A 54415-nucleotide genomic window follows, 5' to 3' on the forward strand; every position below is an offset into this window, starting at 1 on the left:
CCGTCGCTCGCATTCGTCGTCACGGGCACGGTGATCTGGCCGTTGCTCACGGTGTAGTCGGCGTCGGAGATGGTGACCGGTCCGGACACCGCGGTCGTTCGGCCCTTGGAGGGCGTGTACTCCAGCTTGGCGTGCACCGTGCCACCGAACGCCGACAGCGAGCCGAGCCCCTTGACCGTGACCGCGCTTGAGCCTGCCCCGCCGCCGAAGATGACGCTCACCTGGTTCCCGGCGCTGTTGAGCGAGGCCGCGCCGTCGATGCCCGTCTGCGCCGGGGGAGTGGTGACCAGCATGTTCCCGGACATGTCGCCGTACCACTTGTAGAGCCAGTACGCGCCGTTCGGCGAGGCGCCGGTGTCGGTCAGGGTGTCGCCGAGGGTGCCGTAGTGGTTCCAGAAGGCCATCTCGGCGTCATGCACACCCGCCCGCTCGAACTTGGCCGCGTAGCTGACCAGCGGTCCGGGGACGCCGACCTCGCTCGTGGTGCCGTACTCCTCGATGGAGATCGGTCGCGGGCTGATGCCGAGGCTGCTCTCCAGGGCCCGGTACGCGGAGACGTGCGCGGCGATGTTCTGCGAGCCCTGCAGTTCGTGCCAGGCGATGATGTCGGGGACGGTGCCGCTGGCCTTGGCGTCGGTGAGGAACGTGCTCATCCAGGACTGGTTCCACACCGAGTAGCTCGGCCCCTGGATCGGCGTCTTGGTGTCCTTGGCCCGGACTTCCTTGTACGTGCGCGCCCAACCGGCGTCGAACGCACCGGCGTTGGTGGTGTCCCACGTCCAGTCCGGCTCGTTCCACAGCTCGTACGCGCTGATGTTGGTGGCGCCGGAGGACTTCACGGCCGCGACCTGCTTGTCCACCGCGGACAGCCAGTCGCTCCAACTCACCCACTTGTACGGGAAGTTCGGATACCAGTCCGGCATGCGTACGACGACCTTGGCGCCGGCTCGCGCCGCCTTGGACGCCACCACGAGCGCGTCGCCCGCCGGCTTGGGCTCGCCGTTGGGCAGCTGGGAGCCGCCCGGCGCCATCTGGACGAAGGTGTTCGGCTTGAGCGCGGTGACCAGGCTGTCGGACGGGGTGCTCGCGTCGGCGAGGCCGTACAGGCTGCCGGTCGCCACATGGGTGACGGGCCGCAGGGTCTGGTCGGCGTTGACGACCAGGGTGGTGGAGGCGGTGGGGGCCGCCTGCGCGGGCGTGGCGATGGCGAGGGCGGCGCCGGCGAGGGTGATCGCGCCGAGGGCGGCGGTCAGGCGTGTGGGGACGGGGGGTCTTGTGCGGCTCATGACGGTCTTCTCCTCACGGAGGGGGACGGGGACAAAACAGGCAGGGCTGTTTCGATCCGCGGCGCAGCCGCAGATCGGCAAGACCAGCGGAGCGCCGTCTCAGTCCTTCACGGCGCCGGCGGTCACACCTGCGGCCACATAGCGCTGTGCGAGAACCAGCAGTACGGCCGCGGGAACGGACGCGACGACGGCGGTGGCCATGATCGCGTTCCACTCCTGGTTGTTGTTGCCGATGTACTTGTAGATGCCGAGGGTGATCGGCCTCAGATCGCCGCCGCCGTCGAGGGTGTTGGCGAAGACGAAGTCGGACCAGGCCCACAGGAAGCTGAACAGCGAGACCGTGACCAGGGCGTTGCGGCTCACCGGCAGCACCACGGACCAGAAGGTGCGGAAGGTGCCCGCGCCGTCGATGCGGGAGGCGGCGATCAGCTCGCCGGGGATGCCCGACATGAACGCCGTGAAGATCATGACGCCGAACGGCACGGCGATGGTGGAGTCCGCGATGATCAGGCCCCACCAGGAGTTGAGCAGACCGAGGTCCAGGAAGATGCCGTAGAAACCCATCGCCATGACGATCCCGGGGATCATCTGCGCGATCAGCAGCCCGAGGCCCAGCGCCCCGCCCCCGCGCGGACGGAGTTTCGCCAGCGAGTAGCCGGCCGGGGCGGCGAGCAGCAGGGTGAGCGCGACCGTGCCCAGACCGATCAGCAGGCTCGTGCCGAGGTACGGCAACTGGTCGTCCAGGACGGCCTTGTAGCCCTCGAAGGTGGGGTGCAGGGGCAGCAGGTCGGGTGGGTCCTTGCGCATGTCCTGCTGCGGGGTGAGGGACACGTTCAGCATCCAGTACACCGGGAACAGCATCAGCGCGGTCAGGACGAGCCCGATGACGGTGTAACGGCGGGTACGGGTACGGGACTTCACGCTTCCTGCCTCCTCTGGACGCGGATGTACAGCAGCCCGAAGACGAGCGCGATGAGGATGAGGATGTTGCCGACGGCCGCGCCGGGGCCGAACTTGGGCAGCAGCGTGCCGAAGCCCAGCTGGTAGGACCAGGTCGCCAGGGTGGACGAGGCGTCACCCGGGCCGCCCTTGGTCATGATCCAGATGAGGTCGAACACCTTGAGGGTGTAGACGAGCCCCAGCAGCAGGGTGATCGCGGAGACCGGGCGCAGCAGCGGGAAGGTGATGCGGCGGAACTGCTGCCAGGCACTCGCCCCGTCCAGCGCCGCCGCCTCGTACAGGTCGGCGGGGATGTTCTGCAGGCCGCTGTAGAGGATGACCAGGTTGAAGGGGATGCCGATCCAGATGTTCGCGACGATCACCGACGTGAGTGCCCAGTCCGGCGAGGTGAGCCAGCCGACCGGGCTCACGCCGAAGAAATGCAGGAAGTAGTTCACCACTCCCGACTCGCTGTTGAACATCCACGACCACGTCGACGCCGACACGATCAGCGGCAGCAGCCACGGGATCAGGAACAGTGCGCGCAGGGTGGGCGCGAGCCGGAAGTGCCGGTTGAAGAAGACGGCGAGGGCGAGCCCGATGACGTACTGGAAGGCGATCGACACGAAGGTGAAGATCATCGTGTGGCGTATCGCCGGGCCGAACGTCGGGTCGTCCAGGACCTTCTGGAAGTTGTCCCAGCCGGAGAACGGCGCGTCCCCCGCCACGAACGACCGGACGGTGTAGTCGCGCAGGCTCAGGTCGAGGTTGCGATAGAGCGGATAGGCGTAGAAGGCGGCGAGGTAGGCGAGGAGGGGGGTGACGAAGGCGAGCGCGGTCAGCCGGCTCCTGCGCCGGTGCCGGCGACGCAGGGACTCGGCGTCGGCGCCGCTCGCCCCCGCCGCGGCGGACGCTGCCCGCCGCGGACGGTCGACCCGGGCGATGGTCATGCCGTTCCTAGCCCTTCTGCGCGCTCGACTGGGCGGTGTCCAGGGCGTCCTGCGGGCTCTTGCTGCCCGACAGCGCCGCCTGGACGGCGGTCCACATCGGCTGCGAGATGGTCGGGTACTTGGTGCCCAGACCGCCGCTGGTACGGCCGCGGGCCGCGGCCACCGCGTCCACCCAGGGCTTCAGCTTCGGGTTCTGCTTCACCTGCTCGGCCTGGACGGCGGCCGTCGGCGCGACGTACTGCAGTGTCGTGTCGGTGGGCAGCAGGTTCGCGTCGCTGGTCAGACACGTGACGATCTTCTTGCTGGCGTCGTAGCGCCCGGTGTCCTTCTGCACGGGCACGGTCACGAACTCGCCGCCGGTCGGCACGGGCGCCGAACCGCCGTTCTGCCCGGGGATGTTGATGATCCCGTAGTCGAAGCCGGCCTTGGCCGCGTTGCCCAGCTGCCAGGTGCCGTTCTCGCCGAACGCGTAGTCGCCGGTGGCGAACTCCTGCCAGCTGGTCGTCTGGGTGTTCTGCAGGACGTCCTTGGGGGCGTACCCCGCGTCCACCCACTGCTTCCACAGGGAGAGAGCCGCAACTCCCTTGGCGGAGTTGAGCTTGGTCAGGTCGCCGCCCGCGCCCCAGAACCACGGCAGGAACTGGAAGCTGCCCTCCTCCGTGTTGATCGCGGAGAACGTGATGCCCTTCTTCCCGGCCGACTTGACCTTCTTCAGGGCGGCCGTGAGGGAGTTCCAGTCCTTGACGGAGGCCGCGTCGACACCGGCGGCGGAAAGGACCTTCTTGTTGTAGTAGAGCGCGAGGGTGTTGGCGCCGATCGGCACCCCGTAGGAGGCGTTGTCGATGGTGCCCGCGCCGATGATGTTCTTCTGGATCGACTTCGTGTCCAGGCCGAGGTCGCTGGTCTTGTTGAGGATCCCGGCCTCCACCAGCGTGGAGACGACCGGGTTGTCCACCAGCATCACATCGGGCGCGTTGCCCTGCTGGGCGGCCAGCAGCGCCTTGTTGCCGAGGTCGGTGGTGTCGTACGCGGTGCGCTTGAGCTTCACTCCGGCCTGCGTCCCGCAGCCGGTCACCAGCTTGCCCCAGGCCGAGGAGGCGTCGAACTGCGGGTAGGGGTCCCAGAAGGTGTACGTCCCTCCGGACCCGCCCGACGAGGAGTTCGATGACGAGCCGGAGCCGCCTCCGCAGGCGGTCAGGGAGGCGAGTGTGCCGACGGCGGCGAGCGCGGCGAGGAGAGTGCGGCGGGTGGATATCACGGGTGACCTCGTTGTCGTAGAGCGAAGTTGAGGGTGCGTCAGGAGGTGGGAAGCCAGACGCGCATGGCGCCGTCCTGCCGGTTGGCCCAGGCGTAGTAGGGGATCGCCGTGAGCTCGACGGACTCGCCGTCCGTGGGGGCTTCATCGGGGTGGGCGGGCCGGTACGGCCACCAGCCCGCGTCGGGGATGTCGCGCCGCCGCCCGGCCGCCACGACCGTGGTGACCCCGCCGAGCAGGTCCGGGCGGTGCTTGACGGCGAGCGGGCGGCTCGGGTCGAGGACGATGTCGTCGAGGCCGCCGCCCGGGTGGTCGACCTGTTCCAGGCAGTACACGAGCGGCCCGCGTTCGATCGCCGCGCAGCCGCGCACGGCGTCCACGCGCGGGTCGCCCGCAGTCAGCCGCGGTTCCAGGCCGAGTTCGAGGACGATCTGGTCGCCAGGCGCCCAGGTGCGTTCGATGCGCAGCCAGCCCTCGGTGACCGGAGCGTCGGTCTGGTCGTACGTGACCTCGCCGCAGCGCACCCGGAACTCGCGGCACCACTGCGGGACGCGCAGCGACAGCGTCCAGGGCCGGTCGCCCGGGGTGCCCTCGACGGTGAGCGCGATCGTGCCGTGCCAGGGGTAGTCGGTCTCGGCGCGCACGGCGATCGGCCCGGCGCTGTAGCGGCCGGTGACGTACTGGTGGATCTGCAGGCCGTCGCCGTCTCCGGTGGCGAGGTAGTGCTCGAGGCCGGCCAGCAGCCGCATCACGTTCGGCGGGCAGCAGGCGCAGCGGAACCAGCGGGTGCGGCGGGCCGACTGGTCGCCGCCGGGGTCGGTGTGGCCGTCGCGGACCTGCAGCGGGTTGACGTACAGCCAGCGCTCGCCGTCCAGCGAGACCCCGGCGAGGAAGCCGTTGTACAGGGTGCGCTCGATGAGGTCGGAGTAGCGGGCCTCGCCGGTGAGCAGGGCCATGCGCCAGCTCCACTGCACGGAGGCGATGGCGGCGCAGGTCTCGCAGTAGGCGCGCTCGTTGGGCAGCTCGTACGGGTCGCCGAAGTCCTCCTCGTCGTGGTGGGCGCCGAGGCCGCCGGTGATGTGGGTCTTGGTGGTGGTCATGGCGTGCCACAGCCGCTCGGCGGCGGCGCGGAGTTCGCCGTCCCCGGTCTCGGTGGCGAGGTCGGTGGCGGCGGCCAGCAGGTACAACTGCCGTACGGCGTGGCCCTCGACGTTCGTCGCCTCGCGCAGCGGCACCCGGTCCTGGCAGTAGGCCTCGCCGCCGAGCAGACCGTGGCCGTACCGGTCGACGAAGTAGCCGGCCAGGTCCAGGTAGCGGCGCTCGCCGGTCTCCCGGTACAGCTCCACCAGCGCGGTCTCGACCTCGGGGTGGCCGTCGATGCCGTCGATCTCCTTGCCGCTGCCGGGCGGACCGAAGACCGAGTCGATGTGGTCGGCGAACCTGCGGGCCACATCGAGGAGTTCCCCGCGGCCGGTGGCCCGGTGGTGGGCGACCGCCGCCTGGATGAGATGGCCCGCGCAGTACAGCTCGTGGCCCCAGCGCAGGTCCTGGTAGCGCTCGCCGCCCTTGACCAGCTGGAACCAGGTGTTGAGATAGCCGTCCGGCTGCTGGGCGGCGGCGACCAGGGAGACAATCCGGTCGACGTGCGCCTCCAGGTCGGTGGACGGGCCCTGGGCCAGCTGCCAGGACGCCGCCTCCAGCCACTTGTAGACATCCGTGTCGACGAACGGGTACGCGCCCTGGAACTCGCCCTCGGCCGCGCCCGCCGCCAGCCGCAGATTGTGCAGGTTGCCTGCGGACTCCAGCAGGGCGGGGCCCTGAGGGATGGAGGTGAGTGCGTTGACCTGGCGGCGGGTGTGCCAGAAGCCGTCGGCCACTTCTGCGGCGGCGGGGCGCAGGACGGCACGGGCATCGGGGCCGAGGCGTACCGGGCCGGTGGGGGAGGGCTGGGTGGAGCGGGCGTGGGGCATGGCTCTCCGGAAGGTGAAGGTCGGGCGGCGGGACAACAGCTGAGCAAAGCGGTGAGCAACCGTTTTCCTCGCCGAGCAGTAGAGTGGAGCGAGGGAATCGCGGTCAAGGGCTCTGCACGAGTTTTCCTTTGTTGCTCAAGGGCTGGTACTCCGTTCGGCCGCCTGACACCATGGGGCGCGCCCCACCTGACGATGAACGACCACTGATCGACGAAGATCGAGCACTGAGAAAAGGATTGCCCGTGACCGAAGCCGCTCCGCGATCCACCTCCACCGGCCGGGCCAAGCTCGCCGACGTCGCCGCCCTCGCCGGCGTCAGCGTCGGCACGGCATCCAAGGCGCTGAGCGGCAGCGGCCGCATGCGCCCGGAGACCCGGCAGCGGGTGCTGGACGCCGTGGAGACGCTCGGCTTCCGCCCCAACCAGCATGCGCAGAGCCTGCACACGGGGCGCAGCTGGACGGTCGGGCTGATGACGACGGACGGCATCGGCCGCTTCAGCACGCCCGTGCTGCTGGGCGCCGAGGACGCGCTCGGAGCAGGAAAGATCTCGGTCCTGCTGTGCGACACCCGGGGCGACACCATCCGCGAGCAGCACCACCTGCGCAACCTCATGGACCGCCGGGTCGACGGCATCATCGTCACCGGCCGGCGCACGGACCCGCGCCCACCCCTGAGGGGCCTGGACGGCATCCCGGTCGTCTACGCGCTCTCCCCGTCCACCGATCCCTCCGACACCTCGGTGGTCTCGGACGACCGGGGCGGAGCCCATCTGGCAGTCGAGCATCTGCTGGCGACCGGCCGCACCCGCATCGCCCACGTCACCGGCCCCGAACACCACGCGGCCGCCCGCGACCGCGCCCGCCACGCCGTCGACCTGCTGGAGCGCTCCTCGCTCCGACTCGCCACCGGCCGCGTCCACTTCGGGGAGTGGAGCGAGGCCTGGGGGCGCCGGGCCGCCGACGCCGTGCTGCGCACCGCCCCGGACACGGACGCCGTCTTCTGCGGCAACGACCTGATCGCACGAGGCGTCGCCGACGCACTGCGCGAGCGCGGCGTGGACGTACCCGGCCAGATCGCCGTCGTCGGCTACGACAACTGGGACACCATGGCCCTGGCCTGCCGCCCGCCGCTGACCACGATCGACATGGACCTCACCGAGATCGGCCGCATCGCCGCCCTGAAACTGCTGGAGGCCATCGACTCCGAGGCGGTTCCGGGATTGCACACGGTGCCGTGCCGGCTGGTGGTGCGCGAGTCCACCTGACCTCCCCTGCCGCGGCGTTGACGGATACCGCCGGGCTCCCGACGATGATCGGCATGCGTTTCCTACGGCGACTGCGCGGCGACCTCTCCGCAGGAGAGAACCTGGAGCTCTACGTCACGGCGCTGCTGTCCCTGACCCTCGCCGTACTGGGCGTGTTCGACGTGGCAGGCGGCAAGGTCCTCGCCGCCGCCACCCTGGCGACGCTCGCCCTGCTGGCAGGGAGCCTGCTGGGCAGCAGGCGCCAGATCGCCGACCTGGCCGCGGAGGTCCGGGCCGGCCGCTCCGGGGACGTCTCCGCGGCTGACTTCTTCAGCAGGGACAAGCCCGAGGCCGTCGAACAGGTCCGCGCCGCACGGGACATCCGCATCGTCGGCACCACCCTCGCCCGTACCCTGCGAAACCTCGTCGACGAACTGGAGCACCGCGCCACAGCCGGCGCAGTCATCAAGATCGCACTCATCGACCCCACGTCCACGGCACCCGCCGAGGCCGCCCGGCGCAGCACCATCGCCGACCGGCCCGAGGTCTACGAGAACCGGTTGCACCCCTCGATCGACCTGCTCAAGGAGCTCATGGAGAGGCCGGGAGCGGACGGCAGGGTCGAGGTCAGGTTCCTGCCCTTCGTGCCCGCCCACGGACTGATGCTCCTGGATCCCGGACGGTCCAACGGCATCATCTACGTCGACGTGTATTCCCACAGCTCCGCCAGCGGCGACGCCGTGTTCACGGTGCAGCCGGGGCGCGACGGCCACTGGTACGAGCACTTCCAGGCTGAATTCGAACGGGTGTGGGAATCGGGGCGTCCGGCCGGTGCGGCGGACGGCTTTACCCCTGCCCGGTGACGGGTGGGCGAGCTGTTCACCGGACGTTCAGGCAGGCGACAATTTGTTCGGTCCCCAGTGAGTAGGTTCCCTTTCATGGCGACTGCACAAGCAATTGACAACAATCCCGGCGAGCTGAAAGACGTCCCGGGCTGGTTTCCTCCGTTGGACCAGGTCCTGTTCACCTGGTTCCTCGAGCGTCAGGAGACGCGTGGGTTCCGGGGCGACCTGCTGGAACTCGGCGCCTACATGGGCAAGAGCGCGATCCTGCTCGGCCAACACCGCCAGGACGGCGAGGAGTTCACCGTCTGCGACCTCTTCGGCGGTGACGCCCCGGACGGAGCCAACCAGGCCGAGACGGCGAAGTCGTACTCCTCGCTCACCCGACAGGCCTTCGAGCGCAACTACCTCTCCTTCCACGACACCCTGCCCAGGGTGATCGAGGCCCCCACGTCCGTGATCTCGAAGGAAGTGGCCCCCGGCAGCTGCCGCTTCGTCCACATCGACGCCTCGCACCTGTACGAGCACGTCCACGACGACATCGGCGCGGCCCGCGACCTCCTGGTGCCCGACGGGATCGTCGTCCTCGACGACTTCCGCTCCGAGCACACCCCCGGCGTCTCGGTCGCCACCTGGGAGGCCGTGCTCAACCGCGGACTGCGCCCCATCTGTCTCAGCACCCAGAAGCTGTACGGCACCTGGGGTGATCCGCAGCCGGTGCAGGAGGAGCTGCTGGCGATGCTCAGGGACCGCACGGACGTCGGCCTGAGCATCCAGGAGGCCGCGGGGCACTGTCTGGTCCGCACCCGCGCCCAGAAGGGTATGCAGCCGCCGCCCTTCCCGCGCTCCCGGTACTACACGGCGCCCGAGCAGCCCGCATCCCCGGCGCCGGCCCCTGCCACCGCTCCCGCCGCCCCTGCGGCCTCCGCGCGCCGTCGTCCCCGCTCCCGCGTCCGCCGCATCGGCGTGGACCTGCTGCCCCCGATCGTCACCCGGGCGATACGCAGGGCTCTCGCACCCGGCGCTCAGGCGGCCCCGCGGCGTCCGTTCGCGCAGTAGTCCCCCTCGACCTCCGTCGGAGCCCTGGCCGAGGAGACGCTCCGCTAGACCTTCCCGGCCAGGTTCTGCGTGCCGATCACGGAGATGAGATCCAGCTTCTCGGCGGCCTCGGTGCCCGGTTCGGCCGAGTAGACGAGGATGTGCAGGTCGTTCTCCTCCACCCGCAGCAGGTCGCAGTCCAGCGTGAGCACACCCACCTGCGGATGCTCGACGGTCTTGCGCGAGGCCGTCAGCCGGCCGACGACGCCCGCGTCCCAGAGCTCGGCGAACCGCTCGCTCTTCGCACGCAACTCCGTGATGAGGCGCCGTAGTTGACGGTCGGCCGGATAGCGGGCGGCGGTCGTCCGCAGCTCCGCGACCATGCCGACCTGGAAGTCACTCCACTCCTTCGGGGTGTGCCGCACCCGGCTCGGAAACCCGAGGAAGTTGCGCCACACGCCGTTGCGTTCGAACCCGCGCAGGCCGGACGGGTCGCCCATCAGCGCCGCGTACATCGGGTTGGCCAGCAGCAGCGTCATGGCCGCGTCGGAGACCGCGACGGGCGTGTCCACCAGCCGGTCGAGGAGCCGCTGGACGCTGGGCGTGATGAATCCGGGCACCACGTCGGGACCCGGCGGCACCAACTCCGCCAGACGGTACAGATACGCGCGCTCGTCCCCTGACAGCCGCAGCGCCCGGGCCAGCGCCTCGACGACCTGCCCGGAGGGGTTGGCCGCCCGCCCCTGCTCGAGACGCGTGATGTAGTCGACCGAGATCCCGGCCAGCAGGGCGAGCTCCTCGCGCCGCAGACCGGCCGCCCGCCGATGGCCGCCGGAGGGCAGCCCCGCCGCCTCGGGGGCGACCCGGTCGCGCCAGCGCCGTAGCGTCCGTCCGAGTTCCGTCGCCGTCATGCCCCCAGTGAACACCGCGGTCCGCGCATGTGCCTGGTACTCCGAGTCCCAGGAAGCAGGGTCTCCTGGCTGATGGGGGTGGCGCGCCGCAGTCTGGACGCATGACGACAACACTGATCACCGGAGCCAACAAGGGCATCGGCCACGAGACCGCCCGCCAGCTCATCGCCGCAGGTCACACCGTGTACGTGGGGGCCCGCGACGCCGAGCGCGGACGCCGGGCCGCCGAACAGCTGGGCGCCCGCTTCGTCCTGCTCGACGTCACCGACGACGCCACGGTCGAGGCCGCGGCCAAGACCGTCGAGGCCGACGGCGGACTCGACGTACTGATCAACAACGCCGGCATCGAGACCCGCGGCGAGGGGAACAGCGTGCCCACCGCCGAGACCGTGACCGCCGACCAGATGCGCAACACCTTCGAGACGAACGTCTTCGGTGTCGTCCGCGTCACCCACGCCTTCCTGCCCCTGCTGCAGCGCTCGGCCGCGCCGGTCGTGGTCAACGTCAGCAGCGGCCTCGCCTCACTGACCCACCTCTCCGACCCGGACCACCCCGCGCACTTCTACCCGGGCGTCGCCTACCCGTCGTCCAAGGCCGCGGTCAACATGCTCACCGTGCAGTTCGCGAAGGCGTTCCCGAACATGCGGATCAACGCCGTCGAGCCCGGCTTCACCAAGACGGACCTCAACGGCAACACCGGCACCCAGACCGTCGAGCAGGCCGCCCGAATCATCGTGCACATGGCACAGACCGGCCCCGACGGCCCGACCGGCGGCTTCTTCGACATCAACGGCCCGCTGCCGTGGTGATGACGTCTCCACGCCGCGTATGCGCAACCAAGTGGTTGCGCATACGTCAGGGATGTGCAACCGTTTGGTAGCGCATTCGGATGAGACGAGGTTGCCGTGATTCCCGACTCCATCGAACGGACCATCGTGATCAACGCTTCCGTGGAACGGGTCTGGTCGGTGTTGACCGAACCGGCCTTCCTGGGGGAGTGGTTCGGCAACGGGGAACCCGTGAAGATCGACCTGCGGCCGGGCGGGCTGCTGCTGTTCGACCACGGTGTCCACGGTGCCATCCCTGCCCGTGTCGAGACGGTCGAGCCGCCGCACACCTTCTCCTGGCGCTGGTCGCAAGGAGCCGCAGGCGAAGAACCGACGGACTCCAACGCCACGCTCGTCAAGTTCACCCTCGTCGCGGATGAGGCATCGGCGGGTACCCGGCTCACGATGACCGAGACCGGCTTCGCGCGCCTCGGACTGCCGGCCGACGAGGCGGCCGACCGCCACCGCGCGAACAGCCTGAACTGGCCCGGCAAGCTCGACCGCCTGTGCACCCAGTGCGAGCACATCCGGGCATGACCGGCACGCACGACGGCGACCGGGCCCCCGAGGACGTCCTGCTGGCGCTGGCCGACCCCATGCGCCGGCAGATCCTCAGCGCCCTCGTCCGTGAAGGCGGCGCGACGTCCACTTCGCTCGCCGCGACCCTCCCCGTCACCCGCCAGGCGGTGGCCAAGCATCTGGCCGTCCTCGACCGCGCGGGCCTGGTCCGCGGCCACCGCACCGGACGGGAAGTCCGCTACGAACCGCACCTGCAACCGCTCGAACGCACGACCCGCTGGCTGAACGCCCTCGCCGCACAGTGGGACCGCCGCCTCGACGCGATCAAGGACCTCGCGGAGCGGGAAGAACCGTCTTGAACGGGCGTACGCCAACGCGCCACCGTGCAGGAGCCGGCCGCCGCGGTGCTCGCCGTCCACACGCCGCCGTACCGGACGGACTCGGCAGGGAGGCCGTACTGCGCCTGGCGGGGGCCGTGGAGCAGGGCTCGGAGCATCCGCTGGGACGCGCGATCGCCGCGCACGCCCGGCGGGAACTGAATCAACGGCTGTCCGAGGTGGGGGAGTTCGGTGCAGTGCCGGGACGGGGCGTCCAGGGCCGGGTCGAGGGACGATGGGTCGAAGTGCTCGCTCCGCAGGACGAGTTGCCCGCAGGGCTGGCGGTGGATGAAGCCGCCGCTCACACACCGGTGCTGGTGCACGTGGACGGTCGTGCCGAGGCGCTCATCGAGGTCGGGGACGTCGTACGACCGGGCAGCTACCGGGCCGTGGACCGGCTACGGCGCCTGGGCGTGCGCCCGGTACTTGCCACCGGTGACCGGGAGGCCCCCGCCCAGGCCGTCGCGAAGGCCCTGGGCATCGAAGAGGTGCACGCCCGCTGCACCCCCGAGGACAAGGCCCGCCTCGTACGGGATCTGCAGGAGCAGGGCTGCCGGGTCGCGGTCGTCGGCGACGGCGTGAACGACGCCGCCGCTGTTCGAGAGACGCCGCCCCACAATTCCCGCGTGCCGCCGGGAGTGCGGAGATAGCCTCGGCGCTGTCAGGGTCCGAGGGGGAGGGGTAGGGCTATGCAAGGGCAGGACTGGATCGAACGTGCGGGGGAGCTGTTCGAAGCGGCGATGTTCGGCGGAGACACGTCCGCGCTGGACCGGTCGGATGAGCTGCTGGACTCGGTCGAGGCGCCGCTTGCCATGGCACGGGGCAAGGTGCTTCACGTCCGCTTCCTGAACGAGCGCGAAGAGAACCCCCAGGAGCTGGTGCTGTTCGAGCGCGCGGCCGAGTTGTACGAGCGTCTGGGGGATGCGTCGGGTGAGGCGGCAGCGTTGTTCTGGATCGGCTGCTGGCACCAGGTGGTCAAGGGCGACGGCGTCGCCGGCAGGCCGTACTTCGAGCGGTCGTACGCGCTGGCGAAATCCGTCGACGACCGGATGACCATGTCCTATGCGGTTCGGCATCTCGGCTTCACCGACAAGGATGCAGGCCGCTTCGATCAGGCCCGCGAGCGGTTGACCGAATCGGTGACACTGCGCCGTGAGATCGGCTTCCGGCCCGGGGAAGCAGCCGGCCTGGTGGCACTGGCCTACTTCGCAGCCGAAACCGGCGACCCGGCGGCGGCGACCCTTCGCCTTGACGAGGCGCAGTCGGTCGCCGAGAGCTGCGGTGCCAAGGCCGTGTTGGGGTGGATCGAGCAAGCCCGCACGCACATCCGTTCCTAGGCTCTGACTGGGAAGCGCTGGTCACAGCAGACTGCCCACGTCGGGCGTAAGGCTCACCCGTACCTCGTCTTCAACGGCGACTGACGCCTGGCGACAAAACGGGCTTAGGTGAATATTCGGTGCTTGCCGCTCGTACTCATGGGTGCGATGAGCGATCGGAGGTGCCGGCTCATGACCGTCGACCACCGGCAGATCCAGGACTTCTCCCTCGGGCATGCAAGCAGCACGCTGCGGGTGACCCGGCGCGGACTGGAGATCGCGCTGGGAGCGCTCTGGCTGGTGGACGGGGTGCTGCAGTTCCAGCCGTCCATGTTCACCCGGGGCTTCTTCGTGGACACACTGGGCATGGCGAACATGGGGCTGCCCGGGCCCGTGGCGACGGTGGAGTACGACCTGACGAGCATGCTGGCCGCACACCCCGCGCTGTGGAACGCGCTGTTCGCCTCGCTGCAGGTCGCGCTCGGCGTGGGCCTGCTGTGGCGGCGCACCGCCCGTCCGGCCCTGGCCCTGTCTATCCTGTGGGCGCTGGGGGTGTGGACCGTCGGCGAGGGCTTCGGCGGCCTGTTCATGGGCGGTACCGACCTGCTGACCGGTGCCCCGGGTGCGGCACTGCTCTATGCGCTGGTCGCCCTGATGCTGTGGCCGCGAACCGACCGAACAGGGCCGAGCATCGCGGACGGCGGGGTGCTGGGCGGTGTGGCGGCGCGCTGGGTGTGGCTGCTGCTGTGGATCGGCACGGCGGCACTTGAGCTGGAACCCGCCGCCCATGTGCCCGCTGCCCAGCTGTCCAACACCGGCGAGGAAGAGCCGGCCGTGATTGCCGCCGTCAACCATGCGGTCGGCGGGCTGGTCGCTGGATGGGCGGCGGGGTTCGTCGTCGTCCTCGGGCTGCTCCAGGTCGCCGTCGGCGTGGGTCTCCTGGCCGTTCGCACGCGACGCCCGGCGCTGTCGGCCGGCATAGCGCTGGCCGTCACCACCGGTCTGCTCGGCCAGGACCTCGGCGGACTGCTCACCGGCCACGCCACCGACCCGGGCACCGGCCCTCCACTGGTGCTGTTCGCCCTGACGCTGTGGCCTCGCGCGATCATGGACGTCGGGCCGGAGTCCCGCCGAGTTCCCGCCGATCTCCATGGTCTGGATCACACGGTGTGAATTGAGTGGAGGCGCCTGTGCGTTTCCGTACCCCTGCATGACGAGTGACGCCCGGATGCAAGGATGAGGCGCCATGACAGCAGGGTGGTGTTCTCGCACGGTACGGGCCGCGGTGTTCGCGGCCGTCTGCGTGCTGCTCGCCGCCCTGGGCCACACCCTGATGTCCGGCAGCGACGTGCCCGCCTGGGCGCTCGCCGCCGGAACGGGCGCGACCGGGTCCGTCGGCTGGTGCCTGGCGGGGCGGGAGCGTGGGCTGCCGTTGATCGTGACGGTCGTGGTCGCCGTCCAGACGGTGCTGCACGAGGCGTTCTCGCTCGCCCAGTCGGTGACCGGGGCGTCCGGCCCGTCGGTCTCCATGGACATGAGCGGCATGGGCTCGATGCACATGGATCCCATGGACATGGCCCACATGGATCACATGGATCACATGGGTCACGCAGCGGCCGACACTTCGCCGTCGGCGGGCATGCTCCTCGCCCACCTTCTGGCCGCGCTGCTGTGCGGGCTGTGGCTGGCGTACGGCGAGAAGGCCGCCTTCCGTATCCTCCGGGCCGTCGCGGGATGGCTGGCCGCACCGCTACGGCTGCTGCTCGCCCTGCCGGCCACCCCGGAGCGCCCGCGTCGACACCTGAGGCGCCGCCGCTCGGACCGCGAGCCCCGTCTCCTCCTTCTCGTCGACGCGATCACCTCTCGGGGCCCTCCCATGGGGACTGCTGTCGCCTGACGACAGCCGGCTTCCCGAGGCTGCCCGTGCGCGCCTCGGGCCACGGCCGTACAGCCGCACCGGCGCCGTAGCGCCCTCGTGCCGTAGGCCGTACCCCCACTCACCGGACCGCTCGCGCCCTCGTGCGCCCCGGTCCGGATCACGGTCGACCTGAGAAGGACACCAGGTGATTACCTCTGCCTTGCCGACCACGCGCGCCCCACAGGACGGAACGGCGGCGCTCGACGAGTCGATCACGGCCTGGGCCCTCGCCGCCCGGGGCGGCGATGCGGACGCCGTCGAGCACTTCGTGCGCGCCCTGCAGCGCGATGTCCAGCGCTACGTCGCCCACTTGTGCGCCGATCCGCAGGCGGTGGACGACCTCGCGCAGGACACGTTCCTGCGCGCACTCGGCAGCCTGCACCGCTTCGAGGGCCGCTCCTCGGCGCGTGCGTGGCTGTTGTCCATCGCCCGCAGGGCCGTCATCGACAGCTACCGCCACGCCGCAGCCCGGCCCCGCCTCTCCGACGCAGCGGACTGGCAACTGGCCGTCGAACTGTCCCAGCCGCGCGACCTGCCCGGCTTCGACGACGGCATCGCCCTGCTGGACCTGCTGGCCGCGCTGCCCGACGAGCGCCGGGAGGCGTTCATCCTCACCCAGTTGGTCGGTCTCCCGTACGCGGTGGCCGCCGAGGTCAGCGACTGCCCGATCGGCACGGTCCGCTCCCGCGTGGCCCGCGCCCGGGCCAGTCTCATGGACCTGCTGGAGGCCGCGGAGGGGCCCGCCGTGCCGACGGCGGTCTGACGCGTCGTAGCAGGGTGCCGGGGCGATCGCCCCGGCACCCTCGGCGCCGAGCCCCTCCTCCGCCGCCCGCTCCGGGACACCCGCCCGTCAGTCGACAACTGCCGGGAACTCTCGGCCACACGCCGACGGCTCGTCCGGATCACCTACTCGGCTCGGCCCCTCGCGAATGACGACGGCGCCCGACCCACCGCCGGCGCCGTGGAGCGCCGAACCGGTGCCGGGCCGGCGGTGGCGAAGCCGCGGACCCTCCGCGCCGGCCTCCAGGTGTCCTCAAGCTCAGGAGTCCTTCTCCGTCGCGGACATCTGTGGGCGTGGACAGGCAGCTGCCGGTATCACTGACCGCTGCGTCGCAGCCGCACGCGATACGAGTAGTGCTCGGGCAGGAAGTGGCTGATGGCCAGTTCGACGAGCTGTCCGGCGACCGTCTGGTAGACACGGTCGATGCGCAGCAGGGCGCGGCCCGGTTCACAGCCCAGGTGCCCGGCGATCTCCGACGAGGCCTCCGCGACGGTGATGCTCTGCTCGGCCTCGGCGATCGCTTCGGGCAGCCGCTGGTCGAGCAGGCCGATGACGGTGAAGGCGTTCGGTGTGCCGGGTAGCGTCAACTCGTCGACGGACTGCAGCAGTTGGCCGATCGCGGGCGGCAGCCAGACCGACGTGTGGCAGAACGCGATGTCGTCGTGCAGCCGTAGAAAAGCCAGCTTGTGGACCCGGTCCGTGTTCAGGCCCAGTCGTCCGGCCGCGTCGACGTCGACCCGTCGGTGCAGGGGCGTGACGACGTCCATCCGGGTGTCGATGGACAGGCCCATCAGGTCCTCCACCGAGCCGAACTGGCGCAGGTACTGCTCCTCACGGGGAGTGGCGAACGTGCCGCGCCCCGGCACCCGGTAGACCAGTCCCTCGGCCACGAGGTCCTGGAACGCCCGGCGCACGGTCTGCCGGCTCACCCCGTAGGTCTCGGCCAGCTCCGCCTCGGTGGGCAGGCGGACGCCGTCCGGGTAGTCGTGCCGCAGGACCGCCGCCCGCAACTCTCTCCCGAGCCGCGAGTACGTGCTCTCCCGCTGCGGTTGCTCAGCCATCGAGACCGCCCCTCGCCACCAACTGCGCCGCGATCACGTTCCGTTGGATCTCGTTCGTACCCTCGCCGACGATCATCAGGGGTGCGTCGCGGAAGTACCGCTCCACGTCGAACTCGGTGGAGTAGCCGTAACCTCCGTGGATCCGTACGGCGTTGAGCGCGATCTCCATGGCCGTCTCCGACGCGAACAGCTTGGCCATGCCCGCCTCCATGTCGACCCGGCGCCCGGCGTCGGCCTCCCGGGCCGCGTACAGCGTCAGTTGGCGGGCGGCCGTGAGCTTGGTCGCCATGTCGGCGAGGTAGTTGCCGATGGACTGGTGACGCCAGATCGGCTTGCCGAACGACTCCCGTTCCTGGGCGTAGCGCAGCGAGTCCTCCAGGGCCGCCCGCCCCACGCCGAGGGCACGGGCGGCGACCTGCAGCCGTCCGGTCTCCAGCCCCTTCATCATCTGGGCGAAGCCGTGGCCCTCCTCGCCGCCCAGCAGGGCGTCGGCCGGTACGCGGTAGTCCTCGAAGGACAACTCGCAGCTCTCGACGCCCTTGTAGCCGAGTTTGGGCAGATCGCGGGAGACGACGAGACCCGGGCTGTGCTCGGCGAGCAGGACCGAGATGCCCGTACGGCGGGGACTGGCGGCCGGGTCGGTCTTGCACAGCAGCGCGATCAGGCCGGCGCGGCGGGAGTTGGTGATCCAGGTCTTCGCCCCGTTGACGACGTACTCCCCGCCCTCGCGTCGGGCGACGGTCGTCATCGCCTGGAGGTCCGAGCCGCCGCCCGGCTCGGTGAGCGCCATCGTGGCGCGCACCGCCCCGGTCGCCAGCCTCGGCAGATACCGCTGCTTCTGCTCCTGCGTGCCGTACAGCACCAGGAGTCTGGAGACGACGGTGTGCCCGCCCATCGCCCCGGCCAGGCTCATCCAGCCGCGCGCGAGTTCCTCGGTGACGAGTACGAAGCACGGTGTGGAGACCGGGTTGCCGCCGTACTCCTCCGGGACGGCCAGGCCGTAGATGCCGAGTTCCTTCATCCGCTCGATGAGGTGCTCGGGATAGGTGTCGGCGTGCTCCAGCTGCTGGACGACGGGCTTGACGTCCTTGTCGACGAACTCCCGCACGGTCCGGACGACAAGGCGTTCGTCGTCGGTGAGGATGTCCAGGACGCTCATGGGGCGCAACTCCGCATCGTCGGGGGTCAGATGACGGCGTCGGCGCGCAGCGCCCGGATGTCGTCGGGGGAGAGGCCGAGGCCGGTGAGGATCGTGTCCGTGTGCTCGCCCACGGCCGGTACGGGATCCATGCGCGCGGGGATGCCCGCGAGGTCGGCCGGTGGGAGCAGTGCCTGCACGGTCGCGCCGGGCACGGCCACCTCGCGCCAGCGCTCGCGGGCGGCCAGCACCGGATGGTCCAGGAACTCGGCGACGTCGTTGACCCCGGCGCAGGCGATGCCGATGTCCTCGAGGTCCTTGAGGATCTCCTCGGCGTCGGAGCGGGCGCAGCGCTCGGCGACGATCGCGTTGATCTCGTCGCGGTGTGCGACGCGGTCGGAGCCGGTCGTGAAGCGCGGATCCTTCGTCAACGCCGGCCGGCCGAGGAAGTCGGCGCACAGGACGGCCCACTCGCGCTCGTTCTGGATGGAGAACAGCACCTGCTTGCCGTCGGCCGTCGTGAAGGCGCCGTACGGTGCGATGGTGGCGTGCTGGGTGCCGAGCCGGGCGGGCTGACTGCCGCCGTAGCGCGTGTAGTTCGCGGGCTGGCCCATCCACTCCGCGAGCGCCTCGAACAGGGACACCTCCACCGGGTGCGTCCGGCCGGTGGTGGCCCGGGTGTACAGGGCGGTGAGGACGCCTGTGTACGCGTACATCCCGGCGGCGATGTCGGCCACGGAGATCCCGACACGCGCGGTCTCGTCCGCGGTTCCGGTGAGTGAGACCAGGCCGGTCTGGCACTGCACCAGCAGGTCGTACGACTTGCGGTCGGCCCACGGACCGCTCGTGCCGTAGCCGGAGATCGTGCACGGGATCAGCCGCGGGTAGCGGTCCGCGAGCGCATCCACGCCGAGGCCCAGTCTGTCCACGGCGCCCGGCGCGAGATTCTGTACGAACACATCCGCGTCGTCGAGGAGTTGGCGCAGGATCTCCATGCCCCGCGGGTCCTTCAGGTCCAGCGTGAGGGACTCCTTGGAGCGGTTGAGCCAGACGAAATAGCTGGAGTGGCCGTGCACCGTCGTGTCGTAACGGCGCGCGAAGTCGCCCTCGCCCGGCCGCTCCACCTTGATGACCCGGGCGCCGAGATCGGCGAGCTGCCGGGTGGCATAGGGAGCGGCCACGGCCTGCTCCAGGCTGACCACCGTGATGCCAGACAGGGGGAGCTGATCCACCGTCATGCCTCCTGCCCCGCGTAGGGGATGTACGGGAAGTGCTTCCGCGGCAACTCGGCTGCGCCCGCCCACGTCAGCCCGTCCAGCAGCACCGGTACGTCCGGACCGCGTGCACCGGGCGGCAGCGCCGACAAGTCGAGCACGTGCGCCATGGCCGCCCAGCGTGCCGAGTCCGGCAGGGGAGCGGTGAGGCGGGGCGGGGGGTGAGCACGCTCGGCGAGCGCCGGGTCGTCCCGCGTCGCGCGGTACGCGTGGGCCCACTGGGCGCGGGCTATGGTCAACGGTCCCCCAGGGGATTGGGCACCTGCCTCTGCCAGATTTGTACGGCCAAATCTGTGGCAGTGTCAATGCTGCCGTCAGCTCGTGACCTGTGTCTTAGTGCACCCTCGTGATGTGTCGGGGCAGACATCGGGGCCCGGGCGGGACTTTGTACAGAACAATGCGGGCGCGCTGGGAGCCAGGCGGCATCGCCGCCGGTGTCAGCGCCGCGTCAGTGTTTGCCCGATGCCCGTCAGCGTTGCGTCATGAGCCGGCGGATCAGCGGGGCGGGCCGGCATAGCGTCATCGGTGCGTCCCGTTCCGCCTCCCCGCATGCGGGGCGCCCAGCCACTCGCCCGACCCGGGCCCACTCGGGTCACCGCCCCCTGGAGGCGTCCCATGGCAGACATCCTGTCCGGCGAAGACCCGGAACCCTCTGATCCGTTCCCGGTCGGACCACTGTTCGTTCCCGTCCGGCCGGGACCCTCGGGGTGTGTGACGCGTGTCTTCCGCACACCTCTCGGCGACCGTACGGCCGTCGCCTTCACCTCCGAGAGTCGGCTGACCGCGACGCTCGGCCCCGGACAGGCGTGGGTCAGGCTCGCCGAGCCGGCTCTGCGCGCGCTGACCCAACCGCTCGGCGTCACCACCGTCACGGTGGATCCCCAGTTCACGGCCCGGGCCGCCCGGCCGGTGAACCCCGTCGTTCCCACGCTCGCTGTACGCGTCGGCTGAGAGAGGACACGATGACCACGCTTCACGACAGTTCCGTCAGTCCCATGGACGGCGACCTCTCGGTCTGGCCCGCGTCCACCACCGAGACCCGGCCGGGCGACCTGGCAGTCGGCGGGGTACCGCTCGCCGAGATCGCCGATCGCTTCGGCACACCCGTCTACGTCCTCGACGAGGCCGAGGTCCGCGACCGCTGCCGTGCCTATCGCAACGCCTTCCCCGACACCGAGATCCTCTACGCGGCCAAGGCGTTCCTGTGCCGCGCAATGATCCACTGGATGGACGAGGAGGGCCTCGGGCTCGACGTCTGCTCGGCCGGTGAACTGGAGCAGGCCGTCATGAGCGGGTTCCCGCCCGAGCGGATCGTGCTCCACGGCAACGCCAAGTCCCCACGCGACCTGGAATCGGCGTTGCGCCTCGGCGTGGGCCGCATCGTCATCGACAGCCCGTCGGAGATCGCCCGGCTGGCCGCCGCCGTCGGGCCACAGGGCCACCAGAAGATCATGGTCCGTGTGGTGCCCGGTATCAGTGCCGGCGGCCACGACAAGATCCGCACCGGTACCGAGGACCAGAAGTTCGGCCTCAGCATCTCCGACGGGTACGCCCAGCACGCGATCGCCCGGACACTCGACCAGCCGCAGCTCGAACTCACCGGCCTTCACTGCCACTTGGGCTCGCAGATCACGAGCGTCAAGCCGTATCTGGCCGCCGTGCGGCGCATCGTGGGCCTCATGGCCCGCCTGCACGAGCAGCACGGTCTCGTCCTGCCCGAGCTCGACCTCGGCGGCGGCCACGGCATCGCCTACCGCTCCGGTGAGCAGGCGCTGGATCTGACCACCCTGGCCCGCAAGGTCCGCACCGAGCTGACCGAGGCATGCGCGGCGGCCGGGCTGGCCGTTCCCCGCCTGATCATCGAACCGGGGCGGGCCATCGCCGGACCCGCGGGCATCGCTCTCTACCGCGTGCTCGTCGTCAAGCGCACCGCAGGTCGCACGTACGTCGCCGTCGACGGCGGCATGAGTGACAACCCGCGCCCGGCCCTCTACGGAGTGCACTACGCGCTCCGTCTCGTCGGCCGACACACCACCGACCGGGCGCCGGTCACTGTCGTCGGCCGGCACTGCGAGGCCGGCGACGTGCTCGCCGCCGACGTCGAACTCCCCGCGGACGTACGCCCCGGAGACCTGCTCGCCGTCCCCGTCGCCGGCGCCTACCACCTCTCCATGGCCTCCGGCTACAACCTGGTCGGCCGCCCACCCGTCGCCGCGGTGTGCGACGGCCGCGCCCGGCTTCTCGTGCGCCGTGAGTCGCTGGACGACATCCGCAGCCGCGACGTGGGTCTCTGAGGCCTGTTGCAGAAGTCGCGCCGTCCCCGCGCCCCCGGGGAAACTCAGTTCACGTCAGCAGAGAAGCGAGCTTGCTCCAGGCCTCCCTCGGGAGGGACTCCCGCGATGGCGTGCTGCCGTCCACGATGTTCAGGGCCACATGGTCCGCTCCGGCGGCGATGTACTCGTCGATGCGGGCGCGGATCTGTGTTTCGTCGCCCCAGGCGTAGACCGCGTCGATGAGACGGTCGCTGCCGCCGTTCGCCAGGTCGTCCTCCGTGAAGCCGTTGCGGAGGAAGTTGTTGGTGTAGTTGGGGAGGGTGAGGTACAGGGCGAGGTAGTCGCGGGCCACGGCGCGGGCTCGGGCCGGTTCGGACTCCAGGACGACCTTCAGCTCCGGTGCCAGCAGCGGGGCGTCGCCCAGGCGCTCGCGGGACGCGGCCGTGTGGTCGGCGGTGACCAGGTACGGGATGGAGCCGGCGGCGCGTTCCCGGGCGAGGTCGATGGACTTGGGGCCGAGGGCCGCAAGGAGGCGGCGGTCGGCGGGCTGGCCCGCTTCGTCCAGGGCGTCCAGGTAGGACACCAGGGCCGAGTAGGGACGTCGGTACTGCTCCGCGAACTTGGCGTGGCTGACGCCGAGGCCCAGGGCGAAGCGGCCGGGGTGCGCGGAGTCCAGCTCGCTGAAGCTCGTGGCGGAGGCGGCGGGCTCGTGCTCCCAGATGCTCTGGATGCTGGTGCCGACCACGATCCGGGAGGTCGCCTCGAGCAGCGGGGCGGCGTCGCGGGCGGAGGCGTTGCCGCCGAGCCAGAGCGCGCCGTAGCCCAGTTCCTCCAACTCTGCTGCCACCTCGGCGAGTTCACCGTTGCGGGACGGGTCCCCGAAGTGCAGGGCCCTGCTCCAGATGCCGTAACGTCCGACGGTTTCCTTCAGGTTGGCGGTCATGAGCGGCGTTTCCCTCCGGTCGGTGTGCGTGGGAGCCGTACACCGGTGGCAACCGGAGGGTGCCGCCGGATCTTCCCGTCAGCCTTCGGGAAGCCGCGGCGCTGCTACCGTGGCCGTCATGTCCAACGAGCCGCCCGGCCTGCGGGCATCGCATGAGGACCGCGACCGGGTCGTGGAGGTGTTGCGGGTCGCCGCCGGGGATGGCCGACTCAGCGCCGAGGAACTGGACAGCCGGCTGGAAAGCGCGCTGACGGCCCGGACGCTCGGCGAGTTGGCCGAGCTCACGACCGACCTGCCCCGCACGCCCGCGATGAAGGGCAAAGACCTCCTCGTCGTCGAACAACACGGCGGCAAGTACGTGCGGGACGGACGCTGGTCGGTACCCGAGCGCATCGAGCTGCGCACGCAATTGTGCCGCGTCACCTTCGACTTCACGCACGCGGTGACCACCTCGGACGTCCTGCGGATCGAGACGGAGATGGCACACGGCAAGCTGGTTCTCGTCGGCTCGTCCGACCTGGTGATCGACACCGACGGGCTCAACCTCACCTACTCCAAGCTGAAGCTCCGCTCCAGGAAATCCGCTGACGCTCCGCGCCTGCGCATCGAACTCGTCGGAAGGCTCGTGCACGCGAAGGTCGTCGAGAAGCGGCGGTGACCGCCCCTCGTGGCGCGGGCAGGCTGCGCGCAGGGTGCCGACGCGCCCTCCCGGGACGCGCTTGCGTGCAGCTCGGGAAGGGCGCGGCAAGATCCGTGACTCAGATGTCCCGCCTGGGATCGCACAGCACCATCACCGCGCGGGCGACCAGTTCGCCCGCGCCGCCGAGTTCCCTCCGGTAGCGGCCCGTTGTGCCTCGTACCGTCTCCGCGAAGGCCGGATCGGCGGGGCGGGCCGGGGGCGGGAGTTCCTGGGCCATCGCGCGGCGGCGTGCGAGGAGCGCGATGATCTCGTCGTCGAGGCGCTCGATCTGGTCGAGTGACGGGTCCGTCGTCAGGCCGGCCGCGTGGTTCGTCATCAGAAGGGCTCTCCGTTTCGCCGGCGGGAGCCGGATCGCGGCTCCCGTCCGTCCTCATCGCAGTTGGTCCTTCATCACCCTGCCCGCCGCGATGAGCGGCAACTCCTCACGGAACCCGGCGGATCGGGGCCGGCGGCTCAGGCCGCTTCGTCGACGCTCGGCTGCGCCATCTCCGCGGGGCCCGCGACACGGCGGGGCAGCAGCAGCGGGGTGGCCAGGACGAGGACGCCGGCGACGGCGATGGCTGCGCGGGGGCCGGTCAGGCCGGCCAGCAGGCCCCACAGGGCGGTCATCGCGGCGGTCGTCGCCTTGGTGGTGACCGACCACGCGGAGAGCGTGCGCGCCACCCGGCCCGGGTCCGTCTGCCGCAGCCGAATGGTGGAGTACACCGGGTTGAAGACGGCACAGGACACGATCACGCCCAGCTCCACGACCATCACGAGCACCAGCCCCGCCGTGCCGCGCCCGACGAAGGCGAGGCCGATCGGCCAGCACGCGCGCAGCGTCCCCGCGACGAGCAGCACGCGGCGCTCTCCGAACCGCGGCACCAGCCGGCGGGCCAGCCGTGAGCCGATCAGGCCGCCGATACTGGGTACGGAGAAGGCCAGACCGTACTGCCAGGCCGCGAAGCCGAGATCGCCGACCATCAGCACGGCGAGCAGCGGAAGCGACACCATGATCAGGGCGTTGTAGAGCACCGTGTTGAAGAACATCGGTCGCAGCGTCGGATGGGCCAGGATGTAGCGCCATCCTTCGAGCAGGCTGCCGCCCGGTGCCTGCCCGGGCGCCGAGGCCGGCCGTACGGGATGGGGCTCGGTCCCGCCGATCGCTCGGATCCCGACGGCCGACAGCAGGAAGCTCACCGCATTGGCCACGACGGTCATCACCGGCCCGAACAGGCCCATCGCGGCCCCGCCCAGGGGCGGCCCCAGAATGGTCGCGGTCCACTGGGTCGCCTCGAACCGCGCGTTCGCGGCGAGCAGGTCCTCGGGCGGCAGCAGCGATTTGACGAAGGCCCCGCTTGCCGCGGTGAAGCTGATGTCGGCCGCGCCGACGACGATCGACACAACCAGAAGTTGTACGAAGGTGAGCGCGCCGAGCGCGAACGCGACCGGAATGCTCAGCAACACCCCACACCGGACCAGGTCCATGGACATCATCACGGGCCGCTTGTGGCGGAACTCCATCCACGGTCCGAGCGGCGTCGCCACCGCCGCCCCCACCGCGAGCCCGGCCGCCGACAGCACCGCCACCTCGGTCGCCCCGGCATGCAGCACGATCACCGCTATCAGCGAGAACGCGTCGAAGGCGAGCCATGTCCCGATCGCGCTGACGGTGTACGCCCCCCACAGCCATCCGAACTGCCGCCCCAACGCCTGCCCGCCCCGCATGCCCGGCCTCCCCGTGCCGCCCGATCCCGACCGGCGACATCAAAGCCGGTCACGCGGGCCGGGGGCAAACAACCGACGCGCCGGTCGCCCGACAACCTGAAGTTGTGGGACCAGCGGCAACAGGGCGTTGTAGAAAAGGGCGCGTGGACATCGACGCAGTGCGTACTTTCGTGGCCGTCGCGGACGCCGGACAGTTCCGGGAAGCGGCCCTCGGCCTGGGCGTCACCCAGCAGGCCGTCTCCAAGCGGGTCGCCGCGCTGGAGAAGGACCTCGGCGCGCGGCTGTTCACCCGCACTGCGCGTGGCGCCCAGCTCACCGTCGACGGCCAGGTCTTCCTGCCCCACGCCCGCGAACTCCTGCAGGCCGAGGAGCGCGCCGCTGCCTCCGTACGGCCCGGCCGCCGTGCCCTGCGCGTCGACGTGATCGGCCGCCGGCTCGCCCCGGCCGATCTGATCCGGGACTTCCACCGCGCCCACCCCGACTCGGCCCTCGACGTCGTCACGCTCTTCGACGCCGACGCGGCGATCTCCGCGGTGCGGTCCGGCACCATCGACGCGTCCTTCCGCGCGCTCACGTTTCCCGCGCGTCAGCTGCCCGAGGGCATCGGGGCGGCCCGCGTCCACGACGAGCCCCTCGAACTCCTCACCGGCCCCCGGCACGCGCTTGCCTCCTGCCGCGCCGTCACCCCGGCCCAGCTGTCCGGCCACCGGATCTGGATGCCCGGCAACGTGGCGGGCACCGAATGGGCCGCCTATTACGACGACCTGGCCGCGGCCTTCGGCTTCACCATCGAGGTCACCGGTCCCGACTTCGGCACCGAACCGCTCCTCGACACCATCGCCGACTCCTCGCTGCTCGCTACTTTCGTCGGCGTACAGACCCGGATGGTCTGGCCGGCCGACCACGACCTGCGCCGTATCCCCGTGCGCGACCCCACGCCCGTCTACCCGCACTCGCTGATCTGGCGCGCCGACAACCCGCATCCGGCGCTGGCCTCGCTCCGCGCCCACCTCGGCACCGCGCGACGGGACACCGACACCTGGACCCCGAAGTGGGCCCAGTGACGGCCAGTTGAGGGCGTCCGGGTCGGGGCCGGTGCGCAGCCCCCGGCCCAGGGCGGCGATCGCGGCCTGCTCCTCGTCGCCGAGGGCGAAGTCGAAGAGGTCGATGTTCTCGCGGATGAGGGCGGGTGTGACGGCCTTCGGGATCACCACGTTGCCGAGCTGAAGGTGCCGGCGCGGCACCACCTGCGCCGGCGACCTGCCGTACCGCTCGGCGATCTCCGTCAGTGCGGGCTCGGTCGGCACCGCGCCCTGCACCGGCGGACTCCAGGCCGCCGTGGCGATGCCCAGGTGGCCGTGGAGGGCGCGCAGTTCACGCTGCTGGAGGCCGGGTGCGGTTCGATCTGGTTGCCGGCCCGCACCAGTGCACTGCCCATTGGTGATCAGTGCCGTGCGGCGGCCGGGATGTGCTCGGCGGGTGCGGACGCGGCCACGACCCGGCCCGCCGGACGGGTGCGGCGGTCGAGGGAGGCCGCCAGGAAGGACAGGAGCAGCGCGCTGCCGGCCAGCAGGGCGCCGACCCAGTTAGGTGCCGTGTAGCCGAGCCCGGCCGAGATGACGAGACCGCCGAGCCAGGCGGACAGCGCGTTGCCGAGGTTGAAGGCACCGATGTTGGCTGCGGAGGCCAGAGTCGGGGCGGCTGAGGCCTGGTCGAGCACCCACTTCTGCAGCGGGGGCACCGAGGCGAAGCCCAGCGCACCGATCAGCGTCAGCGTGATGGCGGCGAGAACCTTGTTGTGGGCGGTCGCCGTGAACAGCAGCAGCGCCAGGGACAGCGCACCGAGCGCGGTGAACAGCATGGGCATGAGGGCGCGGTCGGCGAACCGGCCGCCCACCAGGTTGCCCAGGAACATCCCGGCCCCGAACAGCACCAGCAGCCAGGTCACCGCACCGGCCGAGTAACCGGCGACCTCGGTCATCATCGGCGTGATGTAGGTGATCGCGGCGAACACCCCGCCGAAGCCGAGGACCGTCATCGCCATCGCGATCCACACCTGCACATTGCGGAAGGCCGCGAATTCGGTACGGATGGTGCCGGACTCCGGGCGGCCCGGCTCGGGCACCAGCTTCGCCACCCCGACGAGACCCGCCACGCCGAGCGCGGCGACAGCGGTGAAGGTGACCCGCCACCCGGCGGCCTGGCCGATGTACGTGCCCAGCGGGACGCCCACGACATTGGCGACGGTCAGGCCCGTGAACATCAGGGAGATCGCGGACGCCTTCTTCTCCGGCGCGACCAGGCCGGCCGCGACCACGGAGCCGATGCCGAAGAACGCACCGTGCGCGAGAGAGGCGATCACCCGGCCGGCGAGCATCACGCCGAAGGTGGGGGCGAACGCGGACAGGGTGTTGCCCACCACGAACAGGCCCATGAGGAACATGAGCATCTTCTTGCGGGAGACCTTGGTGCCCAGGACCGTCAGCAGGGGCGCGCCGAACACGACGCCCAGGGCGTAGCCGGAGACGAGCCAGCCGGCGGTGGGGATGGAGACGCCGAAGTCACCCGCGACCTCGGGCAGCACGCCCATGATCACGAATTCCGTGGTGCCGATCCCGAAGGCCCCGATGGCCAGGGCCAGGAGGGCGAGAGGCATGGGAACTACCTTCCAGGCGATTGCGTGTAACGCTTACAGGCGTCGACAATAGTTGCAGACGCGCGATAAACGCAACCGCATCGAATGGCTTGAGCGGGTAGTAGGTGTCTGCAAGTATCGGGTAGTAGGTGTCTGTAAGTATTTGGTCAAGTGAAAACCCCCGCAGCGCTCCGGCGGCGGGGGTCTCGGTGTGTCAGGCAGGAACGCGAAGCGTCTCGACGGCTTGGACCAGCGGGGCGAGCTCCGGGCTCTGGGCGGCCTCGTCCAGGGCCTCGCGCAGGGCCGCCTCGTTGGTCGGGCGGGCCTCCTCCAGGAGCCGCAGGCCGGACTCGGTGACGTCGGTGTAGATGCCGCGCCGGTCGGTGGGGCACAGGTAGCGGGTCAGCAGCCCGCGGTCCTCCAGGCGCGTGACCAGCCGGGTCGTGGCGCTCTGGCTGAGGACCACCGCGTCGGCGACCTGCTTCATCTGCAGGTGCCCGCCCTCCCCGTCGTGCTGCCGGCTCAGCACGTCCAGCAGCGAGTACTCGCGCACGCTCAGATCGTGCCCGGCCTGCAGGGCGCGCTCGATGTGGGCCTCGATCCTGCCGTGCAGCAGCGACAGGGCGGACCAGCTCGACGCGAGCGCGGTGAGCGCCGGATCCGTCGCGGTCATGGGCTGGGTCCTCCGTCCCGAAGTGCCTGCGGCCCAGGATAGGACATCTGTGAAATTGTCGGCGAGGGCTGGTAGGGCGCGTATGCAAGGGGTGTGGGGTCGCGGTCGCGGGGATCCGCCTGGTACACCCATGGCATGGCAGACGAGGAATCCGGTCCTTTCGCGGCGGGGCAGACGGCGCTCGTCGTACCCGTACCCGAGGCGGAAGCGGCGGTCCGGCCCTGGCGGGACCGCTTCGACCCGGCGGCCCGAGCCGGTGTCCCGGCCCACGTCACCGTGGTCTTCCCCTTCCTGCCCGCCTCCCTCGTCGACGCCGTGACCTGCGCCGCCCTGGACGAGATCTTCGCGCAGCACCGCTCCTTCGAGGTGCGGTTCGAGGAATCCGGACGGTTTCCCGGGGTGCTCTACCTCGCGCCCACCCCCGACTATCCGTTCCGCGGGCTCACCGAGGCGGTCGTCGAGCGCTGGCCGGAAGCACCGCCGTACGGCGGGAAGTACGACCCCCACCCGCACCTCACGGTCGCCCAGGGCCAGGACGAGGCCGTGCTGGACGAGATCGAGGCCGGCCTGCGCCCCGCCCTCCCTTTCACGGCCCGCGTGCCCACCGTCGACCTCGTGGCCTACGACGGCACCGACTGGCTGCACCGGGCGTCGTTCCCTCTCCGGTAGCCGCCTCTCTCCGGTAGTCGCGCGGGGCCGCTTCGTCGTCGCACGAAACCCCTTGGCCGCCGCCCCGGCCTCGCCGGTATCGTCCGGGCTCCCGACCGGCCGCAGCGGCAGCCGATCCCTCCGGAAAGCGAACGCCATGGCCAGCCCGCGACCGACGACGACCCTGTGGCGACCCACCGGCCCCAAGGAGCTGGACCTGGTCCGTGAGCTGGAGTGGCGTGCCTGGCCGCCGCGGCTGCCCGAGCAGCCGGTCTTCTACCCGGTGCTCAACGAGGACTACGCCGTCAAGATCGCGCGGGACTGGAACGTCAAGCACGACGGCGCCGGCATCGTCACCCGCTTCGAGGTCGACACGGACTTCCTGAGCCGGTACCCCGTGCGGCAGGCCGGCGGCGAGACCATCCTCGAGCTGTGGGTGCCGGCCGAGGAGCTCGACGAGTTCAACGCCCACATCGACGGCGAGATCCAGGTGGTCCACGAGTTCCGGTGAACCTCGTGCTCGAGGGCTACGGTCGCGCCAAGTGCCGCATCGTCAGCGCCAGTTGCAGCCTGAGCCGGCCCTGCGGGGTGCGCAGCGGCCAGCCGAGCAGGTGCTCGGCCTGGGTCAGGCGGTCCTGGAGCGTGGAGTGGTGCACGTTGATCTCGGCGGCCGCCGCCCGCTGGCTCGTCGTGGCGGCCACGGCGTGCAGCGTGGCCAGCAGCCCGGGCAGCGCGCCCGCCGCCGCTTCCAGGGTCCGCACGTCGGGAGGCGGCTCGGCGCCCGGCACGACGAGATCCGCGAGCAGCGCGATGCCGCCCAGCTCCTCGGCGTACACCACCCGCGGGCCGGGATCCCGGGGCGTGCCGTCGGCAGTGAACCGCAGGGCCGTGCGTGCCGCCGCCCAGGAGCCCGGCAGGTCGAGCACGGGGACGGCCGGCCCCACGCCGAGGCGACCGGCGGGCAACTCGGCGTCGCTCGGTCGGACACCTGCCTGGGCCGTCAGGATGCGGGGCGGTCCGTCGCCGGGGGCAAGGGCGCGGACTCGTACGGCCGGGTCGGCAGGATCGATGGCGAGGCGACGGGCCGCGTGCAGCCGGGCCGGCTCGAGCACCGTGGCGTCGAGCAGCGTCTCGATCAGAGCCGGGTCGTCGGCGGGGGTGGCCGGGGCGCGGCCCCGGGTGCGGTCGAGCACCAGCCGTATCGCACCGGCGGCCCGCTCCAGGATCACCGCGTCGACGACGCTCGGCCCGGAACCCGCCCGCTCCAGCCAGAGAGCCGGGACGCCGCCGGGCTCCAGTGCCGCGCTCGGCCAGTCCGGCTCCGGGGGCGCCTCGGTGTCCTTGCGGGTGCCGTCGGGCTCGACCCGCACCCGCACGCGGCGGCCGGCATCCACGAGCCGCGCCGGACATCCGGCCAGCACGGCCGCCCCGCGCACCAGCGCCTCCAGACCGGCCCTGGTCTCGGCCAGTCGGTCGAAGTAGGCGATGACCCGCACCGCGGCACCGGCATCGGGATCCAGCGCGGTCAGGCGCCCGGCCAGCTCTTTCATACGGGCCATGATGCGCCATGGCGCGCTCGGTGAGGAGCGCCCGAGGCAGTCCGGCGGCACTGCGGGAGCGGTGCGGCCGGACTGCGCTGCTGTCGGTGGACGGCGGGCGTCAGCAGTTCCGCACCGCCCAGACGGGCGAGAAGTCGTGCGACGGGAAGGTCCAGCCGGAGGCGAGGGTGTACAGCGCGTTCCCGTTCAGGCCGTAGTACGTCGAAACGACGCCGCCGGTCTGGTTGTTGTAGTCCGAGCCGATCCCGTTCCACTGGGACAGCGAGTACTTCCTGCACGCGTACAGGTCGAACCGGGTCCCCGTGAAGTTCGCGCCCGTGTACAGACACAGGTTCCCCGAGGCGCAGTCCCCGCCGCCGTTGTTCGCCGACGCGTGACCGGTAACGCCCCCGACGGTCGCGCAGGAGTTGTTGCCGCCGCACGCGGTCGTGCCGGACGAGGAGGCGGAGGCGGTGCCGGCGAGACCGGCGACGGCGGACAGTGCGGCGAGCGTCACCGCGGTCGCCTTGCTGCGGAAAGCCATGGTGTTCCCCCAAGCGGTCGGTCGAAATGGATGCGCCCCGGCCTCGCCTCTCCCAGGTAGCCCGGGCCGCGGGGACAACTCTCGTCATGCATCCGGCGAGCGTCACGTCACTTTGGCTGGGGCCGAAACGACCCAGGAGGCTCTTTCCGCCAAATCCCGACCCACCGGCAACTTTCCCGCCCGACGACCCGTCGGACTGACCGGGGGAGTCATGTGCATGGCGCTTCGACAAGGGGGAACCTTGTTACGCATCCACTGCACCGCCCGGGATCTGGAGACCATTCGGATCGCCCATGGACCTGACCCGCTGTGGGAGATCGTGTGCAGCCTGTGCCGCCTCCAGGACCGTGACGGCCGTATCGCCTTCGGGGGATGGAGAAGAGAGGCCACCAGGCTGATCCGACGGGGCGGCGAGGCACGCGACGCCGTCCGCGCCCTGTGCGACCTCGTACCGCCCCGCTCCCCGTACTTCCCGGACTTCCTCACCCCGCCTCCCGTCCGGCAGGCCGACGGCGTGCGCGCGGGGATCGACCGGGTGCTGAGCACACCGCGCAGCCGAGTACGCACCGAGATCGGGCTGCTGACCGTCCACGCCGGGGCGCCCGCCGCGGCAGACGCGCTCGCCCGCGGTGAATGCGCCGCCCTGAGACGGCTGGGCAGCTCTCTGCTCACTTACCACGAGCTGTTCGTGGGGCCGCTGTGGCAGCGCATCGAGACCGTGGTGGCGGCCGACGTCGCCTGGCGCGGGGGAGCGCTGGCGACCGGCGGCGTCAGGGCGCTGTTGGAGACCTTCCGTCCGATGATCAGCTGGCAGGCCCCCGTCATGGAGGTCGACTACCCGGTCGACCGCGACCTGCTCCTGGAGGGCCGCGGTCTGCTGCTGATGCCCTCGTACTTCTGCTGGCGACGGCCCGTTTCCCTGTTCGACGACAGCCTGCTGCCGGTCCTGGTCTACCCGGTCGACAAGACCGTCGTCCCGGACGCGCCCGTGGCCCCCGGCCGACTCGCCCGGCTCCTCGGACCCACCCGCGCGGCCCTGCTGTACGAGACCGCCACCCGAGGCTCCGCCTCCACCACCGCACTCGCCGGCACGGTCGCCGTGTCCGTGCCCTCCGCGAGCCAGCAGCTCGGGGTGTTGCGCGAGGCCGGCCTCGTCAGCAGCCATCGCGACGGCAAGTACGTCCTGCACAGCATCACCCCGCTGGGGCTGCGGCTGCTCGGCAACCGCGCCGGTGCGGCGGCCGAGGAACCCTCCTGACCGCCGCCCGCACCGGTCACCGCGCCAGCAACCGCCGCAGCCAGTCCAGATGTGCCGCCCGTGCCGCCTGGGACAGCGATGCCTGGGGGGCGAAGCCGTCGAAGCCGTGGAAGCCGCCCGGCCACACGTGGAGCTCGGCCACTCCGCCGGCCTGCCAGATCCGGGAGGCGTAGGCCACGGTCTCGTCGCGGAAGGTCTCCGCGGAACCGACGTCCAGGAAGGCCGGAGGCAGACCTGAAAGGTCCTCGGCGCGGGCGGGCGCGGCGTACGGCGGCACCTCCGGGCCGCCGCGCTCCTCGCCCAGCAGCGCCGTCCAGCCGGTCTCGTTGGCGGTGCGGTCCCAGACGCCGAGGCCCGCCATCTGGTACGTGGACGGGCTGTCGTTGCGGTCGTCCAGCATCGGGCACATCAGCACCTGGCCGAGCGGCCGCGGGCCTTTGCGGTCCCGGGTCAGCAGGGCCAGTGCCGCACTCAGGCCGCCGCCCGCGCTGGCACCCGCGATCACGATCCGTTCCGGGTCGGCGCCGAGCTCTTCGGCGTGCTCCGCCGTCCACAGCAGACCGGCGTACACGTCCTCGATCTGAGCCGGATACGGATGCTCCGGAGCCAGCCGGTACTCCACCGACACCACGACCGCGTCCAGCTGCTGAGCCCACGCCAGGGGTACGTCCACACCGACCCGGTTGTTGCCGATGACCAGGCCGCCGCCGTGGACGTGGTAGACGACGGGCCGCGGACCGGCGGCCGGCGGGGCGGCGGGTCGGCAGATCAGCAGGGAGATGTCGGGCGCGTTCTCGGGGCCGGGCACGGTACGGTCCTCGACCTCGAAGAACCCGCCCGCGGTCAGGTCGAGCTGGGCGAGCATCTCGATGCCCGGGCCCTGCCGCACCAGGTCGATCTCGTCGAGGGTGAGACCGGGTTGGACCACGTCCTTGATCAGCTCGAGTGCTGCGGCAAGTTCGGGATCGAACGGGGGCGGGACCAGGGTCATGACTGTCTCCTCACGCACGGCGCGGCGGCTCTGGCCGACATGATTCACGCCCCGGCCGCCGTACGGACCGCCGCCGTCCGGCGGAACCTGCCCGCCGGACGGCGGGTGGCCGCCCGACACCCGTTCATGACCTGCCGCTCGGTGCTCCTCGGGGGTGAGTGGGGGCCCCGGCCAGGCGCCCGCCCGCTTGACTTCGAGAGCGCTCGAAGTTCTAGCGTCACTGGGGACGGCAAGGGTCCGGGCGGACGGAGACGGTCATGCGGGTGGGCGTACACATCAACCGGTTCAACCACAGCGGCGGAGGGCCCGCCCTCGGCGCGGAACTCGCCGCGACCGGCGCCGCGGCCGAGGCGGCCGGGATCAGCCGGCTGTCGGTCATGGACCACTACTTCCAGATGGAGTTCAACGGCGGCGCCGAGGACCCCATGCTGGAGGCCTACACGACCCTCGGCTATCTCGCGGGCCACACCTCCACCGTTCAGCTGGGTGCGCTGGTGACCGGCGTGACCTACCGGCACCCCGGACTCCTCGCCAAGATCGCCACCACGCTGGACGTGCTGTCCGGCGGCCGCGCCACCCTCGGCATCGGCGCGGCCTGGTACGACCGCGAGCACGAGGGCCTCGGCGTACCCTTCCCGCCGACCGCCGAGCGCTTCGAACGGCTGGAGGAGACCCTGCGGATCTGTCTGCAGATGTGGGACCCGCAGGCCAACGGCCCCTTCGAGGGCAAGCACTACGAACTGGCCGAGACCCTGTGCGTGCCGGAGCCGGTCAGCAGCCCCCACCCCGAGATCATGATCGGCGGCGGGGGCGAGAAGAAGACCCTGCGCCTGGTCGCCCGGTACGGCGACGCCTGCAACCTGTTCGCGACCTCGCCGGAGGAGGTCCGCCACAAGCTCGACGTGCTGCGCGGGCACTGCGAGGCCGAGGGGCGCGACTACGACCGGATCCGCAAGACGGTCGCCTACATGGGCGAGTCGGCCACGGCCGGCGACCTCGACGCCTTCACGCGGGACATCTCCGGCTACACCAAGCTCGGCCTGGACACCGTGATCCTCGTGCCGCGTCTCGGCGAGCCCGCGGCGTGGATCGAGAGCTTCGCGGCCCCGGCCGTTCAGCGGCTGGCCGGGCTGGAGTGAGGCTCCGCGGGACCACTGCGCGAGACGACGCGCATCCCGCAGCCGTCGACCACCCGGACCTGCAGCGAGCCGCAGCCACAACGCGTCCACACCGTGCGGCCCGCCGCGGTGCTGTGCCTCGACACCACCTGGAAGGGTTCGGCGCCGTCCGGCCAACCGCAGTGCGGGCAGGCGGTGGCGGTCGTGCTGATCATGGCAACTCCTCGGTACGTCCTGACTGGTGGGCCGTCGCGACACACCCAGCGTGCAGCCCGTGATCCGTACACGTCCAGGTTGACTTTGTGGACCCGACCTTGAAGCCTGGGCTTCATGATTGACCTGCGCCGACTGCACGTCCTGCGGGCGGTTGCCCACTACGGCACGGTCACCGCGGCCGCCCGCGCCCTGCACTTCACCACGTCCGCGGCCTCGCAGCAGATCCGCCAGCTCGCCCGCGACCTCGGCGTCGACCTCCTCGAACCACAGGGCCGCGGCGTGCGGCTCACCCCCGCCGCCGAGAGCCTGCTCGCGCACGCGGACGCGATCCAGGCCCGCTGGGAACAGGCCGAGCTCGACCTGCGCGCCGAGCACGCCCCCGCCGGGCCGCTGCGCGTGAGCGGGTTCCCGGTGGCCGTCTCGGTGCTGCTGGCCCCGATGGCGGTCCGGCTGCACGAGCGCCATCCGCGGCTGTGCGTGCGCATCCAGGAGGCCGGCGTCCCCGGCAGCTTCGACCTTCTCTTCGAGGGGGAGACCGACCTCGCCGTCGTCGAGGCCACCCCGCACAACCCGCCCCTGAGCGACACCCGTTTCGACCAGCAGCCGCTCCTGGACGACCCGTTCGACCTCGTCGTCCCCGAGGACCACCCGCTGGCCGGGCGCGAACGCGTCGACCTGGCCGACGCGGCGCACGAGGACTGGATCGCCCCGGTCGCGGACAGCCCCTGCCGCCCGCATGTGCTGTCCGCCTGCGGGGAGGCGGGGTTCAGCCCGGACATCGTCCATCACGCGCTGGACTGGAACGTCACGGCCCACCTGGTCGCGAGCCGCCTCGGGGTCGCGCTGGTCCCGCGGCTGGCCCAGTTGACCCCGCATCTGCCGATCACCCGGGTGCGCTGCACCGGCAACCCGCACCGCAAGCTGCTCACCTGCACCCGCCGGGGCGCCCGGGAACGGCCCGCGGTCGCGGCCGCACTGCAGGAGCTGCGCGAACTGGCGCCGACGGCGGTGGCCTGACACCCGGACGAGGCACACAAAGGGGCCGGAGCTGATCCGCTCCGGCCCCTCAGGTTCTGCTGCGGTTGCGTCCGCTCAGGCGGCAGCGGCCTCGTCCGCGTGGCCGTGGATGCGGGCGATGACCTCGGTCAGCTGCGCGGCGACCTCGGCGTCGTCGGCCGGGTGGGTCTCGGCGAAGCGGACCACGGAGCCGGGGATGGAGAGCTTGACGTCCTCCAGCACCTTGCCGCCGGCGATGCCCACGGCCTTGCGGGTCTCGTCCTGCGCCCACACACCGCCGAACTGGCCGAAGGCGGTGCCGACCACGGCGACCGGCTTGCCGCCGAAGGCGCCGGCGCCGTAGGGGCGGGACAGCCAGTCGATGGCGTTCTTCAGGACGGCCGGGATGGTGCCGTTGTACTCGGGGGAGAAGAACAGGAACGCGTCGGCGGCCTGTGCGGCCTCGCGGAGCTTCGTGGCGGCGGCCGGGACGCTGCCCTCGACGTCGATGTCCTCGTTGTAGAAGGGGATCTCGGCCAGACCCTCGAACAGCACGACGTCCGCGCCCTCGGGGGCGAGCTTGACGGCCGCCTCGGCGAGCTGGCGGTTGTGCGAACCGGCGCGGAGGCTGCCGACGAGCGCAAGGATGCGAACAGACATGGGGTACTCCAGGGGATGCTGAAACATTGCCGTTACGATCCGGACCGAGGTCCGTTTATTGTTGTAGCACCCTAACCGGACCGCGGTCCAGTTTTGTTCCCGATGCTTTACGCTGTCTTCATGTCCGCCACGCTGCCGCCCTTTCCGAGGCCTCAGGAGCCCGCCGGCGAGCCTGAGTTGCTGCAGCTCAGCTCCGCCGGGGACGAGCCGTGCCTGCGCGCCGACGCCGCCCGCAACCGGGCCCGGCTGCTGGAGGCGGCCACCCGGCTGATCGCGGAGCACGGGGCGGCCGGGGTCACCATGGAGGCGGTCGCCGCCGCGGCCAATGTCGGCAAGGGGACCGTCTTCCGCCGCTTCGGCGACCGGACCGGACTGCTGACGGCACTGCTCGACCATTCGTCGAGGAAGCTGCAGGCCGACTTCCTCGGCGGACCGCCGCCCTTGGGCCCCGGTGCGCCGCCCCTGGAGCGGCTTCGGGCCTTCGGGGTGGCGCTGCTCTACCGCTCGGCCGAGCAGCTGGACCTGCAACTGGCGGCCCAGCCGGAGCCGACCCGCCGGTTCACTCACCCGTCGACCGGGGCACTGACCATGCACGTCACGGTCCTGCTGCGGCAGATCGTGCCGGACGCCGACTGCGATCTGCTGGCCCGGACCCTGATGGGCTATCTCGACCCCGCCCTGATACACCACCTCACCGAGCAGTGCGGGATGCCCCTGGAACGCCTGGAGAAGGGCTGGATCGACCTGGTCGACCGCGTCACCGGCAGCCGCCCGCCCTGCTGAACCCCGCTCGGACGTGGTCGGCGACGCCCCGCCTGTGGTCTCGGCCACAGGTTCTGCAAAGATGCCGTACGTCATGGTGCAGATACCGAAAACGTCCGCGTCCTCGTCGCCCGCACCGCGCTCCGTGCCCACGAGCGCCGATGTGGCCCGCCTGGCCGGCGTCTCGCGCGCGACCGTCTCCTACGTCCTCAACAACGCCAGCGCCGTACGGATCAGCGAGCCCACGCGCCGCCGTGTCCACGAGGCCGCCAAGGAACTCGGGTACGTCCCGCACGCGGCCGCCCGCAGCCTGCGCGCCGGACACAGCCGCATGGTCCTCATGCCCGCGCCGAGCTTCCCGGTCGGTCCCCTCTACAGCCAGTTCATCAGCGAGCTGCAGTGGGCGCTGGGCCGTCTCGACTACACGGTCGTGCAGTACGGCTCCGTCGGCGTGCACGGCGACGAGGCCGCCCGCGCCTGGGCCGAGCTGCGCCCGGTCGCGGTCCTGGTGCCCGGCCCCGGCTCCCTCACCCCGCAGGGCGTGACCGTGCTCAAGCGCTCCGGCGCCCGGGCCGTCGTCACCCTCGGCCCCGACTCCGTCGACGGCGCCCACGCCCTGCTCATGGACCACGAGGCCGTCGGCCACTGCGCCGGCAGCCATCTCTTCGACCGCGGCCGGCGCCGCGTCGGTGTCGTCGTACCCGAGGAGGACGGCCTGGAGTCCTTCTCCCTGCCCCGCCTCGAAGGCGTGCGCCGCGCCCTGCACGGCACCGACGCCACCGTCACCGAACTGCCCCTCGGCTACGAGGAGGAATCCGCCGCGCGCCTCGCCGCCCGCTGGCGGGAACTCGACCTGGACGCCGTGTTCGCGTACAACGACGAGTACGCGATGCTGCTGATGCGCGCCCTGCAGGACGCGGGGGTGCGCATCCCGGAGGACACGGCCGTGATCGGCGCCGACGACCTCATGCTCGGCCGGCTGCTCAGGCCCCGGCTGAGCACGGTCCACATCGAGCTGCCGTCCGGCCGCGACCTCGCCGAACTGGTCGACCGCGCGGTCCGCAACCCGGGCGCCGCGCCCGAGACGCACAAGGTGCTGGGAGCCACGGTGGTCCACCGCGACTCCAGCTGAACCCCCGGGAGGCGCGCATGCGCACGACGGTCGGCATCATCGGCGGCGGCCCCGCCGGGCTGCTCCTGGCCCGGCTGCTGCACCGCACGGGCATCGACTGCGTCGTCCTGGAGGCCAGGACCCGCGAGTACGTCGAGCACCGTCAGCGCGCCGGAATGCTGGAACAGGGCACCGTCGACGCGCTGCGCGAGGCCGGTGCCGCCGAGCGGATGAACGCCGAGGGCCTCGTCCACCAGGGCATCGAGCTGCGCTTCGACCGAGAACGCCACCACATCGACTTCCCGGCCCTCACCGGCGGCCGCACCGTCACCATCTACGCCCAGACCGAGATCGTCAAAGACCTCGTCGCCCTCCAACTGGCCGACGGGCCGCCCCTGTTGTTCGAGGCGGAGGCCCTCGCGATCGAGAAGCCGGAGAGCGCCTCGCCCGTCGTACGCTTCCTGCACGAGAGCCGCGAACAGACGCTGACCTGCGACTGGGTGATCGGCTGCGACGGCTTCCACGGCATCTCCCGCGACACCTTCCCCGCCGCGAGCAGCCGCTCGTACACGCACGACTACCCGTACTCCTGGCTCGGCATCCTCGCCGACGTGGCACCCTCCTGCGAGGAGCTGATCTACGCGCGCGGCGACGGCGGCTTCGCCCTGCACAGCATGCGCTCCCCGCACCTGTCCCGCCTCTACCTCCAGGTCCCCAACCACACCGACCCCGAGGACTGGCCCGACGAGCGCATCTGGGACGAACTCGCCGCCCGCTTCGCCGTCGACGCCGACTGGACCCTGCACCGCGGTCCGATCACCGCCAAGTCGGTGACCTCGATGCGTAGCTACGTCCACGAACCGATGCGCCACGGCAGGCTGCTGCTGGCCGGCGACGCCGCCCACATCGTGCCGCCGACCGGGGCCAAGGGCCTCAACCTCGCCGTCTCGGACGTCCGCGTCCTCGCCCGCGCCTTCGCCGAGCTGCACCGCAGCGGATCCGAGCAACTCCTCGACGCCTATTCGGAGATCTGCCTCGCGCGGGTGTGGCAGGCCACACGTTTCTCCTATGACATGACTAAGATGTTGCATGCTCAACCAGATGGGGATGCGTTCGAGAACCGACTGCAGTTGACACGTCTGCGCCGGATCGCCGCATCCCGCCACGCGGCCGCCGAACTGGCCGCCAACTACACGGGACTTCCGCTCATGACCTGAGTCCCGCCGGTGACGAAACGGAGAGCCGTCATGCCGTTGCTCGACCCGAAGACCTGGCAGCCCCGACCCCTGTCGGGACCGGAGTACGCCGTGACGGAGCCCGCCACCGGGGACACCCTCGCGACCGTCACCCTGGCCTCGGCCGCGGACGTCGGCCCGGCCGCCGAGGCCGCCCGCACCGCCCAGACCGAGTGGGCCCGCGTCCCGCACTTCGTCCGCGCCGGCGTGCTGCGCAAGGCCGGTGACCTGTTCGCCGCACACGCCGAAGAGCTGCGCGAATGGCTCGTCCGCGAGTCCGGCTCGATCCCCGGCAAGGCCGAGTTCGAGCTGCATGTGGCCGCTCAGGAGTGCTACGAGGCCGCCGCCCTCGCCTCCCGCCCGGCCGGACAGATCCTGCCCAGCGAGGCGCCCCGGCTGTCGTACACGCGCCGCATCCCGGTCGGCGTGGTGGGCGTGATCTCGCCGTTCAACGCCCCGCTGATCCTCTCGATCCGCTCGGTCGCCCCGGCCCTCGCGCTCGGCAACGCGGTCGTTCTCAAGCCGGACCCGCGCACCGCGGTCTGCGGCGGGCTCTCCCTCGCCGCGGTCTTCGCCGAGGCAGGCCTGCCCGAGAACCTGCTGCACATCCTGCCGGGCGGCCCCGACGTCGGCCAGGCCCTGGTCGCCGACCCGAAGGTGCCTGTCATCTCCTTCACCGGCTCCACGGCAGCGGGCCGCGCGGTCGGCGAGGCGGGCGGCCGCCACCTCAAGCGCGTCCACCTGGAACTCGGCGGCAACTCCGCCATGGTCGTCCTCGAGGACGCCGACCTGGACGCGGTGATCTCCACGGCCGCCTGGGGGTCGTTCTTCCACCAGGGCCAGATCTGCATGACGACCGGCCGCCACCTGGTGCACCAGTCGCTCTACGAGGAGTACGTCGAGCGCCTCGCCGCCAAGGCCGACTCCCTCGCCGTGGGCGACCCGCACCGCGAGCAGGTCCACCTCGGCCCGATCATCGACGACAACCAGCTCGCCAAGGTGCACGGCCTGGTCGAGGCCAGCACGTCAGGCGGCGCCAAGCTGGCCGCGGGTGGCACCCACGACCGCCTGTTCTACCGTCCGACGGTTCTCGCCGGCGTCGACGATCACAGCCCCGCCTACGCCGAAGAGGTCTTCGGTCCGGTCGCGCCGGTACGGTCCTTCGCCACCGTCGACGAGGCGGCGGCCCTCGCATCGGCGGGGGAGTACGGCCTGTCCCTGGGCATCGTCACCCGTGACGCGGCCCGCGGCCTCGACCTCGCCGAGCGCATCCCGACCGGCATCGTCCACATCAACGACCAGACGGTCAACGACGAGGCCGTGGCGCCCTTCGGCGGCATCGCCGCGTCCGGCACCGGCGCCCGCTTCGGCGGCGAGGCCAACCTGGAGGCCTTCACCGACGTGCGCTGGACGACGGTGCGCGGTGACGTGGCGCCGTACCCCTTCTAGAGAGGGCGACCGGTCCCGAGAGGGCTACTGGCCGTTCTGCTCGGCCTGCGCCTGCTGCTCCGCGACCGCCTTGCGGACCTCGTCCATGTCCAGCTTGCGGGCCTGGCCGATGACGTCCGTCAAGGCGGCCTCGGGCAGCGCGCCCGGCTGCGCGAACACCGCGACCTGGTCGCGGACGATCATCAGCGTCGGGATCGACTGGATACCGAAGGCCGCGGCCAGCTCCGGCTGCGCCTCGGTGTCGATCTTGCCGAACACCAGGTCCGGGTTGTCCTCGGCCGCCTTCTCGTAGACCGGCGCGAACTGACGGCACGGCCCGCACCACGACGCCCAGAAGTCGATCAGGACGAAGTCGTTGTCCGTGACCGTCTGGTCGAAGTTCTCCTTGGTGAGCTCCACGGTGCTGCTCATGACCTGAAATCCCTCTTCCTGCTGTCGGGCGAAGCCGTCGGCACAACACGGCCGGCCGGTCACGTATTCCGCGCCCCTACCCGTGTGGCCTGAGCGCACACCACCCACCAGACTGACCCCATGACGGAAACGGAAACCATCGCGTACGACGTCGTGGTGCTCGGGGCCGGGCCCGTGGGGGAGAACGTGGCTGACCGCACCCGCGCGGCCGGCCTGTCCACCGCGGTCGTGGAGAGCGAGCTGGTCGGCGGCGAGTGCTCGTACTGGGCCTGCATCCCCAGCAAGGCCCTGCTGCGCCCGGTCATCGCCCGCGCGGACGCCCGCCGCGTGCCCGGCCTGCGCCAGTCGGTGCAGGGCCCCCTCGACGCCGCCGCGGTCCTCGCCCACCGCAACTACTACACCTCCGACTGGCACGACGACGGCGCCGCCGGCTGGCTGGACGGCATCGGCGCCGACCTCCACCGCGGCCACGGCCGCCTGACCGGCCCGCGCACGGTGACCGTCACCGGCTCCGACGGCGGACAGAAGGTGCTCACCGCCCGGCACGCCGTCGCCGTCTGCACCGGCACCGACGCCGTACTGCCCGACCTGCCCGGCCTGGCCGACGTCAAGCCGTGGACCAGCAGGAACGCCACCAGCGCACAGGAGGTGCCGGGCCGGCTGGTCGTGGTGGGAGGGGGAGTGGTCGCCACCGAGATGGCCACCGCCTGGCAGGCCCTCGGCTCCCAGGTCACCGTCCTCGTGCGCGGCAAGGGCCTGCTGAACCGCATGGAACCCTTCGCAGGCGAACTGGTCGCCGAGGCCCTCACCGAGGCCGGCGCCGACGTCCGCACCGGCACCTCGGTCGAATCGGTCACCCGCGAGAACGGCACGGTCGTGGTGGTGACCGACCAGGGCGACCGCATCGAGGCCGACGAGATCCTCTTCGCCACCGGCCGCCGCCCCAAGACCGGCGACATCGGCCTGGACACCGTCGGCCTCGAGCCGGGCAGCTGGCTCCCGGTCGACGACAGCCTGCGCGTGACCGGCACCGACTGGCTCTACGCGGTCGGCGACGTCAACCACCGCGCCCTCCTCACACACCAGGGCAAGTACCAGGCCCGCATCGCGGGCGCCGCGATCGCCGCCCGCGCCTCCGGCGTCCCGATCCTGGAGTCGGACCCCTGGGGCGCCCACGCCGCCACCGCAGACCACCACGCCGTCCCCCAGGTCGTCTTCACCGACCCGGAGGCGGCCGCCGTCGGCCTCTCCCTCGCCGAGGCGGAACAGGCCGGCCACCGGGTCAGGGCCGTGGACGTCGAGATGACCTCCGCGTCCGGCGCCGGCCTGTACGCCGACGGCTACCGCGGCCGCGCCCGCATGGTCGTCGACCTTAACGAGGAGATCCTGCGCGGAGTCACCTTCGTCGGCCCCGGCGTCGGCGAACTCATCCACTCGGCCACCATCGCGGTCGCGGGCCAGGTCCCGATCAGCAGGCTCTGGCACGCGGTGCCGTCGTTCCCGACGATCAGCGAGGTGTGGCTGCGGCTGCTGGAGGCGTACCGCGACAACTGACCGTCCGGGAAGGGGACTTCAAGCGGACACCACCAGCTCCAGGTAGTCCTCGCTCCACAGATCCTCCTCGGACTCCGGCAGCAGCAGCACCCGGTCCGGGCGCAGCGCCGCGACGGCGGCCTCGTCGTGGGTGACCATGACGATCGCGCCCGGATACGTGCCCACCGCGGCCAGGACCTCGGCGCGGGAGGCCGGGTCCAGGTTGTTGGTGGGCTCGTCCAGGAGCAGCACGTTCGCGCCGGAGTGGACCAGACCCGCCAGGGCGAGGCGGGTCTTCTCCCCACCGGACAGCACACCGACGCGCTTGTGGACGTCGTCCCCCTTGAACAGGAACGAGCCCAGCACACCCCGTACTTCGCCGTACGTCAGGTGCGGGGCGGCGGACGCGAGATGGGCGCCGACCGTCGACCCGGCGTCCAGCGTGTCGTGTTCCTGGGCGAAGTAGCCGAGCCGCAGCCCGGGCCCGTGCACCACCCTGCCGCTGTCGGGCTCGACCTGACCGGCGAGGATCCGCAACAGGGTCGTCTTTCCGGCCCCGTTGGGCCCGAGGACCACCAGTCGGCTGCCCCGCTCGACCGCCAGATCCACGCTGCTGAGGACCTGTTGGCCGCCGTAGGACTTCGTCAGGCTGATCGCACCCAGCGGGATCCGTCCGCACGGCGCGGGCTCGGGCAGTCGGATGCGGGCCACCTTGTCCGCGCGCCGCACCGGTTCGAGCTCGGCCAGCAGACGGTCGGCTCGCCGTGCCATGTTCTTCGCGGCCACCGCCGTCGACGCACGGGCGCGCATCTTGTCCGCCTGCGTGTGCAGTGATGCGGCCTTGCGCTCCGCGCTCGCCCGCTCCCGCGCCCGCCGCCGCTCGTCGGCCGCACGCTGGGCGAGGTAGGTGTCCCAGCCGGTGTTGTGTACGTCGATGGCGGCGCGCTGCGGATCCAGGTGGAAGACCCGGTTGACGGTGTCGGCGAGCAGCGAGGTGTCATGGCTGATGAGAACCATTCCGGCCCGATGGCTCGTCAAGTACGTGCGCAGCCAGGCGATCGCGCTCACATCCAGGTGGTTCGTCGGCTCGTCGAGCAGCAGGGTGCCGTGGTCAGCGAACAGGATGCGGGCCAGTTCCACCCGCCGGCGTTGCCCACCCGACACCGCGCCGAGCGGCCGACCGAGCAGGTCGTCCGGCAAGCCGAGCCCGGCGGCGATCCGAGCCGCCTCGGCCTCCGCCGCGTACCCACCACGGGACTGGAACTCGGCCTCCGCACGCACATAGGCGTCCATCGCCCGCTCCGACCCGTCGGCCATGGCCGCCTCGGCACGCCGCAGGTCGCGTACGGCCTTGTCGAGGCCGCGCGCGGACAGGATGCGGTCGGTGACCGTGACCGCCGGATCGGCAGCCCGGGAGTCCTGCGGCAGATGGCCGACCGCACCGGTGCGGGCGACGGTCCCGGCGGCCGGACGCAGCGTGCCGGCAAGGGTGTTGAGCAGGGTGGTCTTACCGGCGCCGTTGCGGCCCACCAGGCCGATGCGGTCGCCGGGGGAGATGTGGAAGGAGAGGCCGGACAGCAGCAGACGAGCGCCGACGCGCACGTCGACATCACGAACGGTGATCATGAGAAACGCTCCGAAGCAAGCGAAGAGGACACACGGGTGGCGTGGAAGCGGGTCCTGTAGCTAGGAGATTCGGGGCGTTGACATACGGCCACCGTAGCGGTGGCGGCCTCATGGGCGCCTGGGATTTTTACCGACGCGAGGCGGGGCCGTTGCCGTCGCAGGGGGAGCAGGCGAGATCGCCGTTGGGGAGAGCCGATCCAGCAGCGCCCGTACCTGCGGAAACGTTCTTCACGGCTGTGACGGCAGAGCGAATCCCAGGGCGTCCGCCGCCTCCTTCGGCGTCGGCTGAGTCCACCGCTGCGCCATCGCCTGGTTCGAGGACAGTGAGCGCAACTCGGCCCGATCCAGGTACAGGATCCCGTCGAGATGGTCCGTCTCGTGCTGCACGATCCGCGCGGGCCAGCCGCTGAACACCTCGTCCACGGGGTCCCCGTACTCGTCCTCGCCCGTCAGCCGCACCTGCGCGTGCCGCGCCACGACCGCCTGCCAGCCCGGCACACTCAGACAGCCCTCGAAGAACGCCGCCCGCGCCGCACCAACGGGCTCGTACGTCGGATTGACGAGTACCCGGAACGGCTGCGGCACCCGGCCGCGAGCCAGCCGTACCTCCTCCGGCACCGGAGCCGGATCCTCGATCACCGCGATCCGCAGGGGCACGCCCACCTGGGGTGCGGCCAGGCCCACGCCCGGTGCCTCGTGCATGGTGAGGCGCAGGGCCTCGACGAAGCGGGCCAGCAGCGCTGGGTCGAGCTGGCCGTCGAAGCTCTCGGTGCCGCGCCGCAGGACCGGGTCGCCCGCCGCGACGATGGGCAACGGGCCGCCGGCGGCGAGAAGTTCCTCGACCTGCTCGGCAAGGGGCGCGTGGTCACGGGGAGTTGCCATCGGACCAGGATGTCATGGACTTCGGCCACTGCCGTCTCGGTGTGTGACGCGGACCACTTCTGTCACCCGGAACTCGACGGACCCCGCCCCCGACTACTGGACCGCTACGCCACTTCACATCCCCGTCCCCCCGGAGAAGCCCGCCGATGTCCACCGCTCCCTCGACCACCAAGGACGAGGCCCCACAACCGGCCGCCGCCCCGGCGCCGTCCCCCAGCCGCCTGGCGCCGCTGCGCCCGCTGGTGCTGCGACTGCACTTCTACGCCGGCGTGTTCGTCGCGCCGTTCCTGCTCGTCGCCGCCGTCACCGGCTTCCTGTACGCCGGTGCGTTCCAGGCCGAGAAGCTCGTGTACGCCCACGAGACGACCGTCGCCAAGGTCGGCGACACCAAGCTGCCGATATCCCGGCAGGTCACCGCCGCGCGCAAGGCACACCCCGAGGGCACGGTCTCGGCGATACGACCCTCCCCGGATGCCGACGCCACTACCCGCGTGATGCTCTCCGGCGTCAAGGGCGTCGACCCCGACCACTCCCTCGCCGTCTTCGTCGACCCGTACACCGGCAAGGTGCGCGGCGCCCTCGAACAGTACGGCTCGACGGGTGCGTTGCCCCTGCGGACCTGGATCGACGAGTTCCACCGCGACCTGCAGCTCGGTGACACCGGCCGGCTCTACAGCGAGTTCGCGGCGAGCTGGCTGTGGGTGATCGCCGGTGGTGGCCTGGTGCTGTGGTTCTCGCGCCGCCGTGCACTGCGCAAGGTGCGCGGCACCAGCGGGCGGCGCCGCACGCTCGGTCTGCACGGCACCGTCGGCGTGTGGGCGGCCGCCGGGTTCATCTTCCTGTCGGCGACCGGTCTGACCTGGTCGGCCTACGCCGGGGCGAACATCGACACGCTGCGTACCTCGCTCGGCCAGGCCACTCCGTCGGTCTCGGCTACGGCGGGCGGCGACCACGCGGGGCACGGCGCCTCCGCCACCACCGGATCCGGCGAACACGGCGTCGGCCTCGACAAGGTACTGGCGGCGGCCCGGGCCAAGGGACTGACCGACCCGGTGGAGATCGTGCCGCCCGCCGACGCCAACTCCGCATACGTCGTGAGGCAGGTGCAGCGCAGCTGGCCCGAGAAGCAGGACTCGGTCGCGGTCGACCCCGCCACCGGCAAGGTCACCGACGAACTGCGCTTCGCGGACTACCCGCTGCTCGCCAAACTCACCCGCTGGGGCATCGACCTGCACACCGGCATCCTGTTCGGCCTGGTCAACCAGCTCGCCCTGATGCTCTTGGCGCTCTCCCTCATCCTGCTGATCCTCTGGGGCTACCGCATGTGGTGGCAGCGCGGCCGCGGCTCCACCTTCGGCAGGCCGATCCCACGCGGCGCCTGGCAGCAGGTACCCCCGCAGATCCTCGTCCCGGCGGTCGCCGTCATCGCCGTCCTCGGCTACTTCGTCCCGCTGCTCGGCATTCCGCTGGCCGCCTTCATCGTCGTCGACGTCCTCCTCGGCGAGATCGCCCACCGGAAGGGGCGGTCCACGCCCGCTCCGGCCGTGCAGTAGCGGCCCGGAGCCGGGCGGAGACATGGCCGGGGCCCGGTTCCTTCGTGGGGCGGGCTCCGGCGCAGAGTTGTGGGGTCAGGGCGTCGCTCGGCCCTGCTGTTCGGGATTCCGCGGGCCCGCGCCGGGCGCGGCCGTGCAGAGCGGGCTGGGACAGGGCGGAGGCGTGGCCCGGGCCCGGTTCCTTCGTGGGGTGGGCCCCGGCACAGAGCCGTGGAGTCAGGGCGTCGCTCAGCCCTGCTGGTCGGAATTCCGCCGGCCCGCGCCGCGCGCGGGCGTGAAGCAGGCGACCCGGTGCAGGGCGGAGACGTGTCCGGGGCCGGTTCCTTGGTGGAACCGGCCCCGGCCGCAGAGCCGTAGAGTCACGGCGTTGCTCAGACCTCCTCGAAGTCACCCGCGAGCGCCGAGGCGATCCGCATGTGCGACTCGGCCTCCTCGTGCCGCCCCTGCCGCTGGAGCGTGCGGCCGAGCATCAGCCGGGCGTAGTGCTCGACCGGGTCGCGCTCGACGATGAGACGCAACTCGGTCTCCGCGCGCCGCAGTTGGGCCGAGTGGTAGTAGGCACGCGCCAGCAGCAGCCGCGGTCCGGTCTGCTCCGGCACCTCCTCGACCAGCCCGCCCAGCACGCGCGCGGCGGCGGCGTAGTCCTTGGCGTCGAAGAACATCTGCGCGCGCTCCCAGCGCTCCGCCGGTGTTCCGTGGTCGTAGTACGTCATCTCCACTCGTGACCTCCTTCGTGCACTCCAACCGAAGGAGGTCGTTGAACATTCCACTATGTGTGCAGGTGTGTCGGGAGGCTGTTCAGCCCGCCAGCGCCGCCAGCTCGGCGTTGGCCCGCTCGGCCACCAGGGCCAGCACGCGCCCGGCCGCCGCCAGATCCTCCGCCGGGATGTCGGCATAGATCCGGGCGGAGATCACCGCGGTCTCAGCGCTGACTTCGGCGTGGAAAGCCCGTCCGGCATCGGTGGCGTGGACGCCGGCCGCCTCGTCGGCCACCAGTCCCTTGGTGATGAGCTCCTCTATGACGCCTTGCACTTCGGCCGCCTCGACCTTGAGCGCCCCGGCGACCTGCCCGACGAGCTCATCGCGCTCGAGGGGCCCTTCGACGGCGAGGGGCCGCAGGGTGATCTGCTGCTGGAAGGTGCCGCCGTGACGGGCCAGTACGTGCTCGAGAACGGCGCGGCCTGCGTAGTGGGCCAGGGCGATGACGCGAGGGTCGACGGGCGGTGCGCTGTTGTACGTGGTGGTGGGTGCCGTGGTGGTCATGACTACTCCTTCTCGCTCTCAGTGTTCTCGCCGAACGGATCAAGAGGTGCATCGAGCAGGGTCGCCAGCTCCTGGGTGAACTCCCGTGTCCGGGGGCTGTCGAGGCCCCCGAGCGGCTGCAGCAACTGCTGCAGAAGCCCTTGTACGACCTTGATCGCGCGCCCGGTGACCTCGCGGCCCTGCTCGGTGAGGGCCAGCTGCACCGCGCGCGGGTCCTTGGGGTCCCGGGTGCGCTCGATCAGGCCGGCTGCTTCCAGGGCGCGGGCCAGTTTGGACACGTACAGCGGCTCGAGGCCCGTCACGTCGGCGAGGCGGCGCTGGCTGGGACGCTCCCCGCCGCGCTGCATGCCGTACAGAGAGGCCACCAGCGAGTACTGCGCGTGGGTGAGCCCGAGCGGGGCCACCGCCCGGTCGACGGCCACCCGCCACTTCATCGACAGCCGCCACACCAGGAAGCCAGGCGTGGCCTTCTCGGAACCTGTGCTCATGGCAGATACAGTACATGGCTACTATGTCCATGGCTACTATTTCTCCGAGGGCAGGCGAGAACGCCCGGGTGACGGACTGACGGGACGCCCTCGACAGGGTTAGGTTGGGCGGCATGAGCAATCTTGATCGCGAGCCGGTTCCCGCCGTGTGCGGCGGCCGTGGATTCGTGGTGGCGGAGCCCGTGCGTGAACTCCTCAGCCCTCGTCGCGTCAAGCTCGGCGAGTCGACCGAAGTGCGCCGCCTGCTGCCCAACCTGGGGCGCCGCATGGTCGGCGCCTGGTGCTTCGTCGATCACTACGGCCCCGACGACATCGCCGACGAGCCCGGCATGCAGGTGCCGCCGCACCCGCACATGGGCCTGCAGACGGTGAGCTGGCTGCACGAGGGCGAGGTGCTGCACCGCGACTCCACCGGCAGCCTGCAGACGATCCGCCCCCGCGAACTGGGACTCATGACCTCGGGCCGGGCCATCAGCCACTCCGAGGAGAGCCCCCGGCAGCACGCCCGTTTCCTGCACGGCGCACAGCTGTGGGTCGCCCTACCGGACGGCCACCGCCACACCGACCCCCACTTCGAGCACCACGCCGAACTGCCGCGCGTCACCGCCCCCGGCCTCAAGGCCACGCTGATCCTCGGCACTCTCGACGGCGCTACCTCGCCCGGAACGACGTACACCCCGATCGTCGGCGCCGACCTGACCCTCACCCGAGGCGCGGACGTACGCCTGCCGCTGGAGCCGGACTTCGAGTACGCCGTCCTGTCCATGTCCGGCGAGGCCCACGTCGACGGCGTGCCGGTCCTGCCCGGTTCGATGCTCTACCTCGGCTGCGGCCGCACCGAACTCCCGCTGCGCGCCGAGTCGGACGCAGGCCTGATGCTCCTGGGCGGAGAGCCCTTCGAGGAGGAGCTGATCATGTTCTGGAACTGGATCGGCCGGTCGCAGGAGGAGATCGAACAGGCGCGCCGGGACTGGATGGAGGGATCGCGCTTCGGTGAGGTGAAGGGGTACGACGGGGCTCCACTGCCCGCACCGGAGCTGCCGCCAGTGCCCTTGAAGCCGCGAGGAAGGGTGCGCTGACCTGAGGAAACGCTTCAGCGTTGATGGCCGCAGGGCGGAAGGTGGTCGGGTAATTCTCTCTGCTGTGGCAGGCCGGCCGGGCGGACAAGGCCGGGTCAGCCGAGCTTGAGAAGACCGGCTTCGAGGACGGCTCGTCCGAAGGAGCCGGCGAGTTCGGCGAGACGCTCGCAGTCGGCGTCACCCAGGGCGGCGTAGGCGGGAAGGGCCAGACGGTCGGTGCGGTCCTCGATGTGCCGGCGCAAGGTGGCGCCCTCCGCGCTGAGGGAGTCGCCGTCGAGGAGGCCCCGCTCACGGAGGCTCTCCTGGGTGCCGGCCCACTCCTCCTCCGGCCATGCACGGCTCATCTTGAGGAAGTCGACGGGAACCTCACCCGTGGCGGCGTGCAGCACGAGGGCTTCCAGGCCTCCGACGCCCTCGCTCAGCAGGCACGCCACATGGCCGTCGCCACGGAACTCCCGGAGCAGAGTCTGGGCGTGCCACAGGCGCAGCACCGGCTCATCCGGCCAGGGCAGGGCGGCGTGCGCGGCGAACAGCGGGCGGCCCTGCGCGTGTTCGCAGGCCGCCTCGGCGGCCCGCCGGGTCAGCGCCAGGACCTCGTCCAGCTCGGGCAGTTCGTGGATTCCAGCCCGCCGCAGGGCTTCGCCGGCGGCGGCGTACCGGGCGTCCAGCACCTGCTGCGGGGTCGTCGCGTCCCAGGCGCCGTCGAGCGCCTGCCGTACGAGACCGGGGTTGAAGTTGTAGAAGGTCGAGATGACCAGCTCGGCGGAGGCCCGGCCGAACGCGGCGCTCCGCGAGGTGAAGTAGCCTGCGCGTCCGCTCAGTCCGAGGTCGGCGTACCGTCGCCTCGCCTCGGGGACGAAGTAGATCATGCCGTGCACGGGCTCGAGTCCGCGCCAGGCCGCACGCGCTGTCTTCACGGGTCACCTCTTCGGAGAGTCGGCCAACGGGGTGTTCGCTGTGGTTCCGTACTGGGGTACTAGCCGTGCGCTCGCAGTTGTTCGAGCAGCATTCGGTTCAGTGCGTCGGGTGCCTCCTCGGGAACCCAGTGGCTGACGCCCTGGAGGGTTTCGAAGCGGTACGGCCCCTCCACCCACCGCCCGGTCCCGTGTGCCGGCGCCGGGCCGAACGCCCTGTCGTTCGTGCTCCAGACGTACAGCGTGGGCACCTCGATCGTGCCGATACTGCCGTCGGGGCGGCCTGCCCGGTACCAGTTCAGCGCGGCGGTGAGAGCGCCCGGCCGGGACAGGTGCCGTATGTAGGCCTCGACACTGTCCTGCGGGACCTTCCCGGCGTAGAGGGCGCGAAGCAGTTGGGCATCGTGGGCCAGCATGCGCTCCTCGGTCGCGGGCGTCTCGCGCCAGTCGATCATGTAGTGCGAGCGCTCACGCTGGTCCTCGTCGGTGCGCAGGGCGGTGGCCAGGGCGCCGGGATGCGGTGTCGAGACAACCGTGAGGGTGCGTACGCGGCCGGGGTGGGCGTCCGCGGTCCACCAGGCCACCGCGCCGCCCCAGTCGTGGCCGACCAGGTCGAACGTCGACCACCCCAGTTCCTCCGTGATCGCGACCACGTCGTCGACGAGAAGGCTCATGCGATAGTCCTCGGCCCGCTCGGGGCGGGCGCCGGGGGAGTAGCCGCGCTGGTCGGGCGCCACCACCCGGTAGCCCTGCGCGGCCAACGCCGCGATCTGCCGTTCCCAGGCCAGCCCCGTCTGTGGGAAGCCGTGCAGCAACAGCACCGGCCGGCCCTCCGGTGGGCCCGCCTCGATCGCGTCGAAGACGCCCGCACTGGTGGAGATGCTCAGCTCGGTCACGACCCGCCCTTTCGTACCGACTGGTCGGTAGCCTTCAGGTGTGGAGGTGGAGTGTCAAGGCCGCGGGCGCACTTGCTTCCTGGCGGAAGCGGGAAGCCCACTATTGAACTTGACGCCGGGTTCAACTATAACGTGGCGTCGGACACCGGAGACAGTGAGGCGACATGAGGGAAGCAGTCATCGTTTCGACGGCACGGACGCCGATCGGAAAGGCGTACCGCGGCGCTTTCAATGACACCCAGACGCAGGAACTCGCCGCCCATGCCCTGGCTCACGCCGTACAGCGTGCCGGGCTCGAGGGAGGTGAGGTCGAGGACGTGCTCTTCGGCTGCGCCGCGCAGCAGGGGGCATCCGGTTTCAACGTCGCGCGACAGGCCGTTCTCCGCGCCGGGCTCCCGGACACCGTGTCGGGGATGACGATCGACCGGCAGTGCTCGTCGGGCCTGATGGCCATCGCGACGGCCGCCAAGCAGATCGTCGCCGACGGCATGCAGGTCACGGTGGGCGGAGGCGTCGAGTCGATCTCCCTCGTGCAGAACGAGCACATGAACACCCACCGCATGACGGATCCCTGGCTGGTCGAGCGCAAGCCGAGCATCTACCTGCCGATGCTGCAGACGGCGGAGATCGTCGCCGAACGCTACGGCGTGAGCCGGGAACGCCAGGACGAGTTCGCGCTGCTGTCGCAGCAGCGCACCGCGGCGGCGCAGGAGGCCGGCCGGTTCGACCAGGAGATCGTCGCCCTCGACAGCGTCAAGAAGGTGCTCGACAAGCAGTCGGGGGAGGTGCGGCACGAGAAGGTCACCCTGACCCGGGACGAGGGCAACCGCGCGTCGACGACGCTCGAAGGCCTGGCCGGCCTGGCGCCGGTGCTGCCCGACGGCCAGGTGAGCGCGCAGTCCAGCGTGACGGCGGGCAACTCCTCGCAGCTCTCGGACGGGGCTTCGGCGTCGGTGCTGATGGAGTCCAGGGAGGCCGAGCGCCGCGGACTGGAACCACTGGGCGTCTACCGGGGCATGGCCGTCGCCGGTTGCGGCCCGGACGAGATGGGTATCGGGCCGGTGTTCGCCATCCCGAAGCTGCTGAAGCAGCACAATCTCACCGTCGACGACATCGGCCTGTGGGAGCTCAACGAGGCGTTCGCCTCCCAGGCGTTGTACTGCCGCGACGAACTGCACATCGACCCCGAGCGGTTCAACGTCAACGGCGGCGCGATCTCGGTCGGTCACCCGTACGGAATGACCGGTGCCCGGCTGGTGGGACACGCCCTCGTCGAGGGCAAGCGCCGCGGGGTCCGGTACGTGGTGATCTCGATGTGCGTCGGCGGCGGAATGGGTGCGGCCGGACTGTTCGAGGTCGCCTGATGGAGAAGACCAGAACCGCGGTCCTGGTCGACTTCGGCGGGGTCATCACCTCCAGCGTGCTGCAGGCGTTCACCGACTTCGGGGCCTCCCTCGGCGGCGACCCACGTCTGCCGTTGGAGCTCCTCAGCCGGGACCAGCGGTCACGCGCCCTGCTGTCCGACCACGAGTGCGGCCGTATCGACGCCGAAGCCTTCGAGCGGGGATTCGCCGAACGTCTCCGGGCTCACGGTGCCGACGTCCAAGCCGAGGGCCTCACCGCCCGTATGCAGGCGGGCATGTCGATCGACCAGGACATGCTCGCCCTGCTCGGCGATCTCCGAGCCGCCGGGCATCCCGTCGCGCTGGTGTCCAATTCCTTCGGTACCGGTACCTACGACGGTGTCGATCTGGCCTCGCTCGCCGACGTGGTCGTCATCTCCGCCATGGTCGGGGTCCGCAAACCCTCCCGGCGGATCTACGCGATCGCCTGTGAACGTCTCCGCGTCGCCCCCGAGGAGGCGGTCATGATCGACGACCTGCAGCAGAACCTCGACGGGGCGGCACGGATCGGAATCGGCGGCGTACTGCACACCAGCGCCGCCGACACCCGCCGTCGGCTCGCCGAAAGCTTCGGGATCGGCGCCTGATCGATCGACCGTACGGGAATTGCAGGATGTGCCCCTTCTCGACCTTCTGCGGACGGACGCGGTTTGTGACTATGGCGTCGGATTCAAGTAAAGTTCCCGCGATGGACACCACCGCGCCCGAGGAGATCGACGGCGAGCAGCCGCCCCCCATGGCGCCCCTGTCGCACCTTCGCGAGCCGCCCACGACGAAGCGCGGAGCGCGGACGCGGGCCGCTCTGGTGAAGGCCGCGCGGAAGGTGTTCGAACGGGACGGCTACCTCGACGCCCGCCTGACCGACATCACCAAAGAGGCGCAGTGCGCGGCGGGGTCGTTCTACACCTACTTCGCGGGCAAGGAAGAGGTGCTCGCCGCCGTCCTCCTGGAGGCGCAGGAGGACATGCTCCACCCCGGCATGGCCCGGGTGGAGGATGCCGACGACCCCTATGCGGTGCTCGAGGCGAGCAATCGCGCGTATCTCCAGGCGTACAAGCGCAACGCCAAGCTGATGGCGCTGCTCGAGCAAGTGGCGCAGGTCGAACCGGAGTTCCGTACATTCCGGAGCCGGCGCGCCGACGCGTTCATCCGCCGCAATGCCCGCGGTATCGCCGACCTGCAGGCGCGGGGTGTCGCAGACCGGGACGTCGATCCGATGCTGGCCTCCCGTGCGCTGTCGGGCATGGTCAGCGTCATGGCCTAC

General features: G+C 71.1%; 57 protein-coding genes and 2 pseudogenes (2 of these 59 only partly in view). 30 read left to right on the forward strand and 29 right to left on the reverse strand.

Translation table 11 applies throughout. From position 1 onward, the window contains the following. From ACFY1E_RS31860 to ACFY1E_RS31880, 5 genes are all read right to left on the reverse strand, one after another. A protein-coding gene (locus ACFY1E_RS31860; protein WP_389081901.1) for an RICIN domain-containing protein crosses the window boundary here: on the reverse strand, nt 1-1286 show its 5' portion. The gene continues 466 nt to the left of window position 1, outside the view; the window shows 1286 of its 1752 coding nt (coding positions 1-1286); it begins with the start codon at nt 1284-1286; the stop codon falls past the left edge of the window. Nucleotides 1287-1385: 99 nt separating this feature from the next. Then, the gene (locus tag ACFY1E_RS31865) at nt 1386-2207 is read right to left on the reverse strand and encodes a carbohydrate ABC transporter permease (protein ID WP_389081903.1); all 822 of its coding nucleotides are present in this window, start codon (nt 2205-2207) and stop codon (nt 1386-1388) included. Continuing rightward, nucleotides 2204-3175, reverse strand: coding sequence for a carbohydrate ABC transporter permease (locus ACFY1E_RS31870; protein WP_389081906.1), 972 nt, complete (start codon nt 3173-3175; stop codon nt 2204-2206). Before ACFY1E_RS31870 ends, ACFY1E_RS31865 begins: the two co-directional genes overlap by 4 nt. Nucleotides 3176-3182: 7 nt before the next feature. Continuing rightward, nucleotides 3183-4433 carry an extracellular solute-binding protein gene (locus ACFY1E_RS31875; protein ID WP_389081908.1) on the reverse strand — a complete coding sequence of 417 codons (1251 nt, stop codon included), beginning with the start codon at nt 4431-4433 and terminating at the stop codon, nt 3183-3185. Nucleotides 4434-4471: 38 nt separating this feature from the next. Then, the gene (locus tag ACFY1E_RS31880) at nt 4472-6400 is read right to left on the reverse strand and encodes a glycoside hydrolase family 127 protein (RefSeq protein WP_389081911.1); all 1929 of its coding nucleotides are present in this window, start codon (nt 6398-6400) and stop codon (nt 4472-4474) included. Between the two features lie 242 nt (nt 6401-6642). On the opposite strand from ACFY1E_RS31880, the gene ACFY1E_RS31885 reads away from it, so the two are divergent. From ACFY1E_RS31885 to ACFY1E_RS31895, 3 genes are all read left to right on the forward strand, one after another. After that, nucleotides 6643-7665 carry a LacI family DNA-binding transcriptional regulator gene (locus tag ACFY1E_RS31885; protein ID WP_389081913.1) on the forward strand — a complete coding sequence of 341 codons (1023 nt, stop codon included), beginning with the start codon at nt 6643-6645 and terminating at the stop codon, nt 7663-7665. Nucleotides 7666-7718: 53 nt separating this feature from the next. Beyond that, on the forward strand, nt 7719-8507 hold the full coding sequence (locus tag ACFY1E_RS31890) for a hypothetical protein (RefSeq protein WP_389081915.1): 789 nt from the start codon (nt 7719-7721) through the stop codon (nt 8505-8507). Nucleotides 8508-8582: 75 nt separating this feature from the next. Further along, nucleotides 8583-9545 (forward strand): class I SAM-dependent methyltransferase, encoded by a 963-nt coding sequence (locus tag ACFY1E_RS31895; protein WP_389081918.1) that lies wholly within the window; start codon nt 8583-8585, stop codon nt 9543-9545. A 44-nt stretch (nt 9546-9589) separates the two neighbouring features. Here the strand turns inward: ACFY1E_RS31895 and ACFY1E_RS31900 are convergent, their stop codons facing one another. Further along, complete coding sequence (locus ACFY1E_RS31900; RefSeq protein ID WP_389081920.1) at nt 9590-10435, reverse strand: helix-turn-helix transcriptional regulator; 846 nt, start codon at nt 10433-10435, stop codon at nt 9590-9592. A 101-nt stretch (nt 10436-10536) separates the two neighbouring features. Between ACFY1E_RS31900 and ACFY1E_RS31905 the strand changes: the two genes are divergently transcribed. From ACFY1E_RS31905 to ACFY1E_RS31940, 8 genes and pseudogenes are all read left to right on the forward strand, one after another. Continuing rightward, nucleotides 10537-11244, forward strand: coding sequence for an SDR family oxidoreductase (locus ACFY1E_RS31905; protein ID WP_389081923.1), 708 nt, complete (start codon nt 10537-10539; stop codon nt 11242-11244). 96 nt (nt 11245-11340) lie between these two features. Then, on the forward strand, nt 11341-11799 hold the full coding sequence (locus tag ACFY1E_RS31910) for an SRPBCC domain-containing protein (protein WP_389081925.1): 459 nt from the start codon (nt 11341-11343) through the stop codon (nt 11797-11799). Next, entirely contained in the window at nt 11796-12140 is a 345-nt protein-coding gene (locus ACFY1E_RS31915) for an ArsR/SmtB family transcription factor (protein ID WP_389081927.1), read from the forward strand. The genes ACFY1E_RS31910 and ACFY1E_RS31915 overlap by 4 nt, the downstream gene beginning before the upstream one ends. A 65-nt stretch (nt 12141-12205) precedes the next feature. Then, nucleotides 12206-12757, forward strand: a pseudogene (locus ACFY1E_RS31920) (HAD-IC family P-type ATPase); the annotation flags it as partial. 90 nt (nt 12758-12847) lie between these two features. Then, nucleotides 12848-13495 (forward strand): tetratricopeptide repeat protein, encoded by a 648-nt coding sequence (locus ACFY1E_RS31925; RefSeq protein ID WP_389081930.1) that lies wholly within the window; start codon nt 12848-12850, stop codon nt 13493-13495. 171 nt (nt 13496-13666) lie between these two features. Beyond that, nucleotides 13667-14647 carry a hypothetical protein gene (locus ACFY1E_RS31930; protein ID WP_389081933.1) on the forward strand — a complete coding sequence of 327 codons (981 nt, stop codon included), beginning with the start codon at nt 13667-13669 and terminating at the stop codon, nt 14645-14647. Between the two features lie 73 nt (nt 14648-14720). After that, nucleotides 14721-15371: a hypothetical protein gene (locus ACFY1E_RS31935; RefSeq protein WP_389081935.1), complete on the forward strand. Its 651-nt coding sequence runs from the start codon at nt 14721-14723 to the stop codon at nt 15369-15371. A 166-nt stretch (nt 15372-15537) separates the two neighbouring features. Next, entirely contained in the window at nt 15538-16155 is a 618-nt protein-coding gene (locus ACFY1E_RS31940; RefSeq protein ID WP_389081938.1) for a sigma-70 family RNA polymerase sigma factor, read from the forward strand. Nucleotides 16156-16487: 332 nt separating this feature from the next. Here the strand turns inward: ACFY1E_RS31940 and ACFY1E_RS31945 are convergent, their stop codons facing one another. From ACFY1E_RS31945 to ACFY1E_RS31960, 4 genes are read right to left on the reverse strand one after another with little or no spacing between them, the layout of a single operon-like run. Next, entirely contained in the window at nt 16488-17234 is a 747-nt protein-coding gene (locus ACFY1E_RS31945) for a GntR family transcriptional regulator (RefSeq protein WP_389081941.1), read from the reverse strand. After that, nucleotides 17227-18393 (reverse strand): acyl-CoA dehydrogenase family protein, encoded by a 1167-nt coding sequence (locus ACFY1E_RS31950; protein ID WP_389081943.1) that lies wholly within the window; start codon nt 18391-18393, stop codon nt 17227-17229. The genes ACFY1E_RS31945 and ACFY1E_RS31950 overlap by 8 nt, the downstream gene beginning before the upstream one ends. Before the next feature lie 26 nt (nt 18394-18419). Beyond that, nucleotides 18420-19610: a CaiB/BaiF CoA transferase family protein gene (locus tag ACFY1E_RS31955; RefSeq protein ID WP_389081946.1), complete on the reverse strand. Its 1191-nt coding sequence runs from the start codon at nt 19608-19610 to the stop codon at nt 18420-18422. Then, entirely contained in the window at nt 19607-19885 is a 279-nt protein-coding gene (locus ACFY1E_RS31960; RefSeq protein ID WP_389081949.1) for a hypothetical protein, read from the reverse strand. The genes ACFY1E_RS31955 and ACFY1E_RS31960 overlap by 4 nt, the downstream gene beginning before the upstream one ends. A 376-nt stretch (nt 19886-20261) precedes the next feature. Here ACFY1E_RS31960 and ACFY1E_RS31965 point away from each other — a divergent pair, with 376 nt between their 5' ends. Together ACFY1E_RS31965 and lysA are read left to right on the forward strand one after the other, a co-directional pair. Continuing rightward, the gene (locus tag ACFY1E_RS31965; protein ID WP_389081951.1) at nt 20262-20597 is read left to right on the forward strand and encodes an SAV_915 family protein; all 336 of its coding nucleotides are present in this window, start codon (nt 20262-20264) and stop codon (nt 20595-20597) included. An 11-nt stretch (nt 20598-20608) separates the two neighbouring features. Further along, a complete protein-coding gene (gene lysA, locus ACFY1E_RS31970) occupies nt 20609-21940 on the forward strand; it encodes a diaminopimelate decarboxylase (protein WP_389081954.1) in 1332 nt (443 codons plus the stop codon). Nucleotides 21941-21989: 49 nt separating this feature from the next. On the opposite strand, the gene ACFY1E_RS31975 is transcribed toward lysA, so the two are convergent. Then, complete coding sequence (locus ACFY1E_RS31975; protein WP_389081957.1) at nt 21990-22862, reverse strand: LLM class F420-dependent oxidoreductase; 873 nt, start codon at nt 22860-22862, stop codon at nt 21990-21992. 118 nt (nt 22863-22980) lie between these two features. Between ACFY1E_RS31975 and ACFY1E_RS31980 the strand changes: the two genes are divergently transcribed. Next, nucleotides 22981-23520 carry a DUF1707 domain-containing protein gene (locus ACFY1E_RS31980; protein WP_389081959.1) on the forward strand — a complete coding sequence of 180 codons (540 nt, stop codon included), beginning with the start codon at nt 22981-22983 and terminating at the stop codon, nt 23518-23520. Nucleotides 23521-23620: 100 nt separating this feature from the next. Here ACFY1E_RS31980 and ACFY1E_RS31985 read toward each other — a convergent pair whose 3' ends face one another. Continuing rightward, nucleotides 23621-23878, reverse strand: coding sequence for a hypothetical protein (locus ACFY1E_RS31985; RefSeq protein WP_389081961.1), 258 nt, complete (start codon nt 23876-23878; stop codon nt 23621-23623). Nucleotides 23879-24015: 137 nt separating this feature from the next. After that, nucleotides 24016-25269, reverse strand: coding sequence for an MFS transporter (locus tag ACFY1E_RS31990; RefSeq protein WP_389081963.1), 1254 nt, complete (start codon nt 25267-25269; stop codon nt 24016-24018). A gap of 143 nt (nt 25270-25412) precedes the next feature. On the opposite strand from ACFY1E_RS31990, the gene ACFY1E_RS31995 reads away from it, so the two are divergent. Continuing rightward, the gene (locus ACFY1E_RS31995; RefSeq protein WP_389081966.1) at nt 25413-26333 is read left to right on the forward strand and encodes a LysR family transcriptional regulator; all 921 of its coding nucleotides are present in this window, start codon (nt 25413-25415) and stop codon (nt 26331-26333) included. Nucleotides 26334-26339: 6 nt separating this feature from the next. Here ACFY1E_RS31995 and ACFY1E_RS32000 read toward each other — a convergent pair. The 3 genes and pseudogenes from ACFY1E_RS32000 to ACFY1E_RS32010 form a co-directional block, all read right to left on the reverse strand. After that, nucleotides 26340-26695 (reverse strand): annotated as a pseudogene (locus tag ACFY1E_RS32000) (aldo/keto reductase); the annotation flags it as partial. An 18-nt stretch (nt 26696-26713) separates the two neighbouring features. After that, nucleotides 26714-27925 (reverse strand): MFS transporter, encoded by a 1212-nt coding sequence (locus ACFY1E_RS32005; protein ID WP_389081968.1) that lies wholly within the window; start codon nt 27923-27925, stop codon nt 26714-26716. A gap of 193 nt (nt 27926-28118) precedes the next feature. Beyond that, nucleotides 28119-28577: a MarR family winged helix-turn-helix transcriptional regulator gene (locus ACFY1E_RS32010; protein ID WP_389081971.1), complete on the reverse strand. Its 459-nt coding sequence runs from the start codon at nt 28575-28577 to the stop codon at nt 28119-28121. A gap of 135 nt (nt 28578-28712) precedes the next feature. Here ACFY1E_RS32010 and ACFY1E_RS32015 point away from each other — a divergent pair, with 135 nt between their 5' ends. Further along, nucleotides 28713-29246 (forward strand): 2'-5' RNA ligase family protein, encoded by a 534-nt coding sequence (locus ACFY1E_RS32015; protein WP_389081973.1) that lies wholly within the window; start codon nt 28713-28715, stop codon nt 29244-29246. A gap of 136 nt (nt 29247-29382) precedes the next feature. Next, nucleotides 29383-29736 carry a hypothetical protein gene (locus ACFY1E_RS32020; RefSeq protein WP_389081976.1) on the forward strand — a complete coding sequence of 118 codons (354 nt, stop codon included), beginning with the start codon at nt 29383-29385 and terminating at the stop codon, nt 29734-29736. Nucleotides 29737-29752: 16 nt separating this feature from the next. Here the strand turns inward: ACFY1E_RS32020 and ACFY1E_RS32025 are convergent, their stop codons facing one another. Next, nucleotides 29753-30775, reverse strand: a complete 1023-nt coding sequence (locus tag ACFY1E_RS32025; protein WP_389081978.1) for a helix-turn-helix domain-containing protein — start codon at nt 30773-30775, stop codon at nt 29753-29755. A gap of 109 nt (nt 30776-30884) precedes the next feature. Beyond that, nucleotides 30885-31307, reverse strand: a complete 423-nt coding sequence (locus tag ACFY1E_RS32030) for a peptidase inhibitor family I36 protein (protein WP_389081980.1) — start codon at nt 31305-31307, stop codon at nt 30885-30887. A 241-nt stretch (nt 31308-31548) separates the two neighbouring features. On the opposite strand from ACFY1E_RS32030, the gene ACFY1E_RS32035 reads away from it, so the two are divergent. Continuing rightward, nucleotides 31549-32565: an ArsR/SmtB family transcription factor gene (locus ACFY1E_RS32035; RefSeq protein ID WP_389081982.1), complete on the forward strand. Its 1017-nt coding sequence runs from the start codon at nt 31549-31551 to the stop codon at nt 32563-32565. A gap of 16 nt (nt 32566-32581) precedes the next feature. On the opposite strand, the gene ACFY1E_RS32040 is transcribed toward ACFY1E_RS32035, so the two are convergent. Continuing rightward, nucleotides 32582-33556, reverse strand: coding sequence for an alpha/beta hydrolase (locus ACFY1E_RS32040; RefSeq protein WP_389081985.1), 975 nt, complete (start codon nt 33554-33556; stop codon nt 32582-32584). Nucleotides 33557-33813: 257 nt separating this feature from the next. Here ACFY1E_RS32040 and ACFY1E_RS32045 point away from each other — a divergent pair, with 257 nt between their 5' ends. Then, nucleotides 33814-34695: an LLM class F420-dependent oxidoreductase gene (locus tag ACFY1E_RS32045; RefSeq protein WP_389081987.1), complete on the forward strand. Its 882-nt coding sequence runs from the start codon at nt 33814-33816 to the stop codon at nt 34693-34695. Here ACFY1E_RS32045 and ACFY1E_RS32050 read toward each other — a convergent pair. Next, nucleotides 34671-34889 (reverse strand): hypothetical protein, encoded by a 219-nt coding sequence (locus tag ACFY1E_RS32050; RefSeq protein ID WP_389081990.1) that lies wholly within the window; start codon nt 34887-34889, stop codon nt 34671-34673. The genes ACFY1E_RS32045 and ACFY1E_RS32050 overlap by 25 nt on opposite strands. 115 nt (nt 34890-35004) lie before the next feature. Here ACFY1E_RS32050 and ACFY1E_RS32055 point away from each other — a divergent pair, with 115 nt between their 5' ends. Then, the gene (locus tag ACFY1E_RS32055) at nt 35005-35907 is read left to right on the forward strand and encodes a LysR family transcriptional regulator (RefSeq protein WP_389081993.1); all 903 of its coding nucleotides are present in this window, start codon (nt 35005-35007) and stop codon (nt 35905-35907) included. Nucleotides 35908-35982: 75 nt separating this feature from the next. Here ACFY1E_RS32055 and ACFY1E_RS32060 read toward each other — a convergent pair whose 3' ends face one another. Then, nucleotides 35983-36546, reverse strand: coding sequence for an NAD(P)H-dependent oxidoreductase (locus tag ACFY1E_RS32060; RefSeq protein ID WP_389081995.1), 564 nt, complete (start codon nt 36544-36546; stop codon nt 35983-35985). 102 nt (nt 36547-36648) lie between these two features. Here ACFY1E_RS32060 and ACFY1E_RS32065 point away from each other — a divergent pair, with 102 nt between their 5' ends. From ACFY1E_RS32065 to ACFY1E_RS32080, 4 genes are all read left to right on the forward strand, one after another. Then, on the forward strand, nt 36649-37329 hold the full coding sequence (locus ACFY1E_RS32065; protein WP_389081998.1) for a TetR/AcrR family transcriptional regulator: 681 nt from the start codon (nt 36649-36651) through the stop codon (nt 37327-37329). A 61-nt stretch (nt 37330-37390) separates the two neighbouring features. Next, the gene (locus ACFY1E_RS32070) at nt 37391-38440 is read left to right on the forward strand and encodes a LacI family DNA-binding transcriptional regulator (protein WP_389082000.1); all 1050 of its coding nucleotides are present in this window, start codon (nt 37391-37393) and stop codon (nt 38438-38440) included. A gap of 17 nt (nt 38441-38457) precedes the next feature. Further along, nucleotides 38458-39636 (forward strand): 4-hydroxybenzoate 3-monooxygenase, encoded by a 1179-nt coding sequence (locus ACFY1E_RS32075; protein ID WP_389082003.1) that lies wholly within the window; start codon nt 38458-38460, stop codon nt 39634-39636. Between the two features lie 30 nt (nt 39637-39666). After that, nucleotides 39667-41103, forward strand: a complete 1437-nt coding sequence (locus tag ACFY1E_RS32080) for a benzaldehyde dehydrogenase (RefSeq protein ID WP_389082005.1) — start codon at nt 39667-39669, stop codon at nt 41101-41103. Between the two features lie 24 nt (nt 41104-41127). Here the strand turns inward: ACFY1E_RS32080 and trxA are convergent, their stop codons facing one another. Next, nucleotides 41128-41514, reverse strand: a complete 387-nt coding sequence (gene trxA / locus ACFY1E_RS32085) for a thioredoxin (RefSeq protein ID WP_099933232.1) — start codon at nt 41512-41514, stop codon at nt 41128-41130. 120 nt (nt 41515-41634) lie between these two features. On the opposite strand from trxA, the gene ACFY1E_RS32090 reads away from it, so the two are divergent. Beyond that, the gene (locus ACFY1E_RS32090) at nt 41635-43068 is read left to right on the forward strand and encodes a dihydrolipoyl dehydrogenase family protein (protein ID WP_389082007.1); all 1434 of its coding nucleotides are present in this window, start codon (nt 41635-41637) and stop codon (nt 43066-43068) included. 18 nt (nt 43069-43086) lie between these two features. Here the strand turns inward: ACFY1E_RS32090 and ACFY1E_RS32095 are convergent, their stop codons facing one another. Next, on the reverse strand, nt 43087-44673 hold the full coding sequence (locus tag ACFY1E_RS32095; protein ID WP_389082010.1) for an ABC-F family ATP-binding cassette domain-containing protein: 1587 nt from the start codon (nt 44671-44673) through the stop codon (nt 43087-43089). Between the two features lie 228 nt (nt 44674-44901). Next, complete coding sequence (locus ACFY1E_RS32100) at nt 44902-45555, reverse strand: peptide deformylase (protein ID WP_389082012.1); 654 nt, start codon at nt 45553-45555, stop codon at nt 44902-44904. Between the two features lie 146 nt (nt 45556-45701). Here ACFY1E_RS32100 and ACFY1E_RS32105 point away from each other — a divergent pair, with 146 nt between their 5' ends. Continuing rightward, the gene (locus tag ACFY1E_RS32105) at nt 45702-47108 is read left to right on the forward strand and encodes a PepSY-associated TM helix domain-containing protein (protein WP_389082015.1); all 1407 of its coding nucleotides are present in this window, start codon (nt 45702-45704) and stop codon (nt 47106-47108) included. 371 nt (nt 47109-47479) lie between these two features. Here ACFY1E_RS32105 and ACFY1E_RS32110 read toward each other — a convergent pair whose 3' ends face one another. The 3 genes from ACFY1E_RS32110 to ACFY1E_RS32120 form a co-directional block, all read right to left on the reverse strand. Beyond that, nucleotides 47480-47827 (reverse strand): tetratricopeptide repeat protein, encoded by a 348-nt coding sequence (locus tag ACFY1E_RS32110; RefSeq protein WP_389082018.1) that lies wholly within the window; start codon nt 47825-47827, stop codon nt 47480-47482. Between the two features lie 79 nt (nt 47828-47906). Further along, on the reverse strand, nt 47907-48371 hold the full coding sequence (locus tag ACFY1E_RS32115) for a MarR family winged helix-turn-helix transcriptional regulator (protein WP_389082020.1): 465 nt from the start codon (nt 48369-48371) through the stop codon (nt 47907-47909). 2 nt (nt 48372-48373) lie between these two features. Continuing rightward, a complete protein-coding gene (locus ACFY1E_RS32120; protein ID WP_389082022.1) occupies nt 48374-48859 on the reverse strand; it encodes a MarR family winged helix-turn-helix transcriptional regulator in 486 nt (161 codons plus the stop codon). Nucleotides 48860-48972: 113 nt separating this feature from the next. On the opposite strand from ACFY1E_RS32120, the gene ACFY1E_RS32125 reads away from it, so the two are divergent. Next, entirely contained in the window at nt 48973-49938 is a 966-nt protein-coding gene (locus tag ACFY1E_RS32125; RefSeq protein WP_389082024.1) for a pirin family protein, read from the forward strand. Between the two features lie 95 nt (nt 49939-50033). On the opposite strand, the gene ACFY1E_RS32130 is transcribed toward ACFY1E_RS32125, so the two are convergent. Both ACFY1E_RS32130 and ACFY1E_RS32135 read right to left on the reverse strand, forming a co-directional pair. Next, nucleotides 50034-50855 carry a hypothetical protein gene (locus ACFY1E_RS32130; RefSeq protein WP_389082027.1) on the reverse strand — a complete coding sequence of 274 codons (822 nt, stop codon included), beginning with the start codon at nt 50853-50855 and terminating at the stop codon, nt 50034-50036. 59 nt (nt 50856-50914) lie between these two features. After that, the gene (locus tag ACFY1E_RS32135; protein WP_389082029.1) at nt 50915-51748 is read right to left on the reverse strand and encodes an alpha/beta fold hydrolase; all 834 of its coding nucleotides are present in this window, start codon (nt 51746-51748) and stop codon (nt 50915-50917) included. 164 nt (nt 51749-51912) lie between these two features. Between ACFY1E_RS32135 and ACFY1E_RS32140 the strand changes: the two genes are divergently transcribed. The 3 genes from ACFY1E_RS32140 to ACFY1E_RS32150 all read left to right on the forward strand — a co-directional run. Further along, nucleotides 51913-53112 (forward strand): acetyl-CoA C-acyltransferase, encoded by a 1200-nt coding sequence (locus tag ACFY1E_RS32140; protein WP_389082031.1) that lies wholly within the window; start codon nt 51913-51915, stop codon nt 53110-53112. Next, nucleotides 53112-53738, forward strand: a complete 627-nt coding sequence (locus ACFY1E_RS32145) for an HAD family hydrolase (protein WP_389082033.1) — start codon at nt 53112-53114, stop codon at nt 53736-53738. The genes ACFY1E_RS32140 and ACFY1E_RS32145 overlap by 1 nt, the downstream gene beginning before the upstream one ends. Nucleotides 53739-53839: 101 nt before the next feature. Further along, nucleotides 53840-54415: the 5' portion of a TetR/AcrR family transcriptional regulator gene (locus ACFY1E_RS32150; RefSeq protein ID WP_351463428.1), read on the forward strand. The gene runs 117 nt beyond the window's last position; only the first 576 of its 693 coding nucleotides appear in the window; its start codon is at nt 53840-53842; the stop codon falls past the right edge of the window.

The sequence above is a fragment of the Streptomyces sp. NPDC001604 genome, assembly GCF_042893475.1.
Lineage (GTDB): Bacteria > Actinomycetota > Actinomycetes > Streptomycetales > Streptomycetaceae > Streptomyces.

Coding starts and splice junctions, on each gene's coding strand:
- ACFY1E_RS32055 (WP_389081993.1), top strand. CDS start 35,005: ATGATTGACCTGCGCCGACTGCACGTCCTGCGGGCGGTTGCCCACTAC.
- ACFY1E_RS31935 (WP_389081935.1), top strand. CDS start 14,721: ATGACAGCAGGGTGGTGTTCTCGCACGGTACGGGCCGCGGTGTTCGCG.
- ACFY1E_RS31985 (WP_389081961.1), bottom strand. CDS start 23,878: ATGACGAACCACGCGGCCGGCCTGACGACGGACCCGTCACTCGACCAG.
- ACFY1E_RS31975 (WP_389081957.1), bottom strand. CDS start 22,862: ATGACCGCCAACCTGAAGGAAACCGTCGGACGTTACGGCATCTGGAGC.
- lysA (WP_389081954.1), top strand. CDS start 20,609: ATGACCACGCTTCACGACAGTTCCGTCAGTCCCATGGACGGCGACCTC.
- ACFY1E_RS32115 (WP_389082020.1), bottom strand. CDS start 48,371: ATGACCACCACGGCACCCACCACCACGTACAACAGCGCACCGCCCGTC.
- ACFY1E_RS32005 (WP_389081968.1), bottom strand. CDS start 27,925: ATGCCTCTCGCCCTCCTGGCCCTGGCCATCGGGGCCTTCGGGATCGGC.
- ACFY1E_RS32040 (WP_389081985.1), bottom strand. CDS start 33,556: ATGACCCTGGTCCCGCCCCCGTTCGATCCCGAACTTGCCGCAGCACTC.
- ACFY1E_RS32015 (WP_389081973.1), top strand. CDS start 28,713: ATGGCAGACGAGGAATCCGGTCCTTTCGCGGCGGGGCAGACGGCGCTC.
- ACFY1E_RS32075 (WP_389082003.1), top strand. CDS start 38,458: ATGCGCACGACGGTCGGCATCATCGGCGGCGGCCCCGCCGGGCTGCTC.
- ACFY1E_RS31905 (WP_389081923.1), top strand. CDS start 10,537: ATGACGACAACACTGATCACCGGAGCCAACAAGGGCATCGGCCACGAG.
- ACFY1E_RS31880 (WP_389081911.1), bottom strand. CDS start 6,400: ATGCCCCACGCCCGCTCCACCCAGCCCTCCCCCACCGGCCCGGTACGC.
- ACFY1E_RS31930 (WP_389081933.1), top strand. CDS start 13,667: ATGACCGTCGACCACCGGCAGATCCAGGACTTCTCCCTCGGGCATGCA.
- ACFY1E_RS31950 (WP_389081943.1), bottom strand. CDS start 18,393: ATGAGCGTCCTGGACATCCTCACCGACGACGAACGCCTTGTCGTCCGG.
- ACFY1E_RS32100 (WP_389082012.1), bottom strand. CDS start 45,555: ATGGCAACTCCCCGTGACCACGCGCCCCTTGCCGAGCAGGTCGAGGAA.
- ACFY1E_RS32025 (WP_389081978.1), bottom strand. CDS start 30,775: ATGAAAGAGCTGGCCGGGCGCCTGACCGCGCTGGATCCCGATGCCGGT.
- ACFY1E_RS32125 (WP_389082024.1), top strand. CDS start 48,973: ATGAGCAATCTTGATCGCGAGCCGGTTCCCGCCGTGTGCGGCGGCCGT.
- ACFY1E_RS32095 (WP_389082010.1), bottom strand. CDS start 44,673: ATGATCACCGTTCGTGATGTCGACGTGCGCGTCGGCGCTCGTCTGCTG.
- ACFY1E_RS32045 (WP_389081987.1), top strand. CDS start 33,814: ATGCGGGTGGGCGTACACATCAACCGGTTCAACCACAGCGGCGGAGGG.
- trxA (WP_099933232.1), bottom strand. CDS start 41,514: ATGAGCAGCACCGTGGAGCTCACCAAGGAGAACTTCGACCAGACGGTC.
- ACFY1E_RS31955 (WP_389081946.1), bottom strand. CDS start 19,610: ATGACGGTGGATCAGCTCCCCCTGTCTGGCATCACGGTGGTCAGCCTG.
- ACFY1E_RS32080 (WP_389082005.1), top strand. CDS start 39,667: ATGCCGTTGCTCGACCCGAAGACCTGGCAGCCCCGACCCCTGTCGGGA.
- ACFY1E_RS32060 (WP_389081995.1), bottom strand. CDS start 36,546: ATGTCTGTTCGCATCCTTGCGCTCGTCGGCAGCCTCCGCGCCGGTTCG.
- ACFY1E_RS32140 (WP_389082031.1), top strand. CDS start 51,913: ATGAGGGAAGCAGTCATCGTTTCGACGGCACGGACGCCGATCGGAAAG.
- ACFY1E_RS32070 (WP_389082000.1), top strand. CDS start 37,391: ATGCCGTACGTCATGGTGCAGATACCGAAAACGTCCGCGTCCTCGTCG.
- ACFY1E_RS32120 (WP_389082022.1), bottom strand. CDS start 48,859: ATGAGCACAGGTTCCGAGAAGGCCACGCCTGGCTTCCTGGTGTGGCGG.
- ACFY1E_RS32145 (WP_389082033.1), top strand. CDS start 53,112: ATGGAGAAGACCAGAACCGCGGTCCTGGTCGACTTCGGCGGGGTCATC.
- ACFY1E_RS32105 (WP_389082015.1), top strand. CDS start 45,702: ATGTCCACCGCTCCCTCGACCACCAAGGACGAGGCCCCACAACCGGCC.
- ACFY1E_RS32010 (WP_389081971.1), bottom strand. CDS start 28,577: ATGACCGCGACGGATCCGGCGCTCACCGCGCTCGCGTCGAGCTGGTCC.
- ACFY1E_RS32065 (WP_389081998.1), top strand. CDS start 36,649: ATGCTTTACGCTGTCTTCATGTCCGCCACGCTGCCGCCCTTTCCGAGG.
- ACFY1E_RS31895 (WP_389081918.1), top strand. CDS start 8,583: ATGGCGACTGCACAAGCAATTGACAACAATCCCGGCGAGCTGAAAGAC.
- ACFY1E_RS31980 (WP_389081959.1), top strand. CDS start 22,981: ATGTCCAACGAGCCGCCCGGCCTGCGGGCATCGCATGAGGACCGCGAC.
- ACFY1E_RS31900 (WP_389081920.1), bottom strand. CDS start 10,435: ATGACGGCGACGGAACTCGGACGGACGCTACGGCGCTGGCGCGACCGG.
- ACFY1E_RS32030 (WP_389081980.1), bottom strand. CDS start 31,307: ATGGCTTTCCGCAGCAAGGCGACCGCGGTGACGCTCGCCGCACTGTCC.
- ACFY1E_RS32050 (WP_389081990.1), bottom strand. CDS start 34,889: ATGATCAGCACGACCGCCACCGCCTGCCCGCACTGCGGTTGGCCGGAC.
- ACFY1E_RS32020 (WP_389081976.1), top strand. CDS start 29,383: ATGGCCAGCCCGCGACCGACGACGACCCTGTGGCGACCCACCGGCCCC.
- ACFY1E_RS32090 (WP_389082007.1), top strand. CDS start 41,635: ATGACGGAAACGGAAACCATCGCGTACGACGTCGTGGTGCTCGGGGCC.
- ACFY1E_RS31945 (WP_389081941.1), bottom strand. CDS start 17,234: ATGGCTGAGCAACCGCAGCGGGAGAGCACGTACTCGCGGCTCGGGAGA.
- ACFY1E_RS31965 (WP_389081951.1), top strand. CDS start 20,262: ATGGCAGACATCCTGTCCGGCGAAGACCCGGAACCCTCTGATCCGTTC.
- ACFY1E_RS31890 (WP_389081915.1), top strand. CDS start 7,719: ATGCGTTTCCTACGGCGACTGCGCGGCGACCTCTCCGCAGGAGAGAAC.
- ACFY1E_RS31925 (WP_389081930.1), top strand. CDS start 12,848: ATGCAAGGGCAGGACTGGATCGAACGTGCGGGGGAGCTGTTCGAAGCG.
- ACFY1E_RS31915 (WP_389081927.1), top strand. CDS start 11,796: ATGACCGGCACGCACGACGGCGACCGGGCCCCCGAGGACGTCCTGCTG.
- ACFY1E_RS31870 (WP_389081906.1), bottom strand. CDS start 3,175: ATGACCATCGCCCGGGTCGACCGTCCGCGGCGGGCAGCGTCCGCCGCG.
- ACFY1E_RS31990 (WP_389081963.1), bottom strand. CDS start 25,269: ATGCGGGGCGGGCAGGCGTTGGGGCGGCAGTTCGGATGGCTGTGGGGG.